Below are 57,671 nucleotides of genomic sequence, written 5' to 3' on the forward strand. Positions count from 1 at the left end.
GGTCACCAGGGCTCCGCCATGGCTCCTTCGTCGGCACCGCCCGGACTCGGCCCTCGACCCGCTCCTTCACCCACCCCCCTATTGCCGGTCGGTCTAAGATCCGTCTGCGAATAAACGCGAGCGTTCATTCCTCGTCAACCGGCCCATCACAAAATCCCGTCGGCGGCCGCGACCATCGTCTGATCAGGCAGGCCGCCCGGGATCACCGGCGATGGGAAGAGGACGAACGGATGAGTGGGACCGTCACATGTATCGGCCGCGCGTCGGCCGGCACCGCCGCCGTCGCGAGGGCGGCGACCGGCGCACCCGCCACCGGAGGCGCCGCACGGGCCGCCTCCGGCCACCCTGCGGCCGCGACCGTCCGGCAGCGGCTGCCCGGCCGGACCCACGTCGGCGGCCGGCTCCACGTCGGGCTCGCCGGACCGGACTCCACCGAGAGCCCCCATGCCGTCCGGCCGGTACCGGAGGACTGCTGAGCCCCCTCGCGTCGTGCCCCGGCTCCGGGCCCTCAATCCTCCTCAACTCACAGCCCTCAGCCCTCAGCCCTCCACGCATCCCCCACGCGCCACCGCCCTCCACCAGCCCCGGCGCGCTGGCCCGGCCGGGGCCGGACGAGCCTCCGGGAGACCCGTCATCGCCACCGAGCCCACACCGCCCACCACACCCGCACCCTCACCCGCCAGCACACCGGACCTGCGCTTCCACCTGCTCGGCCCGCTCACCGCCCGGCTCGGCGACCACCGCCTCGATCTGGGCCGCAGCCAGCAGCAGGCCTTCCTCGCCATGCTGCTCGCCCACCCGGGCCGCCCGCTGACCGCCGCCCGCCTGGCCGAGGGCATCTTCGACGAGGACAACCCGCCCGCCCGGCCCAGGTCCGTTCTGGCCACCCACGCCTACCGGCTGCGTCGGGCGCTGCGCGCTCACCACGCCGACCACCTCCTGGTCACCGTCGACGGCGGCTACCGCCTCGACGTCCCCGCGCAGTCGCTGGACTCCGCCGCCTTCGACCGCCTCGTCGCGCAGGCGGCGGACCTCCGCGCCGCCGCCGACCGGCCGCGGGCCCGTGACCTGCTGACCCGGGCACTGGCCCTGTACGAGGGCGAGCCGCTGGCCGGACTGCCCGGGGGCCACGCCGTCGAGCTGCGCCGCCACCTCACCGAACGCCGGGTGGACGCGCTGGAGGCCAAGCTCGCCCTGGACGTCGACCTGGGGGACAACCCGTCCTGCCTGGTGGAGCTCGACCAGGCCGTGTTCGCCCACCCGTTCCGCGAGCGGTTCCGCGCCCTGCTGATGCTGGAGTACCACCTGGCGGACCGCGCGGCCGAGGCGCGGGCCGTGTACGCCGACGCCCGGCGCGACTACCGCGCCGAGGGGCTGGACTGCCCGGAGCTCGACGCGCTGCGGGCGCGGATCCGGCGCGCCGACCCCACCCTCGGTACGGCGACCCGCCCGGTGGGCCCTTCGGCCGCCGCCCACGACCGGCCGGTTCCCGGCCGGGGGGCGGACTCCGGGCGCCCGCCGGTACCGGAACGACTTCCCGCTCCCCTGGTCGACTTCACCGGCCGGCGCAGCGCCGTCGCGGAGCTGACCGCCGTGCTCACCCGGCCCGACCCGGGCGCCGTGGTCATCGCGGCGGTCAACGGAATCGGGGGCGCCGGGAAGACCAGCCTGGCCGTCCACGTCGCCCATGCCCTGCGCGAGCGGTTCCCCGACGGCCGGCTGCACCTGGACCTGCGCGGCACCCACGCCGACCCGCTCGACCCGGCCGAGGCACTCGGCCTGCTGCTGACCGCCCTCGGCGTCGCGGACCGGGAGATCCCGGCCGACCCGGCCGAGCGCGCCGCGCTCTACCGCACCACCGTGGCCGGCCGCCGCCTGCTGGTGCTGCTCGACAACGCGGCCTCCGCCGAGCAGACCGCCCCGCTGCTGCCCGGCGCCCGGACCTGCGCCGTCCTGGTCACCAGCCGGGTCTGGCTGACCGGCCTCCCGGGCGCCCATCACCTCCACCTCGACGCGATGGAGCCGGCCGAGGCGCTGGACCTGCTCGCCACCGTCGCCGGCCGCGCCCGGACCGGGGCCGAGCCCGGGGCCGCCGCCGCGATCGTCACGGCCTGCGGCCTGCTGCCGCTGGCCGTCCGGGTGGTCGGCTCCCGGCTCGCCGCCGACCCCGCGCAGTCCCTGGCCGGCCTGGCCGCGGGCCTGGCCGACGAGCAGACCCGACTCGCCGAACTCGCCCACCACCACACGGCGGTGGAGCCCGTCCTGGCGCTCTCCTACGCCGGGCTCGACCCCGAACGGGCCCGCGCCCTGCGGCTGCTCGCCCTCCCGGACACGCCCGTGCTGGGCCTCGGCCCGGCCGCGGCACTGCTCGACCGCTCCCCGGAACGCACCCGCTGCCTCCTGGAGACCCTGGCCGACCTGAACCTGCTGCACTCCCCGGCCGCCGACCGGTACGGCCTCCACGACCTGCTACGGGTCTTCGCCCGGCGACGCGGCGCCGAGGAGGACGCTCCGGCGGAGGTCTCGGCCGCGTACGCCCGGCTGCTCGCCCTCTGCCTGGCCACCGCCCGCAACGCCGAGGCGACCGCCCACCACGTCGAGCACGCCCGCCGCAGTCTGATCACGGCGGAGACCGCCGCGCCGGGCCGGACCTTCGACACGGTCGAGGACGCCACCGCCTGGCTGCGCGAACAGACCGATCTCCACCGGGCGGTGGTCCGCCGGGCCTGCCAGGACCCGGCGCTGCCGCTCGCCCAGGCCGCCGACCTGACGGACAAGATGGGCTCGATCCTGTTCGGCCGCGACTACGTGACCACGGTCGGCTGCCTGGCCGCCCGGGTGGCCGAGGCGGCGCCGGCCCGCGGCGAACGGGACGCCGAGGCGCTCGCCCGCTCGGTCCGCGGCAGCATGCTCTGGCACGCCGGCTCCTACGCGGCGGCGGGCGAGGAGCTCCGCCGCTGCCTGCCCCTGTGTGCCGGGGCGGCGCTGCGCCGGCTGCGGGCCAACGTCCTCCAGTTGCTCGGGGCGAACGCACGGGTGCTGGGCGACTTCGGGGCGGCGATCGGTCCGCTGGAGGAGGCGTCGTCGTTGTTCCACCGGCTCGACGACGGGACCGCCGAGGGCCTCGCGCTCGGCGAGCTCGGTTACAACCTCGCGAGGTGCGGCCATCTCTCCCGGGCCCGCGCGGCCGGTGAGCGGTGTGCCGAACTGACCGGTGGTGAGGTGTCCATCTCCTCGTCCGTCGGGAGCTACTACCTGGCCCGGATCCTCCATCTCTGCGGCGACCTCGCGCCGGCCCTGGAGCGGGCGGAGGCCGCCCTGGCCCGGTTCCGTTCGTTCGGCATGCCCGCCTTCCAGGCCGCGACCGGCGGCCTGATCGCCCGGATCCACCTCACGGCGGGGCGGTCTGCGGCCGCCGTCCGGGCCGCGGAGGAGGCACTTCCGCAGGCCCGCCGCGTCGGCGGCGTGCTGGAGGGCACCGTGCTGCGCTCCCTCGGTCAGGCCCTCGCCGACCTGGGCCACCGCAGCCGGGCCCGGGCCTGTCTCGGACAGGCGCTGGAGCACTTCCGGCGGCTGGGCCTCGACGTCGACGCGGCCGAGACCGAGCAGCTGATCGGCTTGCTCATCGAATGTCCATCGCCGTGACCGAGTCTCGTGTCGTGCCCCGGTCAACCGGACCGGGTGAGCAGGAAGGCGATGCACATGTCCGTCAAGGGAATCCGCCGGGTCGTCCTGGGCCTGGCCACCACCGCGCTCGCCGGAGGGATCGCGCTGAGCGGTGCGGGGGCGGCCTCGGCCTCCAGCGGCGGCGGCTGCGGCGGCCCGGGCTGGAAGCAGACCTGCATCAGCGCCGGTGGCGGCCAGGTGTCGGCGAACGTGACCACCAACTTCGCCAGCAACAACTGCACCGAGCAGATCATCATCTGGGACTACACCACCGGCAGCCAGGCGCTCTCCACCTCGTTCCCCTGCCGCTCCGGCCAGTACTCCTACACCTACACCCTCACCAACCCGACCCCGGGCCACAACTACAAGGCCGAGGCCCGCTTCTACTGGCAGCCCGGCAGCGGCTACGACTACCAGCTCAGCCCCGACCTCTGGTACTGAGCCACCGGGCGTGAGGTGACACCGGCCTCGACCCCCACGCGCCCCGGGCCCGCACCGCGTCCCGTCCCCGACACCCACGGGGGCGGGACGCCTCGTGCCATCCGCCCGCCGACGACGGTGCGTCAGGACGGGCGCCGCGGTCGCGCGCCGCGGTGCGGGGGCGTGGCGACCAGCGTGCGGAGTCGTTCGCGGTCGGGTTTCTCGGTCCGTCCCCGTCGGGGGATCGCCGGGAGGCAGTGGATCCGGTCCGGCAGCGCCGCGTGGTCGATCGTGCGGGGCAGTTCGCGGTGCAGGCGGCGCAGGAGTTCCGGTTCCGGGACCGAGCCGTCCGGGCGGACGGCCAGCACCACCGCCTCGTCGGCGGTCAGCGGGTCGGGGACGCCCACGATGACGGCCTCGGCGATGCCCGGAAGAGCGGCTATCGCGGGTTCGTACAGACCGGGGTAGAGGTTGAAGGAGCCGCGGATCAGCATGTCCTTGGTCCGGCCGAGCAGCACGATCCGGCCCTCGGCGTCGATCCGGGCCCGGTCACCGGTGTTGAGTTCACCGATCGCTCCGTCACCGACGTAGCCGATCGCCAGGTGGGGGCCACGGAGCAGGAGTTCGCCCTCCTCGTTGAGGCGCGCCGTGACGCCGGGCAGGGGGTGGCCGGCCAGGTCGCCGTGGGGTGCGTGGTCGAGCTTCTCCTCGGCCCCGGTCACGGCGATCGGCAGCATCTCGGTCGCGCCGTAGATCACGGCGATCCGGGCCGAGGGGAGCGCGGTCCGCAGGCGGCGCAGGATCGGGGGTGGCACGGGGGCGGCGCCGAGCAGCACCGTGCCCAGGGTGTCCGGGAGTTCGCCGGCGGCGAGCAGGCGGGCCAGGGAGGCCGGGGTGCCGAAGGTGTGGGTGGCCCGGCGGCGCCGCAGGTCCCGCAGGAACCGCTTCGGCCGCACCGGGAGCGGCGCCGCCGACCAGGTGGCGCCGGCGGCGAGGAAGGCGAAGGCGATCATCAGCTGCTCGGAGTGCACGACGACCGGGCCCCGGGCGGTGGGCAGGCCGAGGCTTTCACCGAGCAGATCCGCGCCGACGAGCAGCGTGGCCTGGCTGTGGACGACCGCACGGGGGCGGGCCGTGGTGCCGGAGGTGAACACGATCAGGGCCGGACGGTCCGGATCCCCCACGGGCGCGGCCGGGTGCGCGGGTGCGGACGGGGACGCGGACGCGGACGCCGTACGCGCCAGGGTGGCGGCGGAGAGCGCGTCCGGGGGCAGGCCGGGCAGGCGCGGGCCGGTGTGGACCAGGCGCAGGGTCGGGTCGTGGAGCGCGGGCAGGTTCAGGCCGAGGCGGCGCAGCAGTGCGCGTCCGGCCCCGCGGGCGGAGAGCGCGCAGAGCCAGGACTCGGCGGCCAGCCACCGCGGCGCGGCGAGCGATTCGGCGACGAGCCGTCCGCGCGCGGCGTCGAGCTCGGCGCCGGCGCCCGGGTCGGCCACCACCACGGCGGCGCCGACCGTCATGACGGCCAGGCCGAGCACCAGGGCGTCCCGGCCGGGGCGGACCGCGAAGAGCACCGTGTCTCCGGCGTTCATGCCGGCCGCCCGCAGCCCGCTCGCGGTCGCGGCGACCCGCCGGGCGAGCTCGCCGTAGGTGAGCGTGCCGTGCGCGTCGATCAGGGCGACCGCGTCGGGCGTCCGGCGCGCGTGGTCCGCGATCCGCCCGGCCAGTCCGGTGCCCGCGGGATCCGGTGTGCTGCTCATGGGGTGGCCACCTCCGGTCGTACGTGATCCGCGTGCCTCCGGGGGTGCGCGGCCGGCTGTACCCGTCGTCCCCGGACGTGTTCCCGACGCTTCATCGGATGTCGACCACGTCCGGCCGGTACCGGTGATCCGCGTACCAGGCCAGCGTGTTGCGCAGCCCGAAGGCGCGCAGCCGCCGCACCGAACCGTGGACCGTCATGCCCGGGACCTGCCCGTAGGCCGCGGTGAGCCTGCGCACGCGGTTCACCAGGGCGCGGTCCTCGTGCTCCTCCTCGATCGCGGTGCGCGGGAAACCGCCGCTGCGCCGGTAGAGGTCGGCGGTGATGGCCAGGTTGCAGCCGGGGCACATCAGGTACGGGCCGAGGTACCGCGGGTCCCGGTTGCCGGGCCGGAACCTGCCGAACCAGGCCGCCACCGCGACCACCCCGGGCAGCAGCCGGCTCTCCCACAGCTTGAGCCGGAACTCGTCGGTGCGCGGCCTCAGCCGGCCGGTGACCAGTTCCAGCCCGCCGGTCAGTCCGCGGCGTACGGCCGCCGTCCAGCCGGGTACCGGGAGGCAGTCGGCGTCGGTGCGGGCGAGGTACCGGGCGCCGGCCTCGATGGCGAACCGCATCCCGGTGTCCGCCGCCGCGCCGGTGCCCTTGCGTGTCTCGGTGATCAGGTGCAGCGGGAAGCCGGCGGTGACGGCGAACTCCCGGACCACCTCGGCGGTCCGGTCGGTCGAGGCGTTGTCGACCACCACGCACTCGAAGTCCGCGTCGCGCTGCTGCGCCAGCGCGCGCAACGTGGCCGGCAGCGAGGCCTCCTCGTTGTAGGCCGGCACGACCACCCACAGGTCGGTCACTGGTGCTCCTTCTCGACCGGGTTCACGATTGCCTCGACCGGGCTCACAACCGCCTCGACCGGGCTCACAGCTGCGCGAACAGAACGCCGAGCGAGACCCCGCCGGCCAGGCCGATCAATGCCACCCGGCCGCCCGGCCCGCAGCGGCCCTGCTCCAACGCCTGGGCGAGCTGGAACGGCAGCGAGGCCGAGGCGAGGTTGCCGTGCTCGGGCAGGACCGGCACCAGCGGCCCGGCGGTCAGGCCGGTCCCGCGCAGGAAGGCGTCCAGCAGTGGCACGGTCACCTGGTGCACCGCCACCACCGCGAAGTCCGCCCAGGTCAGGCCGTGTTCCGACAGCGCTTGGTGGATCAGCTCGGGGCCGAGCGCCTCGAAGGCCGCCTGCAGCCGCGCGCCGTCCATCCGGAAGTAGCCCGCCTCCGGGTCCCGCGGATGCGCGGTGCCACCGCCGGGCAGGGTGCCGACCTCCCAGGCCGAGGAGTCCGCGGTGAAGGCCCGGTGGAAGATCCCGTCCGGTGCCGCCCCCGCCTCCAGCAGCACGGCCGCGCCGCTGTCGGACAGGGTGTAGCCGGGGAACGACTCGGCGAACTGGATCCGGTCCCGGACCGACCAGCGGATCGCCCTCGACGGCATCTCCCCGGTGCAGACCAGCACCCTGCGGTACTGCCCGCCGGCGATCAGCGCCTCGGCGATCTGGATCCCGTTGAGCATGCTGTTGCAGGCGTTCTTCACGTCGAACACCGGGCAGCGCGCCCCGATCTTCGAGGCCAGGATGTGCGCGGTGGCGGGCTCGACCATGTCCTGCGAGGCACTGGCGAAGATCAGCAGGTCGAGGTCCCGGACGTCATGACCGGCGTCGGCCAGCAGTTTCCGGGCGGCGGCCGCGGCCAGGTCGGAGGCCTGCCAGTCGTCAGGGGCGACGTGCCGCGAGGCGATTCCGGTGACCGCCTCGATCAGCCCGGGGCGCGGCCGGTAGGGGCCGCTGCCGGCGATCCGCTGCTCCACCTCGCGCGAGGTGAGCGACACCTCCGGCAGGTGCACCGCCACCGCGGCGATCACCGCCCGCGTCCCACCGCCTTGCCCGACCAACTGTCCACTTCCCCCGACCCTGCGCCCAGGCCTCCCCCGAGCCGCCCGATCATACGATGATTCCAGGCCAGGGCCCTGCCCACCACGGTACGGTGCCTCGAACGGACAATCGAGGCGGCGGCAGCGGCGGCCGCGGCGACGGGGGCGGGGCGACGATGGGCGCGACGACGGCGGAACGACACGAGAGCAAGCTGCTGTGGGCCAGCCGACCCGCCCTGTGGACCCTGACCAGGATCACCATGGCCCGGCCCTTCGGACCGATCCGGCGGGTGCCCCGACTCGGCTGGGTGGCGGGCGAACCCACCCTGATCCGGGCCGTGCTCAACGACCACGAACACTTCACCCTGCTCGGCGAGGGCGGCGTGGGCCACCTGTGGGAGCAGATCCTCGGGCCGTACGTCACCCGGCTCTTCGACGGCGCCGGGCACGCGGACCTGCGCCGGCGTGCCCGGGACCTCTTCACCGAGCAGAACTCCGCCGCCCTGGTCGAGCGGGCCGCCGGACCGATCTACGCCGATGTCACGGCCCGCCTCGCCGCCGGGGAGCAGGTCGACGTGGCCGCGGCCGCCCGGCTCGTCGTCGGCCGGCTGATGAGCGATCTGCTGGGCCTTCGGCTCCCCTCCGACAGCCCGGACTCCGCGTACCTGGAGACCTTCGCCGCCGGCGAGCGGCTGGCGGCGCTCGCACTCGACACGACCGCCTCGACCGAACTGCCGCCGGAGCGGATCGAGGCGGCCAAGGAGATCGTCAGGTCACTGACCAGCGGTGTCCCGGCGGCCTACGCCGACGCCGGACCCGACACCCTGCTCGGCCGCTGCCGCGAGGCCGGGATCACCCTGGAGGAGGCCAGCGGCCTCGCCTCGCTGCTGCTCGTCGCGGGCACCGAGACCGCCGCCAGCGCCATGGCCCGCACGGTCGCGCTGATCCACGACACCGAGCAGCAGCAACCGCTCCTCGCCGACCCCGGGCTGATCCCCGACGCGGTCCGCGAAGGACTGCGGGTGACCACGCCCGCGCCGGTGATCGGACGGCACGTCAGCGCGGACGTCACCCTCGCCGGCCGCCGCCTGCGCAAGGACGAGCGGATCCTCCTCGTCACCTACGCGGCCGACAACCTGGCCGGCGGCTTCGACCTGGCCCGCCCGTACGACCCGCGCTCGCGCCAGCTCTGGTTCGGCGCCGGCCGACACCTGTGCCTGGGCGCACCCGTCGCGCGCGCCGAGATCGCCCGGATGGTCGAGGCCGTCCGCGCGGCGGGTCGCCCCTACCGGATCGTCTCCCGCGGCTACGCCCGGAAGGTGATGATCCCCTCCTACTCCTCACTCGTCATCGAGCTCGCCTGACGGAACGCCACCCGCCCGCCGGATGAGCGTGCACGACGACGATTCGTCCTTGCCGAACATCCTTTCCTTCCATGGCACCTTGACTACGCTTGCCCGGACAGGGCGGGGATCGAAGAGGGGGTACCACCCATGCCGTACGAGATCGGTGCGAAGGTGAGGCTGACCAGGGATGTGCAGGTCACCGCGGACGGCACGGCGGCCAGGCTCGACGTCCCCGGTCCGCTGTTCCTGGCCCAAGGCTTGACGGGTGTCGTCACGGGCTCGGCCAAGGAAGCCGGCGGCGCTTCCCAGGACATGCTCGCGAGCTTCGAGCAGCAGATCCGCGGCGCCCGGTTCGACAGCTTCACGGCCGGCCTGATGGACGACATCCGTCAGCGGATCATCGCGGCGGGAGCATCCGCCCCGGGAGCCGGCGCCCGGATCGGATACCGGGTGCGCTTCGAGAACGGGTTCGTTCTCGACGGTCTTGAGGAAGGCTGGCTGACCGCGGTCTGAGTACCTGCCACCGTGCCCCCGTCGGCGCGACGGGGGCACGGTGGTCTCTGCAGCCGGTTCTCACCGACCTCGGCCGGGGCCCGGCGAGGAGGGTCAGGCGGTGGGTCGGAGTGTCCAGCGCTGGTTGGCGCCGGAGAGGCAGTCCCAGATACCCAGCCGCGTGCCGTTGGTGGTGACCCAGCCCGGGAGGTCGAGGCACCGGCCGGAGTGGGGGTTGTAGAGGCTGCCGTCGGCTCGGCGGAGCCACTTCTGGCCGCCCTTGAGGTTGTCGCAGTCGGCCAGGACGACGGGGGTGCCGTTGTCCGTTCCCTCGTCCCGGACGGTGGCGCACTTGCCCTGGATGATCAGGGCGTGGTGGTCGGTGTCGAACCTGAACTGCTGGTTGGCACCGTTCCAGCAGTCCCAGACACCGACCTCGGTGCCGGCACCGAGGTTGTCCACGCACTTGCCGCCGTCGAGGGCACTGTGGACGGACAGGGTGGTGCCGCTGATGGCCAGGTTGCTGACCTGGGGGTCGGTGAGTGCGTAGGGGTAGGTGCGTACGTCACTCACGGCACCGCGGAAGTGGTCCTCGACGGGGTGGTAGTTGGTGGTGGCGGCACCGATCGTGAGTGTCCCGCCGCCATCGCTGCGCCAGGGGTGTGGGTTCCTGGTGGCATCGACGGCCCGCCCGTCGACGTAGAGCGTCATGGTCGCGGACTCGGCGTTGTAGGTGCCCACCAGGTGGGTCCACCGGCCGACCTGTGCCTGCGCCTGCGCGGATCCGCCGGCGACGTAGTAGGTGTCGGTGGAGAGCCGGTCCTCATGAGGCGAAACGAAGGCCCACGTTCCGGCGGTCTTCGAGTGCTGGAGGTAGAAGGGACTGCGCTCGTTGCCGTTGATCGAGAGCACGGTGCCGTAGCCGTCGGCGCTGTCGAGCCTCGCCCAGGCGGCGACGCTGTAGCTGCGGGACGTGTCGATGCCGGGGGCCTGTGAGCTCCGGTAGTGGCTCGCGCCGTCGAACGTGGAGGCGTTGTCGGCGACGGAGTTGCGGTCGGCCGTGAAGCCGGGGTTACCGCCCCGGACGAGCGCGTTGCCCAGGCTGCTGTCGGTCACCGGCGTGTTGGGGTCGGGGTGCAGGGTGTTCCGGCGGTCGAGTGTGTACCAGTCGGGGGTGACGCGGATGTCGGCGATCGTCACCGGGCCCACGTCCCAGCCCATGCCCGGCGCGTCGGGGCCTCCGGTACGGTGACCCCACCAGATCTGGATGTCCCCGGTGTCGGCGTGGCGGCCCCAGAGGGCGGGGGCACCGTTGCCGAGCAGGTCGCCGTCGGAGCCGAGGACGGGCCAGGTCTCGACGGGCACGCCGCCGATCCGGGTCCCGCCGGAGATCCCGGTCAGGGTGGGGACGACCAGGGGTGCACCGTTCTCGTCGAGAACCGGGTCCCCGAAGTCCGGGTCGACGACGTTGAGGGTGCCGGTGGTGAAGGTGTACGCGTTCAGCTCACCGGAGGCGGGGTCCGCGGCTGCCGGGCGCAGATTGCGCGCCCACAGTCCGGGGTGGCCCTGGCCGGCCCAGTCGCCCGGGGTGATGAGCTCCATGTCCTTCCACCCGCCGGAGGCGAGGCGGACGGGCCGGCCGAGCTGGTTGGTCGTCGTGGCGGGGAAGAACCACAGGGCGCCGTCGCTCCCGTCTGCGTTGGCCTCCACGGTGATCAGGCCGGTCTTGTTCCTGAATTCGAGCTTGATGTCGAGGTCGGTGCGGGCCGGGTCGCCGAGTGCGGCGATCCGCAGGGTCCGCGACCAGTCGGCGGCGTACCCGTTGCAGTAGGCGGAGTCGTCGGGCGGAGTCACGCAGGCCGGCCTGCCGAGCGGAACCTTGCTGTTGTAGCGCCCCAGGGAGCGGGAGTTGCCGGGGTTGCCGTAGACGTAGAGGTTCGGGTCGTCCTTGACGTGGACGAAGAGGTCGTCCACGTGCTTGCCGCCGGTGAGCGCGCCGCGGTGGCTGTACTGCACGGCGTCGGTCGCCCAGCTCTGCCGGTTCGGGGTGTCTGCGGGAGCGGCGGCGAGCGCGGCGGTCGGGCTCTTCGCGACGGTGTTGCCGGGGATGCTGTACGTACGCAGGTTGCCGGCCTGGTCGGCGGTGAGGATGTCGGCCGCGCCGTCGCCGGTGACGTCTCCGAAGACGGGCTGGGGACCGTCCGGGCTCCAGGGGACGTAGAAGGCGTACTGGGCGACCGGAGAGACGTTCCCGGCGTTGTCCTGGACCTGGATGTGGAGGATGTTGGTGCCCCAGGCGGTGGGGAGGACCGGTAGGGCATCGGCCGGCATCGAGCCACCGCACTGCCAGGAGGCACCCTCGAACTGCGGGTCCAGGCTCCACCGGGCGCAGACGACTCCTGAGGTCTGGCCGCCGGAGGGATTCGGGTCGAGGGGCGTGTAGGGGACGTGGCCCCACTGCCCGGCGCGCAGACCGGTGCTCTGTCCGTTGCCGGAGGGCGGGAACTGGGTGGCGAGCGCTCCGTCCGACAGCTGGTCGTCGAGCGTCAGGACCTTGACGGTCGGAGGGGTCTGGTCCACCCCGAAGTGGCAGGTCGGGGTCGACGCCGACATTCCCACCAGCATGTCGCTGGCCAGGATGCCGTAGCCGTAGACGTGGCCGTCCTTGATGACCCCGGCCGGAACCTGGTAGGCGGCGTTACCGCCGTTGCCGACGGGGCCCGTGTATCCCGATGCGACGTCGGGAACGCCCGGCAGGGTGTAGTCCCAGAGATGGGTCCACGAGTACAGCTGCTGCTGGACGGGGCTGCTGACGGTCGCGTTGAGTGTGACGCCCCCCAGGTCCGACCCGGCGCCCAGCCAGCCCCAGCCGTTGCCGTCACACCCCTGGATGCTCTGGTTCGGCGACACGGTGCGCGGTGCGGGGTACGCGTACGGATTGGTGGGGGTGTTGGGCGCGCGGTCGTACTCGACGACCACGACGGGCCGGTAGTCGAGGCGTTTGAAGGCCAGCTTGTCGCTCTCGTCCCCCTCGACGATGAAGGACAGGCTGGGCGTGCCGCCGGCCCAGGTACGGTAGGGCGCGGTCACGTTGAACTTGACCTCGAGGCCGTTGGGGCAATCGGGATTACCGGATCCGCCCACCCAGGCGGTGTCCCCGACCTGGCCGCCGACCCTCTTCGGGGAGTTGTTCCAGGTCGTGCCGTAGCCGATGGGGCGGTCCGCGACGTACAGGTTGAGCGGGTAGGTCTTCGCGCAGTTGTGATTGGACGACTTGGCCTGCCACACCGACATGACCGCGGAGTTGATGACGGTGCCTTCGAAGCCGCGCGTGTCGATCTGGAAGAAGGACCGTTCGACCCCGGTCTTCACCTGATAGTCCTGCCTACCGACACCGGGCCGGTTGTACGGCTCCTGGGGCGTCACGGTCTTCAGGAAGTTGTTCGTGTCGGGGTAGGCGGACTGGGTCCAGGTCCAGCCGTTGGCGGCGCGGTCGTCGTAGATCCAACCCGGGTCGATGTACCACGGTCCGGCCCCGTTGGCGAGGAGGTCCCGATCGGGGCTGAGCGTGACCCCGTTGGCCCCGGCGGTGGCCGGCATGACCGAAACCCGCGCACTGCCGCCCGGTCCGTCCGCCGTGCTGGCTCCGGGGCCGTCCGGCCCGTCGCCGGATCCGGCCACGGCCTCGCCGGCCGAACCGGTGGTGGCCTGAGCGCTCTTCGACGAGGTCCCGACGGGGGCCGTGGTGGAGCTGTCCCACATCCGCGGTGCGGGGGCGTGCCACCGCGTCGTGCCGTCCTCGGCCGCGGCGATGAGGTTGTAACCGGCGTCCGCCGTGAGGGTCACACCCGTCGTGGTCGTGGGGAAGGTGACCGACCGGAGCGCCGGGTTCGCGGCCGCTGCGGCGTTCTTGACGACGAGGACGGTACTGAGGCCCCCGAACTTGGTCGCGGTGGCCTTGAGGTCGATACCGGGTGCCACCTCCGGGTAGAGCAGGCCGTCGCCGTCCTCGTCCACCTGGCCCCTGGTCAGGGGGAAGGGCGAGTGCAGCGTCAATTGCTTCCCGTCCGGACTGGTCAGGGTCGCGAGCGCGCCGGGACCTCCTGCCGAGAGGCGCACGTCGGCACTGGCGGCCTTCGGATGGAAGCCGCCCCTCGGGTCGACGACCAGGGTGGCGTCGAGCGTGGCCCATGCGCCCTCCTGCCGCACCCGTTGCCGCTCGAGGTGCTGCGTCTTCCGCAGGTGTCCCTGCGGGGTGGCGACGGTCTCGCTGTAGTCGTCGGTCAGCGTCTCGACCCGCACCTCCGTCCCGGTGGCCTTCGCCCGGGCGATCGCCTTCTCGGCGGCGGTCTCCGGTGGGCGGATCCTGGCGTGCTGGGCGTCCGCCTCCGCCATCACCTCGGCGAGGCCTCTGGTGCCCGGCTCCGGGTCGGCGTGAGCCGGCAGCGCCGGAAGACCGAGGCACAGGGCCAGCCCCAGGCCGAGCGCGGGAAGGCGTAGGGCCGACGACCGTACTCGGCGCCGGGCGAAGTGTGGTCGGGGGGACGTGGGCACGGCGAGCCTTCCCGATGACGAGTGGGTGCGGACTCGGCCGGGGCCGGCACTGCGCACAGGGCGAATCAGAACCTTTCGCGCGGAATGACGATCCGTCAATGACGGCCTTACCCGGTTGAACTGATTTGCCATCAGTTCCCATGATTCGTGCACGTGGTGATTCAGATCACCAGTACTAGATCTCCGCCGATTCCTCGACATCGAATGTAAACGACCCATAAGGTCAGCTCGCCTTGATCAACGAGCCGGGTCTCGAACACGGCCACCAACGGAGGGCGACGGTGTTCTCTCAGCGTGCTCGCGAGGCCCGTCCACGGGCTGACTACCGACGACGCCCACGAACCGCCATGCTCAGCACCCTGGCGGTCATCGCCTCCCTGGTGGTGCCCGCAGGGGGTGTGGCGTTCGCGGCCGCCCCGGACTACGAGAGGGTCTGGTCACCACCGAACACGCCGTTACCCGGCACCGCCTCCGTCGAGGGGAGGAACGCACCCCGTTCGCAGACGGCCGAGGTCAGGACCGGGACGAAGGACTGGACTCCGGACAAGAACCCGAAGGCGGTGCCCACCGGTACCGCGACGGTCCAGTTGCCGAAGCCCTCGTCTCCCGGAACGCCCTCCATGCCCTCCGACGGCCGTGGCAAGGCGGTCACGGAGCCGCAGGCAGCCACGTCGAAGGCGGGTGATCTCCCCGTCTGGCTCTCGTCCACCACCGGCACGGGCGACGCCCCCGCGGCGTCCCAGGCGGCTGGCGACGTGCCCGGCAACGGCCCGAAGGTCAACGTCACGGTCGCGGATTCCGCCGCGACCAGGGCGGTCGGGGTCAGCGGAGCACTCGTCTCGCTCTCCCTCGTCGACCGACGGGCCGGCGCCCGGACACGGGTCAGCATCGATCCCACCGCACTCGCCCCCGGGTACGGAGGTGACTGGGCCACCCGCGCGAAGCTCGTCGCACTTCCCGTCTGCTCCCTGACCAGCCCGGGCGCCGAAGAGTGCCGGACCCGTACGCCCGTCCCCTCGCACTACGACGTGCAGTCGAAGCGGCTGGTCGCCGATGTCGACCTGCCCTCGGCGGAGGCCCGTACGTCACGTCCGGCGAAGAACCTCGACGCACCCTCGGCAGGCGGGCCCGCTTCGGCTCCGTCGATCGTCCTCGCACTGGAGGGATCGGCCGGCGGCGGCGCCGGAACGTACAGCGCCACCAGTCTGGCGCCCAGCCAGGCCTGGGCCGCGGGCGGGGCGTCCGGTGCCTTCACCTACAACTACCCGGTCCAGATGCCACCGAGCCTCGGTGGCGCGGTGCCCCAGGTCGGCCTCTCCTACGATTCGTCGTCCGTCGACGGCAGGACATCGGCGACCAACTCGCAGGCATCCTGGATCGGTGATGGCTGGGACCTGGGTTCCGGCTTCGTGGAACGCTCCTACCAGCCCTGCGCGAAGGCGGGGATCGCCGAATCCGGCGACCAGTGCTGGGCCGACGCCAACCTCACCCTGTCGCTCGCGGGCCACTCCGGCCAGCTCGTCCCGCAGGACGGCTCGTGCGACACCACCGACCCGCGCGACGAACTGTCCAAGTGCACCTGGCGGTTGCAGTCGGACGACGGCACCAGGGTCCAGTTCCTCACCGGCGCCACCAACGGCACCTGGAACGGCTCCTACCTCAAGGTCACCGACACCGGCGGCACGGTCTACTACTTCGGCCTCAACCACCTCCCCTCGGCCCAGGGTGCCCCGACCGCGACGGGCCCCGAGACCCGGTCCGCGTGGACCGTCCCGGTCTTCTCCCCCAAACCGGGCGACCCGTGCCACGACCCCGCCAAGGGCACGGCCTCCTGGTGCCAGACCGCCTGGCGCTGGAACCTCGACCACATCGTCGACGCCCACGGCAACCTGACCACGTACACCTACGCCCCCGAGACCAACCACTACGCACGCGGTGCGGGACAGAACCACAACGGCGGGACGAACACCGCGTACACCCGCGCGGGTGTCCTCCAGAGCATCGGCTACGGCCAGCGCCTGTCCGACCAGTTGAACGCCAACGGCGCCCACCAGCCGGCCGTCCAGGTCGCGTTCGAGACCGGCGAGCGGTGCGTCGCCGGAGCGGACGCCTGCCGGCCCGACCAGCGGACGCCGGCGAACGCCACCAACTGGCCCGACGTTCCGCTGGACCAGCAGTGCTCCGCCACCGGCCCCTGCGCCAACCCCGGTCCGACCTTCTGGACCACCTGGTGGCTCAACAAGGTCACCACCAAGGTCCGCGTCAACGGCGAGTACCGGCCGGTCGACACCTACCAGCTGACGCACACCTTCAAGAACGTCCACAACCTGAGCGAGGAAACCCGCGTCCCCTGGCTCTCCTCGATCCAGCGCAAGGGCGAGGCCAACCTCAACGGCCAGAGCGCGGTCACGCTTCCCGAGGTCACCTTCGCCGACACCCTGCTGCGCAACCGCGTCGACGGTCTGTCCCCGGCCAGGCCGGACTTCTTCCGCCCACGGATCGAGTTCATCTCCACGGAGACCGGCGGGACGATCGGCGTCACCTACATCAAGCAGTCCTGCTCCCGCGACAACCACGTGCTGCCCGCGTCGCCCGACAACAACACCCTGGCGTGCTTCAACGTCAAGTGGTACCCGCCGAATTCGAGGCCCGACGACGCGCCGGTCGACGACTGGTTCCTTCGCTACCCCGTCCAGAGCGTCACGGTCGACCCGCGCTCCGACCTCGTCCGCGGCTCCCTCGTCCAAACCACCAGCTACGCCTACGGTCCCGCCGCGTGGCACCGCAACGACGCCTCCGGCATCGACGACGCCGTTCGCACCTGGGACCAGTTCCGCGGGTTCGCCTCCGTCACGGCCCTGACCGGATCGGCGGAGGACGGTCCGCAGGGCAAGACCGCCACGTACTACCACCAGGGCATGGACGGCGACCTCGACGCCTCCGGCACGGCTCGCACCCGCACGGTGCAAGGTCCCACGAGTGGTGCCGTCGTCGACCACGACTGGCTCGCCGGACAGGTCGTCGAGTCCGACACCTACCTCGACGGCAGCTCGAACACCCCGATCGCGAGCAGCGTCAACACCAGCAAGGGCCACGTCGACACCGCGACCCACCGCCGCGGCACGCTCCCCCCGCTCGTGGCCCGCTACACCTCGACGACGAGCACCGTCACGGCGAAGGCCAGGAAGGCCGACGGCAGCTGGCGCACCACCGTGGACACCACGACCACCGACCCGGCCAACGCCAACCGCCCGCTGACCGTACTCCAGCAGGCCGACGGCACACCCGACGTGTGCGTGCGTTCCTCCTACGCGACGAATCCGGCGTCACCCATCCTCAACGCGGTGTCCCAGACACTCACCGTCTCCGGTGAGAACGCCTGCACCGCCGAACCGGACGCCAGGAACACCGTGACCGGCGGCCGCACACTCTTCGACGACCAGCCCTACGGCGGCCTCGGAACCACTGGCTCGGCCACCGCAATCCAGGTGCTGGAGAAGTACGACGCCACCGGCGCCGCCCAGTGGACGACCACCGGCACCAGCGCCTACGACGTCTACGGCCGTCCCACCACCGTCACCGATCCCACCACCACCGACCCGTCTCACCCCAACGGCGCCGTCACCACCACCGTCTACGGCTCGGCCCTCCCGGGCGAACTGCCCAACCGGAACACCATCACCGCGCCCGCACCGGCCGGCACTCCCGAGGCCGCGACCGGCTGGACATCCAGCGTCACCCTGGACCCGACCCGGTCCCTGCCGCTCACCACCACGGACGCCAACGGCCGCACGGTCACCCAGACCTACGACGCCCTCGGCCGGCTGACGGCCGTCTGGCAGGCCGGACGCGCCGCCCCCGAACCGGCCGACCACAAGTTCACCTACCGGCTGGTCAAGAACGAAGCGTCGTCCATCACCACGGAGACCCTGCGGGCCAACAAGTCGTACCAGAAGTCGATCCAGATCATGGACGGCCTCGCCCGGGTCGTGCAGACGCAGGCCGACCCCGCCATCTCCGCCTACGCCGGCCGTCTCATCACCGACACCTACTACGACACCCACGGTCGCGCGGCACGCGTCAACAACACGTACTACAACAACCTCAACCCCCCGAGCACGACCCGCTTCGAGCCCGACGACGCCAAGGTCCCGAACCAGACCCGCACGGTCCACGACGGCACCGGACGCACCATCGCCGCCGAATTCCGGGCGTACGGCGTCCTCCAGAGCACCACCACCACGTCGTACCCCGGCGCGGACCGGGTCGACGTCACGCCGCCCCCGGGCGGCCGGGCCACCAGCACCCTCACCGACTCGCGCGGGCGGGTCCTCCAGCTGTGGCAGTACCGGACACCCACCCCGACCGGCAGTCCCGCCGACGCCGACGTCACCTCCTACACCTACTCCCGGCTCGGCAACGAGGCCTCGCACACCGACGCCGCGGGCAACACCTGGACCTACGGCTACGACCAGCGCGGGCGCCGCACCAGCACCGGCGACCCCGACGCCGGCACCAGCACGATCAGCTACGACAGCGCCGGGCGGATCTCCAGGACCACCGACGCACGCGGCCAGAGCATCACCACCACCTACGACCTCCTCGGCCGCAGGACCGGCACCTACAAGGACACCGTCAGCCCGGCCAACCGGCTGACCGGCTACACGTACGACACGGTGGCCAAGGGCAAGCCGGCGTCCTCCACCCGTTACGTCGGCGGCGCGAACGGCGCGGCCTACACCACCGCGGTCACCGCGATGGACACCGCGTACCGGCCCACCAGGACCACCGTCACCGTCCCCGGTGGCGAGGTGGAGCAGTCGAACCCGCTCACCTTCACCTACCAGGCCGTCTACAACCCCATCACGGGTGCTCCCACCAAGCAGGGCCTGCCCGCGGTCGGCGACCTCCTCCCGGAGACGGTCACCTACAACTACGAGGCATACGGCCTCCTCCACGACATCGGCGGACTCGGCGGCATCGCCTACGACGTCCAGTCCGACTACGACGCCTACGGCCGTAACATCCGCTCCACCGTCAACCCGTACGGCACCCAGATCGTCAGCACCAACACCTACGACGAACCCACCAGCCGCCAGCTCGGTCAGTTCGTCGACAAGCAGACCTCGACCACCGGAACCGTCCAGCAGACCGCGTACGCGTACAACCAGGTCGGCCGGCTCACCGCCGTCCGCACCGTCCCGAACAACACCCCGGCCGCGACCGACCTCCAGTGCTTCGGCTACGACCACCTGGGCCGGCTGACCACGGCCTGGACGGACACCGGGCCCCTCGTCCAGGAGACCGACCCGGTCGTCGGCGGCCGAGGCGCCTGCGCCAACGCCACCCCCACCAGCGGCGCCCGGACCCCCGCACGCACCACCGTGGGCGGCTCCGCCCCGTACTGGCAGAGCTACCAGTACGACCCGACCGGCAACCGCACCGGCATGGTCACCCACGACACCGGTGGCGACACCGCCAAGGACATCACCACCACCCAGACCTTCCCGGCCGCCGGGACCCGCAACACCCCCACCAGCGCCCCCGGCACCGGCGGCGGGACCGGCGGCCCCCACGCCCTCCTCACCTCCACCAACCAGGTCGGCGGCAACACCCCGACCACCAGCACCACCCAGTACGACGCGGCCGGCCACACCATCGCCGTCACCGACACCTCCGGCACCACCACGCTCACCTGGAACGGCGAGGACAGGCTCGAATCGCTCACCAGGACGGGCACCGGAGCCACCACCTACCTGTACGACGCCGAGGGCAACCAGCTCGTCCGGCGCAACCCCGGCCGGACGACCATCAACCTCGGCAACGGCGACGAGCTGGTGTTCAACACCGTCACCAAGTCGCTGAGCGGCTCGCGCTACTACTCCATACCCGGCGGCACCACCCTCGTCCGCCAGGGCGGCAACGAACTCACCTACCAGTTCGCCGACCACCACGGCAGCGGCACCCTGGCCGTCAACGCCAGGACCCTCGCCGAGAACCGCCGCCCCAGCGACCCGTTCGGCAACCCCCGCGGCACCCAGCCCTCCGTCTGGGCCGGCGACCACGGCTTCGTCGGCGGGACCAAGGACGACGTCACCGGACTCACCAACCTCGGCGCCCGCCAGTACCAGCCCACCACCGGCCGTTTCCTCAGCCTCGACCCGGTCCTGGACCCCGGCGACCCGCAACAGTGGAACGGCTACGCCTACTCCGAGAACGACCCGGTCAACAAGTCCGACCCGAGCGGACTGCGTTCCGAGGAGTGCGGCACCCTCTACGCCTGCGGCCCCGCCGGCACCATCACCATGGGCAACGCCTCCCAGACGACCGCCAACTACTACGTCCCGGACTCGCTGAGGCCCGTCCAGGGCCCGGGCATCGGCACCGCCGGAACCGGCAGCGGCGGTGGCGGGGGCGGTGACGGCGGTGGCGGAGGGACCCCCACCACCCCGGTGAACACCAGCGCCAAGAAGGCATCCGAGGCGAAGGACAAGGTCCTCAACGTCGGCAAGCAGCTGGCGAAGATCGTCGCCGATGAACTGGGCATCACGGACGCCCTCAACTGCGTCACGACGGGCGACCTCGGGTCATGCGGCGAGACCGCGGTCAACATCGTCACCAGTTTCCTGGGCGGAGGGCCCCTCGCCAAACTCGCCTCGAAGTACCTCTGGCGCCTCGACAAGGCCTACGACCTCGCCAAGACCATCAAGCGGCTCGCCGGCGAGCTCTACGACGGCCTCAAGACCTGGCGCAAGGAGTCCAAGGCCGCCAAGGAGGCCGAACAGGCCGCAGCGGCAGCCTGCCCGCTGCCCGTCGGCATCACCCACAGCTTCCCACCGACGACACCCGTCCTCCTCGCGGACGGCAGCGCCAAACCCATCGGCGAGGTGACGGTCGGCGACCAGGTCCTGGCCACCGACCCCCAGACCAACAGCACCTCGGCCCAGACCGTCGTCAACACCATCACCACCCCCGACGACACCCTCTTCACCGACCTCACCCTCACCGCCGACGCCGCCCCGCGCGCGCCACCCGTCACGCTCACCTCCACCCAGCACCACCCCTTCTGGGACACCACCACCTCCCGCTGGACCGAAGCCGCCGACCTCCAGCCCGGCCACACCCTCCTCGGCCCCGACGGCACCCCCGTCACCGTCCACTCCGCCCGCAACTACGAGCTCCCCCCGACCACGGCCCACGACCTGACGGTCAGCCAGCTCCACACGTACTATGTGCTGGCGGGGGCCACGCCGGTGCTGGTGCACAATTGCCCAGGAACGGCCACGGTACATGCATATGTCGGAGATGAAGGACCGCATTTCAGCATCGAGATCAGAGGCCAGAACGGCGACTATGAGCATGCGCACGCCAACGAAATCAATGGCATCCTGAAGCCTATGCGATTCCAGGGTGTCCCGAACGGGTTGACTCATGTCGGATCCAGAACGTTCGACCTGGAAGATGCCAATGCGGCAATCAGATATGCGCGATCTTCCTACCGTGGCAGTGCTGGACAAGGCGGCTATGACGTCCGACGGAACAGCTGCCTGGTGTACTGTTCCAGGGTTGCCAATGCGGGAGGTAGTAACGTGCCGACTGGTGCCGGCGTCCTGTTGCGATGGGCTCGGGAGAACTTCGGTGGGTAGCGAGCACCAAAAGCGACGTATAAATATGTCAGAACTGAAACTTGCAATGATCGACGTTCTGACGCATGAGCCAAATCTTGGTTTCGCGGCCGATGACCTGGCCATTCGGGCGCTATCGGGCGAGTTGCGTTTTAATTGGTGGTACAGTCAGGCAATTAAGCGTGGCGGTGGAGCTTCGAAGCTCTGGTGTGATCCGGTAGAGCTGATCATAGAATACGCCGAGGCCATGGATCAGCTAGAGGCTGCGTGGGTCGAATGGAAATCAGGCGGTACGCCGAAAGATGAATTCGTCGCGGCCCTTGCGACAGCGGTCCTGAAAGTTGAGGAATGGCTCAGCAGGGCGCCTGACGCTCCGTGGGGGAACGAGCCATAAAGGCTGGAAGCCGAAGGACCGTCCGCGGGACCTATCCGGCAGGAGATTCTGTACGTCATCTGCGATGATATTGGTTTCGACTTGGGCCTGCCGCCAAGTGTGCGACAGGCCCCGCCTCATCGTTTCACGGGAGCAACTGGATTGACCCTGCGCCCGCGATGTCGGCATGCTGACGCTTGGCAGACTGATCAGAAGTTTCGGGAAATCTCGCGGTCGAGTGTCGGAGGTCATGGAATCGGATCTGACGGAGTCCCGCTCGGCGTAGGAGTGCGTTGAAGTGCCGGGCGAGGGGTGGCGGGTTCGATCGGGTGGCCGTCGGGGTGAGCCCCGTGGGGTCAGGTGGAGTCGGCGATGTGGATCGTGTCGATGCTCTGGTCCAGGAAGGTGGCCAGCGCCTGGCCCTCCGCCTTCAGGTCTCGCCCTTCGGACCGGGTGAGGTTGCGCAGGGGGCTGATGGTGAGGCGGCGGTCGCCGGTGGTCCAGGTGGCGGCGACGCGGCCGTCGATGAGGACGGCGCGCTGTCCGGCGACGGAGAGGCCGAGGTGCGGATCGTCGATGATGCGACTGCGGTTCTGGTAGCCGAGGATCGCGTTGTCGAAGGCGGGCAGGAAGCGGACCGGTGCGGGAGTGTCGGGGTGCGGGCGCGGTGCGTCGGGCAGGTCGAGGAGCCGGCGGCCGCTTTCGTCACGGAAGGTGATGAGGTTGTCGCGGAGGGCTTTGACGGCGGCGGGCAGTCCGGCCAGGCCGCTCCAGGCGCGGATGTCTGCGGTGGTGGCGGGGCCGTAGGCGGCGAGGTAGCGCAGGACGAGTCGCTGTCCGACCGGATCGTCCGGATCCGTGGACACAGGGGCGATGGGCCGGTGCAGCCAGGTGGCCAGGGGGAGGTTGCGGACGCCTGCGGTGCTCTTCCACAGTCCTCTGGGGGGCAGTTGGGCCATGGGGATGAGCGCGGCGACGAGGAGTTCGCCCAGCACCCGGCGGGGCGGGGTGGGCCAGCGGTCGCGGAGGGCGTCGACGAGTTCGGCCATGGTGAGTGGTTGCCCGGCGGCGGTCACAGCCCGGCCCGCTGCTCCCAGCTCGTCCAGGTCGATGCCGGCGAGTTCGCTGCGGTAGGTGGACAGGACCCGTTGGCGCAGCATGGCGTCGTGGCGAGCGCGCCAGGCGACCGCGTCGTCGGCGGTGACGAGGTGGACGGTGCGGCGCATGAGATGGGTGCGTACGACCTGCCGGCCGGTGACCAGGTCGTCCAGGTCGACGGGTGCGAACGCGCTGATGCGGGACCACAGGCCGGTGAAGGGTTCCTGAGGGGCCTGAGCCTGCAGTCCGGCCAGGTGGGAGACGGCATCGAGGGGGGTGCGGTCCTCACGCTCGAGGAGGTACTGGCGGGCGAGGGTGGCCCGGTTGAGGTCACGCTGGGTCAGGACGTTCATGGTGTCGGGTCGATGAGGTTGATGCCGTTGACGCAGCCGGCCGGGAACCGGTGCGCGATGCGGGCGCATGCGTCATGATCCGGGTTTCCGTTCGGGCCGGACGTCATGGTGCTCGGGCAGCAGGCGCTGCCTTCGATGCCGGTCCGGCCGAGCTGACGCCTGTGCATGGTCAAGATCTGCTTCCCCTGTGTGCCGACTGCCGTCGACGCGCCGATTGCGCCGATGCCGAGAATGAGCGGGGGGCGGGCAGCCGTTGCGGGGCGCCCGCCCCCGGGGCGGGTCAGCCGTTGTAGGGGGCTGCGACGTCGAGGACCCAGGTCACGCCGAAACGGTCGGTCAGCATGCCGTAGAGCGGAGCCCACGCTGCGGGCTCCAGCGGGCGCAGCACGTTCGAGCCGTCGGCCAGACGGTGCCACAGGGCGCTGATCTCCTCGGCGTCCTCGCCGCGCACGGACACGAAGAACGGGTTGGCGCCCTGCTCGTACGGCATCGCCGAGGGCACGTCGTAGGCCATGACGTGGAAGCCGTTGTCGGCGACGACCTGGCCCCACATCACCCAGTCCGCCTCGCTCTCGTCCTGGACGTTTCCGGCGTCCTTGTAGGTCACCACGACGGTGTGCCCGCCGAAGGCGGACTGGTAGAAGTTCAGCGCCTCGCGGGCCGAGCCGCGGAAGTTCAGATGCGTGGTGGTGGTGACGGACATGGTCTGCTCCTACGTCGTGTACGCCGGATGGGGCGAATGGCAGAGTTCGGGCGGAATGCCCCGATCTGGAATCTGCGATCCAGCATGGCACCCGTACAGGACAGGTTGTGTCCTGTACTTGCTTCATGATGGAGGTATGCAGAAGACGTCCTCGCGGCTCCTTGCCCTGCTCTCCCTGCTCCAGGCGCGACCGGAGTGGGGCGGTGACGATCTGGCCGAGCGGCTGGAGGTGACTGTGCGTACCGTGCGCCGCGACGTCGACCGCCTTCGTGCGCTGGGCTACCCGGTCGCCACCGACAAGGGACCCGGCGGCGGATACCGCCTGCGACCGGGATCACAGCTGCCACCGTTGCTCTTCGACGACGAGCAGGTCATCGCTCTGGCCGTCGCGCTGCAGAGCACCGCTCACCCGGCGATCGCGCAGGACGCCGATCGCGCGCTCGCAACGATCCGGAACGTTCTCCCCCCGCGCCTGCGGCAGCGCATCGACGCACTCCACGTCACCACCGCCCGCCCACCGGAGCCGGAGGCATCACCGACCCCGGCCCTGGATCTGCTCACCACCGTGAGCACCGCGATCCAGCGCCACGAAGAACTGCGCCTGGACTACACCCCGCAGGCCGAGGCCGCACCGCAGCGACGGCGGGTCGAGCCACATCACCTCGTGGCCTGGCGCACCCACTGGTACCTGTTGGCCTGGGACCTCGACCGCGACGACTGGCGGACCTTCCGCACCGACCGCATGACCCCACGCACGCCGACCGGCCCGCGCTTCAGCCCACGCCGGGTACCGGGCGGCGACCTCTCCACGTTCATCACCAGCCGATTCCGCGGCTCCGACGGAACCGACCTCGCCTGGCCCTGCCGAGGCGAGGCCACCCTGGACCTCCCTGCCGCGGAGGTCGTCCCCCACGTCACCGACGGCATCGTGGAACCGCTCGGCCCCACACGGTGCCGCATCATCACCGGATCCTGGTCCTGGACCGCCCTCGCCGCCGGCCTCGGCCGCTTCGACGCCGACCTGCGCGTCATCGGCCCGCCGGCCCTCCGCCAGGCCTGCGCCACACTGGCCCGCCGCTACGCCGACGCCACGGCCGCCGAGCCCGGCCGGCCGGACACACCCCACGGGTGACGGGCCGGAACCTCGCGCTCCTTGAACAGCGTCAGCAGTTCCAGCTCCACCCGCACCTCCCGGCAGTGCCTCGACGCCGAGCGGCCGGCCCCTCCCCCCGTACCACCACAGGGCTTGGCGGACTGCTGGAGGCCGAACCTCCAGATCACCAGGCCCCTCAACCGAGAGGCACCGATGGAGTCCGCCATCCGCGCGATGCTTCGGCTTCGTGTGGCAGTCCACGGGTGGGCGGGCCGAGGCCGGCACGTCCGGTCAGGCTGTCGTCATGGCGGATTCGATGCTGCGGTGCCGGGCGGCGCCGTGCGCGAAATCGGGTACCGCTGACGTGCCCTCACGCAGGTCGTCCAGGAACTGCTGGTAGGCGTGAGCGACCGCGTAGAGCGGCGCGTCGGCTCGGGGGTCCAGTTGCGGGACGTGAACATACGATTCCGGCACCGTCAGGGGAGCGAGTCCGGGGGAGGTTCCGCGACCTCCTTCGAGGGTGACCGGGCTGAGCTGGAGATGGCCGATCGGGGCAGTGAGGACGAGGTCGCCCTCGGTGCCGTTGATCTCCCAGCGGAAGTTGGTGCCCCGGGACATGCCTCCGCGGTAGTGGAAGGTGGCCACCGCGCCGCCCGGCAGCCGCCCCGAGGCCACCACCTGGTCCGCGGCGGTCATGGGCACGGGCTGTCCGCTCTCGGTGTCCACGGCCGACGTGCGCCGCGACACCAGTTGGATCCGCAGCTCCTCGGGCTCTCCCAGGACGGACGCGAGTCCGTCGAGGGCGTGGCTGAAAGGAACGGTCAGCAGTGTCGCGCCGTTGGCGGCGTCGAGCACGTAGTGATCGCCGGGGCCGACGGTGGCGCCCCAGGCACCGCCGGAGCCGACGACCGTAGTGGACAGCACCTCCCCCACGTAGCCGTCGGCCACGAGATCCCGTGCATGAGCCAGGGCCGGATGCGACCGTGCCTGGAGTCCGACGACGGTCGGCACAGCGCGGCTGCGCGCCTGCCGCGCCATGTCCTCGGCCTCCGCGAGCCCGTTGCCCAGCGGCCACTCGCACAGCACGCTCTTGCCGGCGCTCAGCGCCGCCTGCACCAGTTCCCGGTGGTGCGGCACCTTCACCGCCACGACCACGAGGTCCACCTCTTCGCAGGCAGCCAGTTCGGCCGCCGTCCCGAAGGTTCGAGAGACACCGTGCTTCTGTCCGGAGCGCTCCGCCGACTGTTTCGAACTCGTGCTCAAGGCCTTCAGCTCGTAACCCGGAACGGCGCGCAGGGCCGGCAGGTGAGAGCGCTCGGCCCAGCTACCGTGCGCCCCGAGTCCGATGATCCCTACTCCGATCGGCTTCTCGGACCGGACCAGCTCGGTGAGCAGTGACTCAGATGTGTTCATGATTCGCAGCCTGTTCTCTGTCGGATGGGGCACCGGCGTCGCTCACCGTGGCCATGGACCCAGTGAGGCGGTGACCGACCACAGGGCCCCGTCACAGGAGGCAGGGCCATGTGGCGAGCAGGGCGCCGAGGCAGGAGATCCGCGCCCGGTGGGCACGGGATCGGAGTGTGTGGGTCAGCGGGTGATGCCGCAGATGGGCGTGAAGGACACGGCGGTGTTGCAGGTGCCGCGGAACGTCCGGCCCGGTTTCACCGAGCATGCCGACGGAGACCGTGTCGCGGAAGCCGCGAAGTCCGGCCGGCCGTCGGCGGTCAGTTCCGTGCGCTTGCAGACGGATTCGGGCCGCGTTCGCTGTCCAGCAGAGCCATGAGGGGTGCGGCGTAGCGGGTTCCGGCCACCGCATCGGCCGGGATGGCCTCGTCGATCGTGCGGAGGTCTGCGTCGGTCAGGGCGACGTCGGTCGCGGCCAGGGCCTCCGCGACGCGGTGGGGTCGGCGGGTGCCCAGGATGGCCACGATGGTGCCGCGCTCACGGCTCTGGGCGACGACCCAGGCGGTGGCGAGTTGCGCGACGCTGATGCCGCGCGCGTCGGCAAGCGGCCGCAGCCGTTCGACGAGGGTGAGGTTCGCGGCAAGGTTGTCGGGGTGGAAGCGGGGCAGCCAGTGGGCACGTGGGTCACCTCCGGCGGGTTGCCGGTAGGTGCCGGTGAGCAGGCCGTGTGCGAGGACCCCGTAGGCGGTGACGCCGATCCCCAACTCGCGACAGGTGTCCAGGATGCCATCGGCCTCGGGATCACGGCTGAACAGGGAGTATTCGATCTGCACATCGCAGATCGGGTGCACGGCGTGGGCACGGCGGATGGTCTCGGGCCCCACCTCGGAGAGCCCGATGTGCCGCACGTACCCGGCCTGGACCAGCTCGGAGACGGCGCCGATCGTGTCCTCGATCGGGGTGTCGGGGGCGAGGCGGGCGGAGCGGTAGATGTCGACGTGGTCGGTGTCGAGGCGGCGCAGCGAGTAGGCGAGCGCGTTCTTCACGTGGGCGGGACGGCCCTCGATGCCGATGAAGGATCCGTCGGGGCCGCGCAGACCGCCGAACTTGACGCTCAGCAGCGCCCTTTCGCGATCGCCGGCGCGCAGGGCACGGCGGATGAGGTCCTCGTTGTGGCCCATGCCGTAGAAGTCGGCGGTATCGAGGAGGGTGACGCCGGCGTCGAGGGCCGTGCGGATCGTGGCGATGGCGTCGGCCTCGTCGGCGGGGGCGGTGTGGTCGGACATGCCGGCGCAACCCAGTGCGAGAGGGGGGACCTGCGGGCCGCCGGCTCCGAGGGGTCGGGTTTGCACGGTGCCTCCTGCGGGGCGAGAAGGGTGGACGCGGCCGACAAGGGGGCTGCTGAGGGCACAGCCACCTGTTAGCGTTGACATCTCAACACTAAGAAAAGGCACGTTGATATGTCAACACCCAGCGGAGAGGCCGCCGCGCCGGACGGGGCCATGACCGACGCCGCGTGCGAGCCCGTCGATTTCTGGAGCGCCTTCAAGCGCGCCCACGAGGTCGTCCGAGCCCGCGTGATCGCGGACACCGCCGAGGCGGCGGGCCTGTCCGAACCGGACCTGACGATCCTCGCCAACCTCGACAAGGCGGGAGGCAGCCTGCGCCAGAGCGAGCTCGCCGCGTCACTCGGTTGGGACCGCACACGCATCTCCCACCAGCTCACCCGCATGGGCAAGCGTGGACTCGTCACCCGCGAACGCGCCGGCGGTGTCACCGTCACCCTCACCGACTCCGGACGTACGGCCATCACCGCCGTACACCCCGGCCTGGACACCGCGGTACGCCGCCACCTCACCGACAAGCTCTCCGCGCAGGAGATCGAAACACTGATCTCCGTGTTCCGCCGGCTGTAGGCCCCGGAACAGGGCCGGTCCGGCCAAGGGCTCCGTCTCACATCCGCCGGTGACGGAGGGCGACGTCGGCCCGGCAGGTCAGGGCAACGGTCGCGGCGTCCCGGTCCAGCTCGAGGCCGCGTGTGAAGGCGTACGGGCGGGGCAGGTCGACTGCCTGGGCTTCGACGATCCAGGCGGTCAGGAGTTCGGCGTTCTCGTCCACCGGTGCCAGCAGGGCGGCGAAGGAGCGAACGAGGTTGGCGAGGACGTCTGCGCGGTCAGCGCCGCCGCCCCCGGTCCAACGCGGCGAGCAGCCGCACCCACCAGGCGGACGCCCGGCGGCGAGTACGCCAGGTCGGGACGGACGCCGTCCTCGACCGGATCCGCCCGGAGGTCGAGGGCTGGTACGCCGAGCTCGTCCAGACCAACCTCTCGGGCGGACGAGGAGGCCCGCCTGCGCGAGGCGTTCACCGAGGGCCGGTAGCCTCCGTCGCAACCCCTCGCCCGTCACCCGCGCCGATCACATCCGTCCCCCGGATCATCCGGGTCCCCCGCGCGCGCGGGAGGCCGTCCGCTGCCACTTCCTCATCACGACCGTGCTCCGCTGCCGATTTCCGGTCGGTCTCAGGACGGCGCTTTCCTGTAGATGCGGTCGAGGCTGCTGCACATCCTGTCGGAGGAGCCGATCCACATGATCGTGAAGGTGTAGCCGTTGCTCTTCCGGGTCACGGCGTCGGCGCAGTAGTCCGGCCTGATCCCGTCGGGTGCGGCGCCGAAGGCTCTCGGCAGAGAGAACGGCAGCCGCTTGGGCAGCCAGCAGGCCCCGATGTCGGCGATCCCCTTGAGGTCCTTGCGGATGACCGCCACCATGCCGATCGACCAGAGCGTTCCGTCGTGCTGGTACACCGCGACGGTCAGGCCGTCCGTCTCGTAGGCGCACTCCGCGAGGTCGTTGGCCGCGTTCAGCCTACCGACGAACTGGCCGAGCCCGTTGCGGAAGTTCGCGTACTCCGGGTTGCCGCTCCTCGGGACGAAGCCGAGGATCTGGTCGGCGAGCCCGACAAGGGGCACGCACGGGTTCTGATTGATCCTTCTGACCTTGTCCGCCGGCGCGAAGGCAGGGAGCTGGGATCTGGTCAGGGGCTCGGGGGTGGGGCAGGCGATTTTCTTGCTACTGGTGGCGCCGGTGCTACTGCCGGTCCCGGCCGAGGGCTTCGGGTCGGGAGACGCCGCGCTGGGCTGATGGTTCCCGCCGACATGGTCCGACCCGGGGTTCGACTGCGTGCACGACACGCCTGTCAGTGCAAGGACGACCGCCACCGCCACGGCCGCCCACGCCCGCCGCCTCCCCGGGGTTGCCCCCAGCGATCCACGTGTCCCGCGTGCGGGGAACGACTGCGGGGCGGGGGGCCTCGGGCTTCCGGAACGCGATGGGGGAGGATCCGGCTCGTTCATGGCAGGACCGTTCTCGAACATGTCGCCGTGGCCGGCGTCGGCCGTGTCGACGGCGGCCCTGTGTGCTCGCATCGTGTTGTCTCCTTGGGTGCCGAGGGGGGGTGTCCGGTCAAGGTGGGTGCGATCCCGAGCCTCTCCGGGCGTGTGCCGACAACAGTGGCCTGCGCAGGACGCCCGGGACATCAGTGCTGCCACTGAACCGCGGTACGGAGCCGCCGCCGGTCCTTGCAGAGCGCGTCTGCGGGATACTGCCAGGATGCGAAGCGAATTCGTGGGTAGGGAAGCCGAGTTGGCGATACTTGCCCAGCGCGTCGAGGAGACTGCGCGGGGCTCCGGATCCATGGTGTTGCTCGCGGGCCCGGCGGGCGTCGGCAAGAGCACGCTCGCGGTCGAGGCGTTGCGCCGCCACGCCGACCCCGAGCGTGTCGCCGTCGTACGGGGCCACTGCCCCAAGGACGCGGTGGCACCGCCGCTGTGGCCCTGGCAGCGCGCGTTGTTCCTTGCCGGAGTCGTCCCCGGAGTCTCGGGACACCGGACGGCCGAGCCGGCGGGGGCGTTGACCGCGGTGGGGCGGCATACGTGGAGTGCGGCCAAGCCGGCCGACGCAGCGGCGGCGCGATTCCTGGAGCTGGCCCGGATGAGTGAGGCGTTGGTCGCGGCAGCCGCCGAACGCACACTCGTCGTTCTGCTGGAGGATCTGCACTGGGCCGACACCGCCAGCCTCGACCTGCTGCGGCACCTGGCCGGCGAGGTCGCCGACTGCGGGCTGTTCGTCCTCGGCACGTTCCGGGAACCGGCGCCCGAGGAAGCCGCCGGCGCGCTCGCGGACCTGGGCCGCTACGGTGCCGCCACACTGCGCCTGGCGCCCTTCACTCGGGAGGAGGTCGCCCGGTGCGTCGGTGAGGCAGACGCGGCGGAGTCGTACCGGCGCACGGGTGGGCTGCCCCTGCTGGTCACCGCACTGCGCTCGCACGGAGGCAGCCTCGGCACCGTCGTCAGCGGTCTGCTGACCGGGCTCGGCACCGAGCAGCGCGACGTCGTACGGGCCGCGGCAGTGCTCGGCGAGCACCTGGACACCGATCAGCTCGCCGCGGTTCTGCCGGAGTTGGGCGAATCCACCGTCGCCCGGGCGCTGGAAGCCGCCTGGCATGCCGGGCTCCTCACCGCGGCGGAGCACTCCGGGGCTGGACGCACGTATCGCTTCACCCACGATCTCGTACGGGACGAGGTGCTCGGCAGGATCGACCCGGTCACCTGCCGTGCGCTGCACCGGGCCGCCGCACAGGCGCTGGAGCAGGCCGGCGACCCCGCCGACGCAACTCGTACTGCGGCCCACTGGCGGTGCTCCGGCCCGGATCCCGCCCACCGTGCCGCCGCCGCTCGGTGGTACCGAACGGCTGCGGACCTGGCTCGTGAGCGGCACGCCTATGCGGACGCCGCCCGGCACCTGGCGGACGCCGCCGCCGTCCTCGACGAGGCAGACCCGGAGCGTGTGCCGGCACTCGTCGACCTGGCCCGCGCCGAGTACCTCGCCGGGCGCTACGACGCCAGTCTGCGCCACTGCGACGAGGCCTCGGACGCAGCGAGGGCGAGCGGCCGGCCGACCCTGCTCGCCGAGGCCGCCCTGGTGTTGCAGGGAGTCACGTTCCCCCGCGCCTCACAGGTCATCGCCCGGCTGTGCAGGGCGGCACTGGCCGTCGAGGACCTGCCGGACGCGATGCGCGCGCGGCTACTCGCGCAGCTCGCCACCGTCTCGGCCGATCTCGGCTCGCCCGAGGAGGCGACCGGACTTGCCCGCACCGCACTCGATCTGGCCGGGCGCATCGGCGACCTCCGGGCCGAACTGGACGCCGTCCGGGCGGTGGAGATGACCTTGACCCTTCCCGTCGACACCGCTGAACGTCTGCGCCTGGGAGAGTTGGCCGTCACCCGCGCGGAGCGACTCGGCGACCCGCTCACCGCCGTTCTCGGCCACCAGTGGCGGGTCCAGTCCGGCTACCTGCTCGGACGGCTGGACGTGGTGGACGATGCGATCCGCGGCATCGAAGCACTCGCGGCCCGCTCCCCGAGACCACTGCTCCGCTGGCACCTGCTGCGCGTCGCTGCGGCCCGGGCGGCGCAGGAAGGACGGTTCGCCGACGCCCGCCGCCACGACGAGGACGCCACCGAACTCGCCCTGGCCGGCGGGGACCAGTACGCAATCGCGCTGAGCCACGTACTGCGCCAGCAACTGGCCCTGGTGCGCGGCGACGCCGCGGAACTGGGCGAGGAGATGTGGCGCGACCTCGACCGTGCGCCGAAGAACCCGCTGCTCCTGTCCCTGCGGGCACGAGCGCTGTTCCTCACCGGGCAGATGGACGAGGCGCAGGACGCCTACCATCGGCTGCGCCCGCTGCTCCCGATCTCGATGACGAACACGCCGTGGCCCGCACTGCTGCTGAACCTGGTCGACCTGATCGAGCTGGCGGGCGACGCCGGGGCCGCACAACTGGTGTACGACCAGCTCACGTTGTTCCGGCCGTACCCGGGAGCCCTCGGCACTTCCACGGCGTACTTCGCCGGCACGGTCAGCCGCGACCTCGGCCGTCTCGCCCTGGCCGCGGGCCAGCCGGAACAGGCCGAGGAACTGTTCCGCGAGGCGCTGATCCGCAACCGGGCCCTCGGTGCGCGGCCCTATGCGGCGCTGACCTGCCTGGACCTCGCAGCCGTCGAACGCAACAAGGGCGACCTCTCGGCTGCGGCGGCCCTCGCCCGGGAGGCGCTGGCTACGGCGGACCGGCTCGGCATGCCCGGCCCGTCCGCCGCCGCGGTACGCCTCATCGGCGAAGTCACCACCCGGCGGGACGACTCCGACCCGCTCACCCCGCGCGAACGCCAGATCGCCCGGCTCGTGGCCGAGGCCTGCACCAACCGGCAGATCGCTGACGTCCTGTTCATCTCCGAACGCACAGTAGAGAGCCACGTCCGCAACATCCTCGCCAAGCTCGGCTTCGCCAGCCGGACCGAAGTGGCCGTGCGCTGGGCCGACCGCTGATTCCCGACCGGGTACGCCCCGAACCGTTCGATCGGGACGCGTGAGCGTCCCGGCGGGCACCGGCACACGCGGCGCAGTGCGCCCTGTGCTGGGCGCGGGACGCGGAGGTGCTGCCATCGCCTGTGCTGTCTACATGCGGCCATAGCGGCGAAGAACGTTGGCAGGCCCACGCTCCGCCTACTCGGCGGACCGCTTTCGATGGATGGCGATCAGGTCCCGATACCAGGCGTACGAAGCCTTCGGGGTCCGGCGCTGTGTCTCGAAGTCGACGTGGACTAGACCAAAGCGCTGACCAAACCCCTCCGCCCACTCATAATTATCGATCAGTGACCACGTGTAGTAGCCGCGGATGTCGACGCCCTCGGCAACGGCTGCGGCGAGGGCGTCGAGGTGGCCGGCCAGGTAGTCGATGCGGGGCTGGTCGGGGACATCGCCTTCGGGTGTCACCTCGTCGGCCACCGAGCAGCCGTTCTCGGTGATGGTGATGGGCGGGAGGGCGGCGCCGTAGCGGTCCCGGAGGCCGGTGAGGAGCTCGCGCAGGCCGTCGGGGACGACGGGCCAGCCGAAGGCGGTGTGGGGGACCTCGGGGATGTCGACGAAAGTGAAGGGGAGCGGGCCGGGGCCGGCGGGGGCGGCGACGCGGGTGGGGTTGTAGTAGTTGACGCCGAGGCCGTCGAGGCGGGGGCCGGCGATCAGGTCGAGGTCGCCGTCCTGGACGCTGCCGCCGAGGTCGGGGCCGACGCCGAAGGCGGTGAGGTCGGGGTAGCGGCCGAGCAGCACGGGGTCGGTGAAGAGGCGGTTGTGGAGGGCGTCGTAGGCCTCGGCGGCGGCCACGTCCCCGGGGTCGGAGGAGGCCGGCTGCACGGGGGTGAGGTTGTTGGTGAGCAGCACCTCCAGGCCGCGCTCACGCAGCAGGGACGCGGCGAGGCCGTGGCCGAGGAGCTGGTGGTGGGCGGCGGGCAGGGCGTCGAGCATGAGGGTGCGGCCGGGGGCGTGGATGCCGAGGGCGTAGCCGTACACCATGTGGACGAAGGGCTCGTTGAGGGTGATCCAGGCGGGCACGCGGTCGCCGAGGCGGTCGGCGACGAGGGCGGTGTACTCGGCGAAGCGGTACGCGGTGTCGCGGTTCAGCCAGCCGCCCTCGTCCTCCAGGGCCTGCGGGAGGTCCCAGTGGTACAGGGTGGGCAGCGGGGTGATGCCGGCGCCGAGCAGGGCGTCCACGAGGCGGTCGTAGAAGGCGAGGCCGGCGGGGTTGACCTTTCCGGCGCCGGTGGGCTGGAGCCGAGGCCAGGCGACGGAGAAGCGGTAGCCGTCCAACCCGAGGTCCTTCATCAGGGTGATGTCCTCGGCGAACCGGTGGTAGTGGTCGCAGGCCACCGCTCCGGTGTGGCCGTCCCGTACGGCCCCGGGGCGGGCGGCGAACACGTCCCAGATGGACGGGCCGCGGCCGTCCTCGTCCACCGCGCCCTCGATCTGGTAGGCGGCGGTGGCCGCGCCCCAGCGGAAGCCCGGGGGCAGGTCGAGTCGGTCCGGCATGATGACCTCCCAAGAAAACATGAGGAGAGCTCATGTTATCGACTGGGCGCCGAAGCACCAGAGGCCTGTCCGTGGGCTGCCCCACCGGTCCTTGGGCCGGCGCCGTTCGGACCGGTCGCCCGGGCTGCGCACCGCCAGATGATCAGCTCACACACCGCCAGGTTCGAGATCTCCGGTTCCCAGCCCTTCGCGGGCGATGTCGGCGAGTCGCCTCGTGGCCTGGGCCAGCCGGGTCGCCTCCCGCTCCATGTCGAGCAGCGCCCGGAACGTGGTGCCGTAACGGCGTTGGACGGCGAGTTCACGCCGGGGAATGCGGGCGCCCCTGACGTCGAGGCGGTACGACCCGTTCTGGGAAGTGGACCGGCGGACGTTGGGACCGGCGCGGAGAAATCCTTCGAGGTACTCGGGGTCGACCTGACCACCGACCACCTGCGGTTCACCGTCGCGCAGTTCGACCAGCCCGGCACGGACCAGGTCGGTGACGGTGACGGTGGCGCCGTCCCGCAGCTCCGCGCCGTCGCCACGGCGCAGCTCGGGCAGGCGGCCCTGCAACCCGCCGAGGGCATCGACGAGTTCGGAGCACGCCTGGTCGCACTCGTGGGCGAGGTCGTGCTGGACGGTGGGCAGGTGGACGGCAGGGGTGAGGTCGACGACGTCGTCGAGGAGGTCGACCAGCGACACGTCGACGGTCTGACACGTCGACGGGCTGCGCCCCCGCGCCCGGGAGGCGCTGCGAGTGACCTGGAGCGGAGAGCCGAGCAGCTTCCTCGCCCCCGTACGGGGCACCTGACCCGCCCGGGCAACGGCCACATGCAGCCGCACGGCATCAGGGGCGGAACGGCCGGTCGGGTGCGGCCCGATCACTCGGCCGGGGCGGCCCGGGTCCGGTAGATTCTGCACAGCTGATCAGCACACGAAGCGGCTCTGCGCCGCTGGTTGACACGGGGGCATGGGTGCGGAGCGGACAGGCGCGGGACCGTCGCCGGGAGGACCTGCTGGAGTGCTGGCGGGCGATCGAGCTGTTCAGCCCGCCGGGCATCCCTTCCCTGCCGGCCCGGCGCGGCGCCGGGCACTCCGGCCCGGCCGGCGACCACGTCCTGGACGTCACCCCCCTCCCGGGCCGGGTGTTTCCGGTGCTGCCCTGGGATCCGGACCACCCGACCACGGCGAAGCGTCGTGCCCCGCGCGGGAAGATGTGGCGTCACGAGGTCTACGGCGGGATCTTCGAGCTGGAGTCACTGCGCCAGGCGATGATCGCGGTGCTGCCCACGGGGACCGAACCCGATCCCGGGGTGCCGCAGTCGGAGCTGGTGCTGTCGGGGCAGAGCGCGATGTTCGCACTGGTCCTGGACGACGAGGGCCGGCCGATCGAGGACACCTCGGTGATCTCCGCATGTGCCTGGGCCACCGGCCGGCTGTTCGACCCCGGGCCCACCGCACCAGGGTGGCTGGACGGCTTCGAGGAGCTCGACAAGGCGTTCGGCGTCGCGATCGACCAACTGGCCGCCACCGCCATCGCGTACCACCCCGGACCGGTGCCCGAGCCGCCGCCGCACCGCCCATCGGTGTCGGTGGATCCCGCGGTACCGCCGAGGGCCTCAGGCTGGCAGCATCTGCTGGCCGAGATCCTGGGCGGTGCGGCCGTGGGCGCGGTCGGGGCGCTGTTCGGCGAGGTCGCCGGCGCGGCGCTGCAAGGTGCGGCCGAGCCGCTGGTGCGGCGCGCCGCCGACTGGGCGGCCGCCCGCCGTCCCGCCGCGGAGGACGGCGGCGGGACCGGCACGGGGCACTCCACCTCCGCGGACCCCGTAGCCCCGGCGGAGGAGACGGAGGCGGCGTCGCAGCCGACTGCGGGCGAAGCCGGCCCTCGGGCGGTGGGCCTGGCCGATCTGGTGGCACTCACCGCGCAGATCGCGGACCTGTGCGGGGTGGAGGCACACCTGCGACCGCGGGCGATCCGCGTGCGCAGCCGACTGGTCCACGTGCCGCGTGATCCCCGGACGAAGGTCGCCGCTGCGGCGCCGTTCCTGAACAGTCTCCTTCCCCCGGATCTCGCCCGAGTACGCGCGGCGGCCGACAAGGGGGTCGGACCGGCACTGGACGCCTACCTGACGGAGCGTGCGTCGGTGGACATCGACGCGCGCACCGATGTGCGGCAGGAGCGCGAAGTGGTCCTGTCCGGGGTGGCTCCGGCCCTGGTGCCGGCCGGACGGTGGCCGTCACCTTCGAGGTTCCCGCTCGCCCTGAGCCAGCAGTTCGCGGTCGACCGCGTGCTCGCCGACCGCAGCGGCAGCGAGGGCGGGATCTTCTCGGTGAACGGCCCGCCGGGCACCGGGAAGACCACGATGCTGCGCGACCTGGTGGCTGCCCTGGTGGTCGAACGCGCGGCGGTCATGGCGACGTTCGAGAAACCGTGGCAGGCGTTCACCGGCCGCGCGTGGCAGGGCCTGGACCGGCAGGGCAAACACCGGCGTTATGTCGCCCGACTCGACCCCCGGCTGTGCGGGTTCGAGATCCTGGTCACCTCCTCCAACAACGGCGCCGTGGAGAACATCACCACCGAACTGCCGGGCCTGGGAGCGCTCGACGAGCAGTGGCAGGGCGGCCCGGACCACTTCTCCGACCTCGCGTCCGCGCTCCTCAAGGGGGCCCCGGCGTGGGGCCTGGTGGCGGCCGTCCTCGGCAACAAGACCAACCGCAAGGACTTCGGCGAGCGGTTCTGGTGGGGCCGCCTCCCGAAGGACGAGGACGACGCACGCACCGCTTCCGGGCTGCCGCCGCTGCGCGGCATGAAGGCGATCCTCAGCGACTGGATCCCGCCGAACGCCCCGGCCCGCGGACGCCGCCCGGCCGCCGGGGCCGGCAGCGTCCCGCCGGCGGCCCCGGCCCGGCCCGTGCCGTCGTGGCGCCAGGCCGTCGCCGCGTTCCGCGCGGCCGAGGCCGAGGTCGAACGCCTGCGGGCGCACCGCGTCCGGCTGGCCGCCGCGTTGGAGGCCGTCGAGTCCCGGGCGGGGCGGCGGATCGCGGACCTGGGAGCCGCGGTCGAACGGGCCGACGAGCAGGTGGGGGCGTGCCTGGCCCGGCTGGAGGCGGCCAACGCCGTCGTCGCCGACGCCCACGGCGCGGCGGTGGCGGCCGAGGCCGGGCGCCGGACGGCCGGCGAGGGTGTGCCCAGGGCCCGGCAGGAGCTGTCGTCCGCCCGTTCGCGGCTGTCCGGAGCGCGGGAGCGTGCCGCACACCACCGTGAGTACGTGGACGCGCTGACCGCCCGCCACGACGCGCCGCCGGTACTGGAGCGCGGGGTGCGCGGCGGGCTGCGCCGACTGCTGCGGAGCACGGCCGACCGGCAGGCCGCCGAGCAGCAGTACGCACGCACCCAGGCCGAGATCGCGCACCTGCTCGTCCAGCAGCGCCGTGCCCTGGACGAGGCCGTCGAGCAGGTCGCCGACGCGGTCCGCGCCGAGGCCCTCGCCATCGACCTCCACAGCACCGCCGACGCCGCGGTCGACCGGGCGGACGACGCGCTCGCGATCGCCCGGGCCGGCGTACGGGCCGCTCTCTCGCGGGAGAACGCGGTGGCCGGCGAGCTCTCTGCCGCCCGGACCTCCGCCGCAGCGGCCCGGGACGACCTGGACGCCGCCATCGCCGACCTCGACGCCCGCCACCGTCTCCTGCGCGAGGCCGCGACGACACTGCCCTCGCTGCCGCTCGCCTGGCTCCACCTCGACGAGCACGATCAGGAACTCGGCTCGCCCTGGTCCGACGAGGCCTGGTCCACCGCCCGCAGCGACCTGTTCCTGCGCGCCCTCGACCTGCACCGGGCCCTGGTCGCCGGGGCCGCGAAGAAGATCCACGGGAACCTCCAGGTCCTCATGGAGCTGATGACGAACACCAACGGGCCGATTCCCGACGAGGAGGTCGAGCGCGCCTGGCAGACCCTCTTCCTCCTGGTCCCGGTCGTCTCCACCACCTTCTCCTCCATCGGCAGCATGTTCGCCCGACTCGGCCGGGGCAGCATCGGCTGGGTCCTGGTCGACGAGGCCGGCCAGGCCACTCCGCAGGCCGCGGTCGGAGCCCTGTGGCGGGCCCGCAACGCCGTCCTGGTCGGAGATCCCCTCCAGCTCGAACCCGTCGTCACCATGCCCACCGCCCTCCAGCGTCGGCTGCTGCTCGCCTACGACGTCGACGAGCAGTGGCTGCCCTCCACCACCTCGGCCCAAGCCGTCGCCGACCGGACCAACCGCTACGGCACCTACCTTCCCGACCCCAACGGCGACGGTGACGGCGACGGACACGTCTGGGTCGGCTCGCCCCTGCGCGTCCACCGGCGCTGCGAAGAACCGATGTTCACCATCAGCAACGAGGTCGCCTACGACGGCCTCATGGTCTACGGCACACCGGGCAAGCCCTTCCCGGACGAGGAACGCGACGGCCTGCTGCCCAGTCGCTGGCTCAACACCGACGACCCCACCCGCGCGCCCGACGCCCCTTGGGGCGAACGCGACCGCCGCGCCTTCACCTACGTCCTCGACCGCCTCGACCAGCACGGTGTCGACCTCACCCGGCTGCGCGTCATCGCCCCGTTCCGCGCCCTGGTGGCCGAATGCAAGAAGATCTGCGGCGACCGCCCCGGCTGGACGTTCGAACTACTCGACGAACGCTGCGCCACCGTCCACCGGGCCCAGGGCAAGGAAGCCGACGTCGTCATCCTCGTCCTCGGCGGCGGCCGACCCGGTGCCCGCGACTGGGCCGCCCGCACCCCGCACCTGCTCAACGTCGCCGCCAGCCGCGCCAAACGGCGCCTCTACGTCATCGGCGAACGGCGGCTCTGGGCCCCGCTCCCCCATTTCGACGTCCTCGCCACCGAGGTCGAGGAGTTCGACCACCTCCGCGACCGAGACTCATGGCGCCCGGGCGAGGACCCGCAGGCCACTCGGAGCGGCCCTTGATACACCGCCACATCGCCTCGGGCCTGAGGCTCGGGCGCGGAGCGTGAGTCGGCCGGGCCCGCCGCCCGGCCCGGCCGACTCACACTCCGACAAAAGCTCCTTGAGTGGCTGAACTCCTTTGGCGGTGAGCGAAGTCGGCGACCGTCAGCCGAGCGGGCGGCAGAGGAGGGCGTCCGGGGCGCCGTAGTGGAGCCAGCGCCAGGTCATCGCGACGCCGGCGACATACTCGCCGGAGGCGCACTGGCCCTTGTAGTGGCCGGGGGCCCAGTCGCTCGCCGCGGAGTCGGAGCCGGTGGAGGCGGGCGGGCGGTTGTCGCCGTGGTCGAACCAGACGTTGCGGCCGGTGACGGGCAGCGGGCGGGCGGCGGGCGCGCAGAGCAGTGCGGCCATCGCGTTGGAGCGCACGGCGTGGCCGACCGCGAAGTGGCCGTCCGGGCACTGCAGTTTGTCGTAGCCGGACGCCCAGTCCCCGTGGGTGACGTACCGCTCGTCGCTGACGGTCACCCAGTCGCCGGCGCCGACGGCCGGCTGGCCGGCGTCGGTGCACAGGCCCCGGCTGGAGCCGCGGCCGAGGCCGGCCAGGCGCTGGCCGTCGGGGCAGGTGCCCTTGCGGTTGCCGGGGCTCCAGTCGGGGCGCGCCGTCATCCGGATCGAGGCGTTGTGGTCGGCGTGGTCGAGGTCGAGCAGGTTCCAGTGCGCGGACCTCGGGACCTCGCCGGTGCGGGAGGGCGCGCCCACCAGCTTGTTCCAGTCGGCGGCCCGCCAGTCGCCCGGGTCCTGGACCGAGATCCGGCGCCCGGCCGGGTCGTACGAGAGCAGGGCCCAACTGTCCTGCGGGACACCGCCGTTCTGCCAGCCGACCAGCGGCCAGACGGCGAAGTCGGTGTCGTTGGCGACCAGGATGTCGGTGAAGTGGCGGAACCAGGCCTGCTCCTTGGCATCGCCGGTACCGCGGCCGCCCGCGCCGAACTCGCTCACCCACACCGGCGCCGTGAAGTGCTGGCCGGCCTGGGTGACGAACAGGGCCTCGCGGTTCACCACCGCGGCCAGCTGCTCCGGGGTGAAGTCCTGGTAGCGCGGGTCGTCGGTCCAGCCGAGGCCGCCGGAAGCGCCGGTGTGCGCCGGGCCGGTGTAGCCGTAGAAGTGGGCGGAGTAGACCAGCTTGCCGGAGTGGATCAGGGTGTTGGAGAGCGTGGCCACCGGGGTGAGCTGCGGGCGGCCGTGATCGAAGAGGGCGGCCGGTATCCCGTACCAGTTGATGCCCTCCATGACGATGAGCAGGTCGGGGACGGCCCGGAGGATCCGGTTGCCGGCCTCCTGGTAGGCGGCGTACGTGTCGTGGGCGTCGCCGAGGCCCCAGTTGGGGTCGTCCCAGGTGTCGCGGCGGATCTCGTTGCGCAGGTCGGCGCCGACCACCCGCTTGTCGGCCGCGTACCGCTTCACCATGAACACCCAGTCGTCGGCCCACTGCTGGGTGGACTGGCCGCTGTTCCAGCGTTCGTTGCCGTCCAGGGCGCAGCAGAACCGGTAGCTGGTGGTGTGGTTGTTGAGGATCACCGCGAAGCCGTCGGCGGTGAGGGCCGCCACCACGGCGTCGAAGACCTGCAGCGGGGTCCTGCCGCGCAGCTGCGGGTTGGCGGTGACGGCCGCGTCCGGCACCGGCACGGTGTCGTGGACCATCGCGTTGGCGAAGGGCAGCCGGATGCTGTTGAGCCCCAACTCGTGGAAGCCCCGCAGGATGTCGCCGATCGGGGCGCGGTCCAGGCCGAGCGGGATGTTGTACGAGACCTGGCCGGCCTGGTTGTTGGCCGGGTCGGTGGTCGGGCCGCTGCCCTGCCAGGTGCCCTGCGCGCCCGCCCAGTTGCCGGACTTCAGTTTGAACCGGTTACCGGAGGCGTCGACGACGTACCGGCCGCGGGTGCTGAGCGGTCCGGTCCAGGAGGCGGCGAGCCGTGGGCCGGTGAGCACCTCGGGTGCGGAGCCGGTGGCGGAGGGCGCCGCCGATCCGGTGCCGGCGCCCGTCGCGGCGAAGGCGGACAGGGCCGTCGCGACCACGAGGGCGCGGATCGCGAGTCTTCTCACGGCCGCCCCGAGCGCGGAGGCGGGGGTGCGTCGCGGGGGTGCGAGAGGGTCCGGCATCGTTGCCCCTTCGGAAACATGAGGATTACTCATGTTAATGACGCTCCCCCGAAACGCCAGAGGCCCGGCGGCGGGGACCCGGTCAGGCGCCGGGCCGCCAGGAGGCCGGGCGCCGGGCCGCCGGGACGTCAGGCGCCGACGAGCAGGGCCTCGGCAGCCGTACGGGCGTGGTGGGCCGGGGCGGGGTCGCCGGTGATGCCGGCGGTGACGATGGCGCCCTCGGCGAGGAGGAAGACCGGTTCGGCGACGGGTCGGCCGGTGGCGTGGACCCAGAGCGCGATCTGGTCGTGGAAGGCCTGCTTGTGGGACCGGACCTCGGCGAGGACCGGCTCGGACGAGGCGCCGAGCTCGCCGAAGGCGTTGATCCAGGCGCAGCCGCGGAAGCCCGGTTCGGCGAACCAGCCGGCGAGCCAGTCGAAGACCGCCAGCACCCGCTCGCGGGGGTCCTCGACCTGCTCCACGTGCTCGGCCAGCCGGCCCCGCCAGGACCGGTCGCGGCGCCGGAGGACCGCCACCACCAGGTCCTCCTTGGCGGCGTAGAAGCGGTAGATGCGCTTCAGCGGCAGGCCGGAGGCGGCCCGGACCTCGTCCATGCCGACCGCCTGGATGCCCCGGTCGTAGAAGAGGCGCTCCGCCGCGTCGAGCAGGGACTCGCGGTCGAGGCGGTTCTGCTCCTCGGTGATCGGGGCCGGCATGGGAACGCTCCTTGACGTAGAGAACGGGCGTTTCCTATCGTAGGCGTCATCACTGTAGAACGCACGTTCTCAACCTAGGAGGACCGTCGTGCCCGAGGACCGCCCGCCCTACCCCCCGTTCACCCTGGAGACCGCCCTGCGGAAGGTGCAGGCCGCCGAGGACGCCTGGAACAGCCGCGACCCGCACCGGGTGGCCCTGGCCTACACACCGGACTCGGTGTGGCGCAACCGGGACACCTTCGTCAACGGCCGCGAGGAGATCGTCGGGTTCCTGACCGCGAAGTGGGAGCGCGAACGGGACTACGCGCTGCGCAAGAGCCTGTGGAGCTTCCACGAGGACCGGATCGCCGTCCGCTTCCAGTACGAGTGGCGCGACGCGGACGACCGGTGGTGGCGCAGCTACGGCAACGAGCTGTGGGAGTTCGACGACCACGGACTGATGCGCCGGCGCGAGGCCAGCATCAACGACGTCGCCATCACCGAGGCCGAACGGCGCATCCTCGGGCCCCGGCCGGCGGAGGAGCACGGCGTCGATTTCCCGCTCGCCTAGGTAGGCCCCATGGACGGAGGCCCTCGGCGGGCCGGCCCCGCGGCGGGTGATTCGCCCGGCCGACGCCCGATGCGGCACAGTGGGCCCCATGAGGGCGGACACCAGGAGTGACGGAGCCGCCGGGCGGGCCACCGGGACCGGCCGACGGCGTCCGGTGCAGCAGCGCAGCCAGGAACGGTACGAACGGATGCTGGACGCCTGCGCCGGGCTCCTGGACGAGGTCACTCCGGCCGCCCTCACCACCAAGGAGGTCGCCGCCCGGGCCGGGGTGCCGATCGGCACCCTGTACCAGTTCTTCGGCGGCAAGGAGGACCTGCTCGCCGCGCTGGCCGGCCGCAACCTGGAGCAGTACGTCCGGCGGCTGGACCACCGGCTCTCCACCGAACGGCCCACCCTGCTCGCCGGGTTCACCGATCTGGCGGTCGAGGAGTTCGTCGCCATGAAGCGGACCGTGCCCGGGTTCCGGCAGATGGACTTCGGCCTGGTCGGCGCCCCCGGCCCTGCCGACCCGCGGACCGGGGCCGGCGAGCCGCCGCTCGACGAGCGGCACCTGCTCGACGGCGAGCTGGACAACAACACCGCGGTCGCGCTGCGCCTGCGGTCCCTCGGCGGCGAACTGTTCGCCGCGCAGGACCCGGCCGCCCTCACCCTGGGCCTGCGGGTCGCCCTGGAGTCGGCGGACGCCGTGCTCAAGCTCGCCTTCCGCACCGACCCGGACGGCGACCCGGCGCTGATCGCCGAGTGCAAGCGCCTGGTCCGCTGCTACCTGGCCGACCGGCTGGGCGAGGCCCGGTAGGCCCCGCGCCGGTAGGCCCCGCCCCTCGCCCGCCCGCCGGCGCCCGCCCGCCGTCCCGCGTCCGTCTTCCGTTGCGGGTCGGCCCGGGTCGAAGCACAGTGGAAGCAGTACCGCTGGACCGCAGGGCAGCACGGCGGGCCAGTCGCCACGCACTACCCGAGGAGCAGATCGTGCACGCAGTGGTAGGTGACCAGCTCCACATCCACAGCAGGTCGGTGGGTATGGTCGACCAGAAGGGCGAGATCACCGAGGTGCGCGGGGCCAACGGCGAACCGCCCTACGTGGTCCGCTTCGAGGACGGCCACGAGGGCCTGATCTACCCGGGTCCGGACTGCAGCATCGAGCCGGCCGAGAAGCCGCGCTGACGCCCGCGCCGTCCGCCGCCCCGCGTCCGGCCCGCGCGGGGCGGCGCTGACGTGTCCGACCCCGCCACCGAGCTCCCCGGCCCGCTCGCCGCCCTGGCGCCGCTGCTGGAGGACCACGGCTACCTGGCGCTCGCCGGGCTGGTCCTGCTGGACAACTGCGGGATCCCGGCGCCCGGCCAGACCATCCTGGTGCTCGCCGCCGTCTACGCCGGCGCGGGGCACCTGAGCCTCGCGGCCGTGGTGACGATCGCCTTCGTCGCCGCGGTCGTCGGCGACTGCCTCGGCTACCTGATCGGCCGCACCGGCGGCCGCGCCTTCGTCCACCGCTGGGGCCGCTACGTCCTGCTCACGCCCGCCCGGATGGAGCGGGCGGACGGCTTCTTCGCCCGGCACGGCGGCAAGGTGGTCACCGTCGCCCGCTTCGTGGACGGCCTGCGCCAGACCAACGGGATCATCGCCGGGACGACCGGGATGGCCTGGCGCCGCTTCCTGCCCTTCAACGCCCTGGGCGCCGCGCTCTGGGTGGGCGTCTGGTCCGCCTTCGGCTACCTGGCCGGCGCCAACATCGGCGCGGTGTACCGGACGATCGTCCGCTACCAGCTCTGGCTGCTGATCGGGCTCGGCGTGGTGATCGCGCTGGTCGCCCTCCGCGCGCTGCTGCGCCGCCGCCGGCGCGCGGGCCGGCGACCGGACGGCGGCACGCCCACCACGGACGCACCCGAGGACACGGCCCCCACCGGCACCGCGCCGGGCGGCGCACCCGCGGGCAACGGCACGGCCGACGGCGGCGCCACGAACGGCCGCCGGCCGGACGGCGACTGAACGAACGGCGACTGAGCGGACACCACCCGCCCGGCCGCCGCCCGCACGGTCGAGGTCAAAGCCGTACGGGGTCAGCCGATCGGGAACACCTCGAACGGCACCGCGAAGCGCGTCCCCAGCCGGCTGCCGGCGCCCCGCCCGAAGCCCTCCAGGAACTCCCGGGCGTCCGCCATCGCCCCGCCGAGCCCGGCCAGGTAGGCCCGGTGCTCCTCCAGCGAGGCGACGCCCAGGTCGAAGTGCTCGGTGGTGTCCACCGCGTGCCGGGAGTCCGGGGAGGCCGCCGCCCAGACCTCGCGCACCCCGTTCCAGGGCTCGTGGCCCTCCTCCAGCAGCTCGCGGAAGACCCAGCGGTTGGCCGCGTCGCGCACCGCGTCCACGGTGGCCCGGCCGACGGCGATGTGGTCGGCCTGGTTGAGGAAGGTGCCGCCGTAGGTCTCGCGGAAGTTGCTGGTGATGACGATGTCCGGCCGGTGGCGGCGCACCGCCCGGGCGATGTCGCGGCGCAGCGGCAGTCCGTACTCCAGGGTGCCGTCGGGGTGGCCGAGGAACTCGACGGTGTCGACGCCGACCACGGCGGCGGAGGCGATCTGCTCGGCCTCGCGCAGCGGGCCGCACTCGTCGGGGTGCATCGAGTCGATGCCGGCCTCGCCGCTGGTGACCATCAGGTAGATCACCTTCTTGCCCTGGGAGGTCCAGCGGGCGACGGCGGCGGCACCGCCGTACTCCATGTCGTCGGGGTGGGCGACGACCGCCAGCGCGGTCCCCCAGTCCTCGCGGACGGGCTCGAAGGGCTCCGGTGCCTGCTCGTTCATCGCTGCTGCCTCTCGTTCGTGCGTGCCGCAGGCGACTCTAGAAGATCGCTGTACGGATCATCCGTCAGACACCGGAATCCCCCGGCCGGTTGGCCGGGGGATCCTGGGTCGGGGGGCTACTGGGCCGGTGACTACTCGACGGTGACGCTCTTCGCCAGGTTGCGCGGCTTGTCCACGTCCCGCTTGAGGGCCACCGCCGCGTGGTAGGCGAGCAGCTGGAGCGGGATGTTGAGGAGCAGCGGGTCGAGCTCGGGCTCGCTCTTGGGGACCAGGATGACGTGGTCGGCGAGCTTGGCCTCGGGGTGGCGGTGGGCGATCGCGATGACGCGGCCGGAGCGGGCCTTGATCTCGCCGAGGGTGGTGAGGTTCTTGTCGAGCAGCTCGTCGTCGGGCACCAGGGCCACCGTGGGCAGTTCGGGGCTGATCAGCGCGAGCGGGCCGTGCTTGAGCTCGCTGGCGGGGTAGGCCTCCGCGTGGACGTAGCTGATCTCCTTGAGCTTCTGCGCGCCCTCGCGGGCGACCGGGTAGCCGCGGACGCGCCCGATGAACATCATCCCGGCGCTCTCGGCGTACTCGGCGGCCAGGTCGGCGATGGCCTCGCTCTGCTCCAGGACCTCGCGGATCTGGCCGGGCAGGGCGCGCAGCGCGTCGACGATCCGGCGGCCGTCGGCGGGCGAGAGGTCGTGGATGCGCCCGAAGTGCAGGGCGAGCAGGGAGAAGGCGATCACCGTGGAGGTGAAGGCCTTGGTGGAGGCGACCGAGATCTCGGGGCCGGCGTGCAGGTAGATGCCGCCGTCGCACTCGCGGGCGATGGCGCTGCCGACGGTGTTGACCACACCGAGGACGCGGCCGCCCTTGCGCTTGATCTCCTGGACGGCGGCGAGCGTGTCGTAGGTCTCGCCGGACTGGCTGACCGCGATGTAGAGGGTGTCGGCCTCGATGACCGGGTTGCGGTAGCGGAATTCGGAGGCGGGCTCGCTGTGCGCGGGGATCCGGGCGAGCTCCTCGATCAGCTGGGCGCCCATCTCGCCGGCGTAGTAGGCGGAGCCGCAGCCGAGGATCTTGACCCGGCGGATCTCGCGCAGCTCGCGGGCGTCCAGGTTGAGGCCGCCGAGGTGGGCGGTGGCGAAGCGCTCGTCGAGGCGGCCGCTGAGGGTGCGCTCGACCGAGCCGGGCTGCTCGTGGATCTCCTTGAGCAGGAAGTGCTCGTAGCCGCCGGTGTCGAAGGAGTCGATCTCCCAGTCCACGGTGGACGGCTGGCGGTGGGTGGTGCGGGCGTCCTCGGTGAAGGTGCGGAAGCCGTCGGCGCGGACGGTGGCCAGCTCGCCGTCCTCCAGGTGGACGACCTGGCGGGTGTAGCGGACCAGCGCGGAGACGTCGGAGGCGGCGAACATCTCCTTCTCGCCGATGCCCAGCACGATCGGGCTGCCGTTGCGGGCGACCACGATGCGGTCGGGCTGCTCGGCGTCCACGACGGCGATGCCGTAGGTGCCGACGACCTTGCCGAGGGCGGCCCGGACGGCGTCCTCCAGCTCGGTGCCCTCCACCGCGTGGGCGGCGATCAGGTGGGCGAGGACCTCGGTGTCGGTCTCGGAACGGAACACCGCGCCCTCGGCGGTGAGCCGCACGCGCAGCTCGTCGGCGTTCTCGATGATGCCGTTGTGGACGACGGCGATGCGCTCGGCGTTGTCCAGGTGCGGGTGGGCGTTGGCGTCGCTGGGGACGCCGTGGGTGGCCCAGCGGGTGTGGCCGATGCCGGTGGTGCCCTTGAAGCGGGCGGGGACCTCGGCGGCGAGGTCGGCGACCCGGCCCTTGACCTTGCGGACCTTCAGGCCGCCGGTGCGCCCGGTCACGGCGACGCCGGCCGAGTCGTAGCCGCGGTACTCCAGCCGCGCCAGGCCCTCCAGCAGGAAGGGGGTCGCGTCCTTGGGGCCGATGTAGGCCACGATTCCGCACATGTGGGTCTCCTTGGTGAGGGTGGACGGTGGGTGAGGGTGGTCCGCCGGGTGGGCGCGGGTCGCCGGGCGACTGCGCGCCGCCCGGTGAGGGTGACCGGCGCTCAGCCGTAGACGATCCGGCGCAGTTGGCGGGCCGAGAGCTCGGGCGCCGCGACCCGGCGGCCGGGCAGTTCCTCGGCGAGCCGGGCGAAGATCTTCTCGTTGGTCAGTCCGCGTGCCTGGAGCTCACCGTGGCGGCGGCGTACGAACTCCTCGGTGCTCTCGGAGAAGTACGCGAGGACCTCCGCCACGACCCGCGCGGCCTCCCGGGGCCCGAGCGGGCTGGTCCGGGTGAGGTGGGCGAGCAGGTCCTCGTGAGGGTGCGGTGAGCTGGACACGAGTGGGGAGCCTAGGCGGGCGGACGGCGCCCGGCCAAAGATCCTGCCCGAATTCGGGCAGATCTTAAGACTTTCAGCTCAATCCACGATCCAATCCTCGATGTCTTCTTGTCGACACTCCCCTTGAACCCGCCCCGAATGATCACGTAGCGTGATTCTCCGCGTACGCATCGGGGACACCCGCGGGGAGGGACCGCCGGGGCGCCCGTCGGGAGACCGGAGGCTTGCTGATGTGCGGGATCACCGGATGGGTCGCCTTCGACCGCGACCTGACCGCCGAACGTGCCGTGCTCGACGCGATGACCGCCACCCAGCTCTGCCGCGGCCCGGACGCCGGCGGCACTCACGTGGAACGGCACGCGGCACTCGGCCACCGCCGGCTCGCCGTGATCGACCTGCCGGGCGGCGTCCAGCCGATGAGCGTCGAGGAGGACGGCCGGCCGCTGGTCGCCCTCACCTACAGCGGCGAGGTCTACAACCACCGCGAGCTGCGCGCCGAGCTGGAGGCCGCCGGCCACCGCTTCCGCACCCGCAGCGACACCGAGGTGGTGCTGCGCGCCTACCTGCAGTGGGGCGCCGGCCTCGCCGAACGGCTGAACGGCATGTTCGCCTTCGCCGTCTGGGACGCCCGGACCGAGGAACTGCTGCTGGTCCGCGACCGGATGGGCGTCAAACCGCTGCACTACCACCCCACCCCGCACGGCGTGGTCTTCGGCTCCGAGCCCAAGGCCCTGCTCGCCCACCCCGCGGTCCGCCCCGCCGTCGACCCGGACGGGCTGCGCGAACTGCTCGCCGTCACCCGCACCCCGGGCCTGACCGCCTACCGGGGCATCGCCGAGGTGCGGCCCGGCCACCTCGTCCGGGTCCGCCGCGAGGGCCTCACGGTCCACCGCTACTGGGCGCTGGAGGCCCGCGAGCACACCGACGACCTGGAGCGGACCGTCGCCACCGTCCGCGCGCTGCTGGAGGACATCGTCCACCGCCAGCTCGACGCGGACGTGCCGCTCTGCTCGCTGCTCTCCGGCGGCCTGGACTCCAGCGCCATCACCGCGCTCGCCGCCCGCTCGCTGGCCGCGGCCGGCGCCGGCCCGGTCCGCTCCTTCGACGTGGACTTCACCGGCCAGGACCAGCACTTCAGGGCCGACCGGCTGCGGCAGACCCCGGACGGCCCGTACGCCCGGATGGCCGCCGCGCACGTCGGCGCCGACCACCGCACCATCCTGCTGGACAGCGCCGACCTCTCCGACCCGGCGCGGCGCGCCGAGGTGCTCCACGCCCGGGACGTGGCGACCGGCTTCGGCGACATGGACACCTCCCTGCTGATGCTCTTCCGCGAGGTGCGCCGCCACTCCACGGTCGCGCTCTCCGGCGAGTCGGCGGACGAGCTCTTCGGCGGCTACACCTGGTTCCACGACCCCGCGCTGATCGCCGCCGACGACTTCCCCTGGGCCCGCGCCTTCACCCAGCTCGCGGGCCCGGGCGCCGGCCCGCGCGAACAGCTCCTGGACACCGGGCTGCTCGCCAAGCTCGACCTGGACGGCTACCGGCGGGCCCGCTACCGGGAGGCGCTGGCCGAGGTGCCGCACCTGCCCGGCGCCGACGCGGTCGAGGGCCGGATGCGGGAGATCTCGTACCTCAACCTGACCCGCTTCGTCTGCGTGCTCCTCGACCGCAAGGACCGGATGAGCATGGCGAACGGCCTGGAGGTGCGGGTGCCGTTCTGCGACCACCGGCTGGTGCAGTACGTGTTCAACGCGCCGTGGGCGATGAAGAGCTTCGACGGCCGGGAGAAGAGCCTGCTGCGCGCCGCCGTCCGGGACCTGCTGCCGGCCGGGGTCGCGGAGCGGGCGAAGAGCCCGTACCCGGTCGTCCAGGACCCGCACTACCCGGCGCTGCTGCGGGCCGGGCTCGCCGAGCTGGCCGCCGATCGCTCCGCCCCGGTGCACGCGCTGCTCGACCGGCGGGCGCTCGGCGACGCGCTGGCCCCCGGCACCGACCCGCAGGCGGTGCGGCTCGCCGCCGAACTGGCCCTGGACCTGAACGCCTGGCTGACGGACTACCAGGTGGCCCTGGACCTCTGACCTACTTCCACTGTGTGCGGGCCGTCCGGGTGTCTCACCCTCGGTGACGAGCGGACGGCCCGCTTCGTTGAGCGGATGCGCCGTGCGGTAGCGTCGCCGACACCTCCCGAATGGCGGTCGAAAGCAACCGAATCGCACACCGGTGCCGTCAGGATGGGAACGACCGTCCGTCTCGATCCGCCGGGGGATCTCCGTCATGCAACCGCGAGCGTTCGCGATTCTCACCGCCCTGCTGCTCGGGGTCCTGGGCCTCGGCTCGGTGGCCGTCACCGACTGGACGCCCGCGACCGCGACCTCCGCCACCTCCTCGGCGGCGCCCGGTGCGGCGGGCGGCGGCGCGCAGGCCGTCGGGGCCGGGAGCACGGCCGGGGCGGCGAGTGCCACGCCGACCGGCGACCCCGCGGTGTGGACCCGCTCGACGCTGCGCAACAAGCTGATGACCGAGATGGAGCAGACCGACCCCGGGGTCGCGCTGGCCTCGCTCGACCGGATCAGCAAGCAGCTGCCGTACACCGTCCGGTTCTGCCACCCGATCGCGCACGAGCTGGGCCACCAGGCGGTCAAGCGCTTCAACGCCGACTTCCAGAAGGTCATCTCCTTCCCGCACGAGACCTGCGCCGCCGGCTACCTGCACGGCGCGGTCGAGGAGATGCTGAACGCCTCCGCCCAGCCCGAGGTCGACCTGCTGAAGCTGTGCGCGCCCAAGAACAGCGGCCCGTGCATCCACGGCGTGGGCCACGGCACCATGTTCGTCGCCAAGCAGGACGTGGCCAAGGCCCGCGAACTGTGCAACAAGTTCACCACCGACCAGAACCGGATCCGCTGCTCGGAGGGCCTGTTCATGCAGCTCTTCGGCCCGGACGAGGAGGACGAGACCGCCAAGGCCAACCTCCCCGCCGACAAGCTGGCCCAGGACCCGCTCTACCCGTGCAAGGAGCAGCCGGCGCTGTTCCAGTCCGCCTGCTTCTTCTACGCGCCGACCTTCTACCTGTCCTCGCACGACTACGCCAACCACCCCGAGGTGTACGGCGACGCGCTCAAGTGGTGCCTCAACGGCAAGGCGAGCGGCGGGGCGGTGGACTGCAGCCGGGGCGTCGGCTCGCGCACCATGAAGTACAACCTGGACCGCGAGGACTGGGCCGCCCAGCAGTGCGCCACCGCCGCCGACGGCTGGCAGCGCAAGGCCTGCGCCGAGGGCCTGGTCAGCTACTACACGGTCAACTACACCGACGGCGGGGCCGCCGGCCGGCTCTGCGCCAAGATCACCAACAAGGAGATGCAGGGCTACTGCCGGACGGCCAGCGGGCTCTCCGGCTCCCTGGACTGAACCGGCCCGGACCCCGCAACCGGACCCGGACCCACAACTTGGCCCGAGGGCCCCGGTACCCGCCACGGCAGAGCGCCGCAGCGGGGACCGGGGCCCTCGGCCGTCGGCGGCCGGGCGACGCGATCACCACCCCCGTCGGCACCGTCCCGGACGCCCGCGCCGCATAGGATCTGCGCAGATCCGGGTGCGCCGAGGACGCCGCGCCGGCAACCGCCGACCGCAGGAGCGCCACGTGACCGATGACCGTACGGCCGCGCCCGTCCCGTCCACCCCGTCCGGACCCGCGCCGACCACCCCGACCGACCCCGCCGGCCCCGGCTTCCGGGCGGCCGCGCACCTGGCCGCCGACCTGGTCGCCGACCACCTCGCCGAGCTGCCGGGCCGCCCCGTCTGGCAGCCCGTGCCCGAGGCGGCACGGAAGGCGCTGCTCGACGCGCCACTGCCCGAGCACGGCCGCCCGCTGGACGAGCTGCTGACGGACATCGGCCGGGACGTCCTGCCGTACCCGATGGGCAACGGCAACCCGCGGTTCTTCGGCTGGGTCAACTCCGCCCCCGCCCCCGCCGGGGTGCTCGCCACCCTGGCCGCCGCCGCGATGAACCCCAGCTCGGCCGGCGGCGACCACGCCGACGTCCACCTGGAGCGGGCCGTGGTCCGCTGGATCGCCGAGCTGGTGGGCTTCCCGCACCCGCCCGGCGGCGGACTGCTCACCTCCGGCACCTCCATGGCCACCATCGTCTGCCTGGCCGCCGCCCGGAACCGCGCCGCCCGCCGGGCCGGCCGGGACCTGCGCGAGGAGGGCCTCTCGGGCCTGCCCCCGCTGGTCGCGTACGCCACCGGCGAGACCCACTCCTGCGTCCGCAAGGCCGCCGAGCTGCTGGGCCTCGGCAGCCGGTACCTGCGCACCGTCGACACCGGCCCGGACGGGCTGCTGGACACGGCCGCGCTGCGCTCCGCCGTCGAGCGCGACCGGGCCGACGGGCTGCTGCCGTTCCTGGTGGTCGCCTCCGCCGGCACGGTCGGCACCGGCGCGGTGGACGCCTTCGACCCGATCGCCGACCTCTGCGAGGAGCAGGGGCTGTGGCTGCACGTGGACGGCGCGTACGGGGCCTTCGGCGTGCTGGACCCGGTCATCGCCGACGCCTACGCGGGCCTCGGCCGGGCCGACTCGCTGGCGCTCGACCCCCACAAGTGGCTCGGCGTGCCGGTGGACTGCGGCTGCGCGCTGGTGCGCGACCCCGGGGAACTGCGCGCCGCGTTCAGCCTGGTGCCGTCCTACCTGCGGGACGAGGCGGCCGGCGACCTCGGCTGGTTCTCCGAGTACGGCACCGAGCAGACCCGGCCGTTCCGGGCGCTCAAGGTGTGGGCGACCATCGCCCACCGCGGCCGGGCCGGCCTCTCCGCCGACATCGCCCGCTGCACCGCACTGGCCCGCCGGCTCGGCGAGCTGGTCGAGGCGGACCCGGAGCTGGAGCTGCTGGCGCCGGTGCGGACCTCGATCGTCGCGTTCCGCCACCGCGCGCCCGGACGCGACGCCGCGGCCCGTGACGCGCTCAACCGGGAGCTGCCGGTGGCCGTGCAGCGGCGCGGCCGGGTGTTCGTCACCGGGGCCCGGCTGGCCGGCGAGGAGATGCTGCGGGCCTGTCTGCTGAACGCCGCCACCACCGAGGCGGACCTGGCGCTGCTGGTCGCCGAGGTCAAGGAGGCGGCCCGCGAGGTGACGGCGGCCGGCTGACGCCCTCGGAGGTGGTGAGCCACCGGTGCCGCCGGGCCCAGCGGTGCCACCGCGTGACCCGGGCCCGCCGGTGCCGCCGCGTGACCCGGGGCGGCGGTGAATCGTTGTCATCACCGCGGCACCCGGGGCGACCGCGGGTCGTTGGGAGGACTGCGGGCCCGTCGCCCCGGGCAGCGGCGGCGGGTCCGCGTCCGGCGCCCTCCGACGGCACCGGCCCTCCGACCTGCGACGTTAACCGGGGCCCGGAGACATTAACCGACAGGTCACGGGGGATTCGTGATCGCGAAACACCTGAGCGGCAGATTGATGGCATGGAGCACCTGGAGAACCTGACGCCCGACAGAACCCCGACCCCGACCCCCTCCCGTGCCCAGCGGCGCGGCGCCAAGGCGCACCGGTGGCGCCGCGACACCGTCGAACTCGCCGCGATCTTCCTCTCCGTGACCGCCGCCGACCTGGTCGCCAAGATCGTGGTGCACGGCCCGAGCGGCCCGCTGGTGCTGGCCGCCTCGGCCGCCGCACTGCTCGCCACGGCCCTGTTCCACGCCTGGTGGGCCGACCGGCACCGACTGCACGGACCACCGGGCCCGGAGGGACCCGCCGGGGCGGCCGGGCCGGCGTCGGCCGCCGCCGAGGTGCGGGGCCCGCTGCACGACTTCGAGGAGACCGTGCTGTGGCGGGTGCGCACCACCGTCCAGGACTCCCCCGGCAGCCTGGCGCGGGTGTGCACGGCCTTCGCCGAGCGGCAGGTGAACATCGTCTCGATGCAGTCGCACCCGCTGCCGGACGGCACCGTGGACGAGTTCTTCGTGCGCGCCCCGAAGTCGCTCGCCCGCGCCGAGCTGGCCGCGGTGGTCGCGGCGGCCGGCGGTGACGACATCTGGACCGACCCCGCCGACGCTCACGACCTGGTGGACATGCCCACCCACGTGCTGGCCCTGGCCACCCGGACCGCGCTGGACGCCGCCGAGCTGCCGGTCGCGCTGCGCCAGTTGTTCGGCCAGTGCACGATCCGGCAGTACCCGGGCGGCGGGGCGAAGGCCGGCGCGGGGGTGGACGGCCACGTGATGCGGCTGCCCGTCCCGTCCGGTGACCTCATCGAGCTCAGCCGGCCGCACCTGCCGTTCACCCCGACCGAGTTCGCCCGGGCCCAGGCCCTGGTCGAGCTGGACACCCTGCTCGGGCCGCGGGTCCCGGACGTCCGGGCCCGGCTGACCCTGCCGGCCGGCGCCGACCTCACCGTCCGCCGGGCCGACGCGGGCGACAAGGAGGCGGCGCTGGCCATGCACGGCCGCTGCTCCGCCGACACCCTGCGCAAGCGCTACCACGGCCCGGTCCGGGACGCCGACCGCTACCTGGACCACCTGCTGGACGCCCGGCACGGCCAGACCCTGGCCGTGGAGGCCCCGGACGGCCGGCTGGTCGCCCTCGGGCACCTGATGTGGGACGACGACAGCGCCGAGGTCGCCGTCCTGGTCGAGGACGCCTGGCAGCGGCGCGGACTCGGGCTCGACCTGATGCGCCGGATGTCCGCGCTGGCCCTGGAGGCCGGGGTGGAGACGGTGTACGCGATCACCCAGTCGTCCAACACCGGGCTGATCTCCACCATGCGGCGGCTGGCCGCGCCGCTGGACTACCAGGTGGAGGACGGCACCCTGGTGATCACCGCGCACCTGGCGGAGGCGGCCGACGAGCTGCCGGTGCCCTGGCCGACCCGCCCCGGCGGCGCGTAGGGCCACGGGCCGGCCACGTGTGGGGCGGCGGGCCCCCGGGCCCGGCGACGGGACGGGGTGGCGGCCCCCTGGCCCCGGGGACGGAAGGGCTGAGCGGGCCGGACGGCGGGGACGCCGTCCGGCCCGTCGGCCTGCGTCGCGCCGGCCCGTACCCGTCGTGCGGGGCCCGCCGAGGCCCCGCCCGGGGCCCTCGGAACCGGAGGTGTCCGCGCGGGCGTCCTCCGCGACGACCGACCGTCCGTACACCGCCTTCCTGACCGGCCGTCAGGCTCCCCCGCCCGGGCCCGGGTCGGCCGTACCGGCAGGCCGCACGGGGTCCGGAGCGACGGGCCCGGCGGCGGAGTCGGTAGGCTGGCCCCGTCCCCGCCGCCCGTCGGCCCGTAGTCCGGTCCCGGGTGGTGCCGCAGCAAGGAGGAACCACTGAGCATGGCAGGCACCGAATCGGAGCCCACAGGCGCACGCGACGCCTCGCTGCCGGCCCGCGCCAAGATCGCCGTCACGGCCGGCCGGATGGCCGCCGCCGTGTCCCGCAAGGCCGGTCGCGGAAGCGGCTCGGTGATCGGCGGCAAGGTGGCGCTCAAGCTCGACCCCGACCTCCTCGCCACCCTCGCCGACCACCTGGACGTGGTGCTGGTCAGCGCCACCAACGGCAAGACCACCACCACCCGGCTGATCGCCGAGGCACTGCGCGCCGCCGGCCCGGTGGTCTCCAACGCGCTCGGCGCCAACATGCCGGCCGGCATCACCTCCGCCCTGGCCGGCGGCTCGGACGCCCGCTTCGGCGTGATCGAGGTCGACGAGAAGTACCTGGCCGGGGTCGCCCGGGACACCCGTCCCAAGGCGATCGCCCTGCTCAACCTCTCCCGCGACCAGCTGGACCGCGCCGCCGAGACCCGCATGATGGCGGAGAAGTGGCGCGAGGGCCTCAAGGACACCGAGGCCGTGGTCGTCGCCAACGCCGACGACCCGCTGGTGACCTGGGCCGCCTCCTCCTGCAAGAAGGTGGTCTGGGTGGCCGCCGGGCAGGCGTGGAAGGAGGACGCCTGGTCCTGCCCCGCCTGCGGCGGCGTGATGCAGCGTCCCGGCGACGACTGGTTCTGCCAGGACTGCGGCTTCCGCCGGCCCAACCCGCACTGGGCGCTCCAGGGCACCCACGTGATCGACCCGCAGCGCGGTGCCTGGCCGATCCAGCTGCAGCTGCCCGGCCGGGCCAACCTGGCCAACGCCACCAGCTCGGCCGCCGTCGCCGCCGTCTTCGGCGTCGCGCCGCAGGTCGCGCTGGAGCGGATGCAGTCGGTGACCGCGGTGGCCGGCCGCTACGACGTGGTCCAGTACCAGGGCCGCGACATAAGGCTGCTGCTGGCGAAGAACCCGGCCGGCTGGCTGGAGACCTTCTCGCTGATCGACGGCCCGCCGGCGCCGGTCATCCTCTCGGTCAACGCCCTCGACGCCGACGGCACCGACACCTCCTGGCTCTGGGACGTCGACTACGAGCGCCTGGCCGGTCACCCGGTCTTCGTGATGGGCCAGCGCAAGCTGGACCTCGCGGTGCGTCTGGAGGTCGCCGGGCTGCAGTTCCACGTGGTGGACTCGCTGGAGCAGGCCGTCCGGATGGCCCCGCCCGGCCGGATCGAGGCGATCGCCAACTACACCGCCTTCCAGCAGCTGCGGAAGGTCGTGGCCGGCTGATGCCGGCCCAGCAGCCCACCTCACGTACGGAAGGCCTTCGAGGATGAGTGAGAGCAGCCTGCGCGTGGTCTGGGTCTACCCGGACCTGCTCAGCACCTACGGCGACCGCGGCAACGCCCTGGTCGTCGAGCGCCGGGCCCGCCAGCGCGGCCTGGGCGTGACCCGGATCGACGTCCGCTCCGACCAGTCGGTGCCCACCAGCGGCGACATCTACCTGATCGGTGGCGGCGAGGACCGTCCGCAGCGACTGGCCGCCGAGCGGCTGCGCGCCGACAGCGGACTGGTCCGGGCCGCCGAGAACGGTGCGATCATCCTCGGCGTCTGCGCCGGCTTCCAGATCATGGGCCACGAGTTCGTCAACGACCTCGGCGAGCGCGAGCCGGGCCTGGGCCTGCTCGACGTCTGGACCACCCGCGGCGAGGGCGCCCGCTGCGTCGGCGACGTGCTCGCCGACGTCGACCCGCGGCTCGGCCTGCCGCAGCTGACCGGCTTCGAGAACCACCAGGGCGTCACCCACCTCGGCCAGGGCGTCCAGCCGTTCGCCAACGTCACCGTCGGCCGGGGCAACGGCACCGGCGACGGCACCGAGGGCGCCTGGCGGGACACCGTCTTCGGCACCTACCTGCACGGCCCGGTGCTGGCGCGCAACCCCGCCGTCGCGGACATGCTGATCAAGCTGGCGCTGGACGTCAACGCCCTGCCGCCGGCCGACACCACCTGGTACGACGCGCTGCGCGCCGAGCGCATCGCGGCCACCTCGCGCCCCGCCTAGGGGCCCGAACCCGCGCCCCTCCGGGGGCGCGCCCCACGGCCCCCGCCCGGGGGCCGACCCCCGCGCCCCGTCCAGGGGCCACCCACGCGCCCCGCGTAGGTCCGAGCCCGACGGCGGGCCGGGTGCCCGGAATACGGTCACCCGGCCCGCGCGACGGCCG

Annotated in this window: 38 protein-coding genes; 21 read left to right on the plus strand and 17 right to left on the minus strand. The window is 72.7% G+C overall.

The window, feature by feature from the left end; translation table 11 throughout:
- The first annotated feature begins 230 nt into the window (after nucleotides 1-230).
- From ACWEQL_RS11640 to ACWEQL_RS11650, 3 genes are read left to right on the plus strand one after another with little or no spacing between them, the layout of a single operon-like run.
- A complete protein-coding gene (locus tag ACWEQL_RS11640) occupies nucleotides 231-476 on the plus strand; it encodes a hypothetical protein (RefSeq protein ID WP_452150020.1) in 246 nt (81 codons plus the stop codon).
- A gap of 13 nt (nucleotides 477-489) precedes the next feature.
- Complete coding sequence (locus tag ACWEQL_RS11645) at nucleotides 490-3,645, plus strand: AfsR/SARP family transcriptional regulator (RefSeq protein WP_452150021.1); 3,156 nt, start codon at nucleotides 490-492, stop codon at nucleotides 3,643-3,645.
- Nucleotides 3,646-3,702: 57 nt separating this feature from the next.
- Complete coding sequence (locus ACWEQL_RS11650) at nucleotides 3,703-4,107, plus strand: hypothetical protein (protein ID WP_452150022.1); 405 nt, start codon at nucleotides 3,703-3,705, stop codon at nucleotides 4,105-4,107.
- 122 nt (nucleotides 4,108-4,229) lie between these two features.
- Here ACWEQL_RS11650 and ACWEQL_RS11655 read toward each other — a convergent pair whose 3' ends face one another.
- The 3 genes from ACWEQL_RS11655 to ACWEQL_RS11665 all read right to left on the minus strand — a co-directional run bounded on the left by ACWEQL_RS11655 (nucleotide 4,230) and on the right by ACWEQL_RS11665 (nucleotide 7,744).
- Nucleotides 4,230-5,843, minus strand: a complete 1,614-nt coding sequence (locus tag ACWEQL_RS11655) for a class I adenylate-forming enzyme family protein (RefSeq protein WP_452150023.1) — start codon at nucleotides 5,841-5,843, stop codon at nucleotides 4,230-4,232.
- A gap of 91 nt (nucleotides 5,844-5,934) precedes the next feature.
- On the minus strand, nucleotides 5,935-6,687 hold the full coding sequence (locus ACWEQL_RS11660; RefSeq protein WP_452150024.1) for a glycosyltransferase family 2 protein: 753 nt from the start codon (nucleotides 6,685-6,687) through the stop codon (nucleotides 5,935-5,937).
- 64 nt (nucleotides 6,688-6,751) lie between these two features.
- Nucleotides 6,752-7,744, minus strand: coding sequence for a 3-oxoacyl-ACP synthase III family protein (locus tag ACWEQL_RS11665; protein WP_452150025.1), 993 nt, complete (start codon nucleotides 7,742-7,744; stop codon nucleotides 6,752-6,754).
- Between the two features lie 185 nt (nucleotides 7,745-7,929).
- On the opposite strand from ACWEQL_RS11665, the gene ACWEQL_RS11670 reads away from it, so the two are divergent.
- On the plus strand, nucleotides 7,930-9,117 hold the full coding sequence (locus tag ACWEQL_RS11670; RefSeq protein ID WP_452150026.1) for a cytochrome P450: 1,188 nt from the start codon (nucleotides 7,930-7,932) through the stop codon (nucleotides 9,115-9,117).
- Nucleotides 9,118-9,246: 129 nt separating this feature from the next.
- Complete coding sequence (locus tag ACWEQL_RS11675) at nucleotides 9,247-9,612, plus strand: hypothetical protein (protein ID WP_452150027.1); 366 nt, start codon at nucleotides 9,247-9,249, stop codon at nucleotides 9,610-9,612.
- A gap of 93 nt (nucleotides 9,613-9,705) precedes the next feature.
- Here the strand turns inward: ACWEQL_RS11675 and ACWEQL_RS11680 are convergent, their stop codons facing one another.
- A complete protein-coding gene (locus ACWEQL_RS11680) occupies nucleotides 9,706-14,145 on the minus strand; it encodes a LamG-like jellyroll fold domain-containing protein (RefSeq protein WP_452150028.1) in 4,440 nt (1,479 codons plus the stop codon).
- A 347-nt stretch (nucleotides 14,146-14,492) separates the two neighbouring features.
- Here ACWEQL_RS11680 and ACWEQL_RS11685 point away from each other — a divergent pair, with 347 nt between their 5' ends.
- Both ACWEQL_RS11685 and ACWEQL_RS11690 read left to right on the plus strand, forming a co-directional pair.
- Nucleotides 14,493-21,791 (plus strand): RHS repeat-associated core domain-containing protein, encoded by a 7,299-nt coding sequence (locus tag ACWEQL_RS11685; protein ID WP_452150029.1) that lies wholly within the window; start codon nucleotides 14,493-14,495, stop codon nucleotides 21,789-21,791.
- Complete coding sequence (locus ACWEQL_RS11690) at nucleotides 21,784-22,164, plus strand: hypothetical protein (protein WP_452150030.1); 381 nt, start codon at nucleotides 21,784-21,786, stop codon at nucleotides 22,162-22,164. The genes ACWEQL_RS11685 and ACWEQL_RS11690 overlap by 8 nt, the downstream gene beginning before the upstream one ends.
- A gap of 335 nt (nucleotides 22,165-22,499) precedes the next feature.
- Here the strand turns inward: ACWEQL_RS11690 and ACWEQL_RS11695 are convergent, their stop codons facing one another.
- Together ACWEQL_RS11695 and ACWEQL_RS11700 are read right to left on the minus strand one after the other, a co-directional pair.
- Nucleotides 22,500-23,594 carry a winged helix DNA-binding domain-containing protein gene (locus tag ACWEQL_RS11695; RefSeq protein WP_452150031.1) on the minus strand — a complete coding sequence of 365 codons (1,095 nt, stop codon included), beginning with the start codon at nucleotides 23,592-23,594 and terminating at the stop codon, nucleotides 22,500-22,502.
- A 280-nt stretch (nucleotides 23,595-23,874) separates the two neighbouring features.
- Nucleotides 23,875-24,297, minus strand: a complete 423-nt coding sequence (locus ACWEQL_RS11700) for a VOC family protein (protein WP_452150032.1) — start codon at nucleotides 24,295-24,297, stop codon at nucleotides 23,875-23,877.
- A gap of 136 nt (nucleotides 24,298-24,433) precedes the next feature.
- Here ACWEQL_RS11700 and ACWEQL_RS11705 point away from each other — a divergent pair, with 136 nt between their 5' ends.
- On the plus strand, nucleotides 24,434-25,429 hold the full coding sequence (locus tag ACWEQL_RS11705) for a helix-turn-helix transcriptional regulator (protein WP_452150033.1): 996 nt from the start codon (nucleotides 24,434-24,436) through the stop codon (nucleotides 25,427-25,429).
- Between the two features lie 252 nt (nucleotides 25,430-25,681).
- On the opposite strand, the gene ACWEQL_RS11710 is transcribed toward ACWEQL_RS11705, so the two are convergent.
- On the minus strand, nucleotides 25,682-26,803 hold the full coding sequence (locus ACWEQL_RS11710) for a Gfo/Idh/MocA family protein (RefSeq protein WP_452150034.1): 1,122 nt from the start codon (nucleotides 26,801-26,803) through the stop codon (nucleotides 25,682-25,684).
- Nucleotides 26,804-27,114: 311 nt separating this feature from the next.
- Entirely contained in the window at nucleotides 27,115-28,146 is a 1,032-nt protein-coding gene (locus tag ACWEQL_RS11715) for an aldo/keto reductase (protein WP_452150035.1), read from the minus strand.
- Nucleotides 28,147-28,296: 150 nt separating this feature from the next.
- Here ACWEQL_RS11715 and ACWEQL_RS11720 point away from each other — a divergent pair, with 150 nt between their 5' ends.
- Nucleotides 28,297-28,710: a MarR family winged helix-turn-helix transcriptional regulator gene (locus ACWEQL_RS11720; RefSeq protein WP_452150036.1), complete on the plus strand. Its 414-nt coding sequence runs from the start codon at nucleotides 28,297-28,299 to the stop codon at nucleotides 28,708-28,710.
- Between the two features lie 37 nt (nucleotides 28,711-28,747).
- On the opposite strand, the gene ACWEQL_RS11725 is transcribed toward ACWEQL_RS11720, so the two are convergent.
- Nucleotides 28,748-28,912, minus strand: coding sequence for a hypothetical protein (locus ACWEQL_RS11725; RefSeq protein ID WP_452150037.1), 165 nt, complete (start codon nucleotides 28,910-28,912; stop codon nucleotides 28,748-28,750).
- A gap of 401 nt (nucleotides 28,913-29,313) precedes the next feature.
- Nucleotides 29,314-29,760, minus strand: a complete 447-nt coding sequence (locus ACWEQL_RS11730) for a hypothetical protein (protein WP_452150038.1) — start codon at nucleotides 29,758-29,760, stop codon at nucleotides 29,314-29,316.
- Between the two features lie 640 nt (nucleotides 29,761-30,400).
- Here ACWEQL_RS11730 and ACWEQL_RS11735 point away from each other — a divergent pair.
- Complete coding sequence (locus ACWEQL_RS11735) at nucleotides 30,401-33,178, plus strand: helix-turn-helix transcriptional regulator (RefSeq protein ID WP_452150039.1); 2,778 nt, start codon at nucleotides 30,401-30,403, stop codon at nucleotides 33,176-33,178.
- 177 nt (nucleotides 33,179-33,355) lie between these two features.
- Here the strand turns inward: ACWEQL_RS11735 and ACWEQL_RS11740 are convergent, their stop codons facing one another.
- The gene (locus tag ACWEQL_RS11740; protein WP_452150040.1) at nucleotides 33,356-34,714 is read right to left on the minus strand and encodes a GH1 family beta-glucosidase; all 1,359 of its coding nucleotides are present in this window, start codon (nucleotides 34,712-34,714) and stop codon (nucleotides 33,356-33,358) included.
- Between the two features lie 147 nt (nucleotides 34,715-34,861).
- Entirely contained in the window at nucleotides 34,862-35,395 is a 534-nt protein-coding gene (locus ACWEQL_RS11745; RefSeq protein ID WP_452150041.1) for a hypothetical protein, read from the minus strand.
- Nucleotides 35,396-35,667: 272 nt separating this feature from the next.
- On the opposite strand from ACWEQL_RS11745, the gene ACWEQL_RS11750 reads away from it, so the two are divergent.
- Nucleotides 35,668-39,660 (plus strand): AAA domain-containing protein, encoded by a 3,993-nt coding sequence (locus ACWEQL_RS11750; protein ID WP_452150042.1) that lies wholly within the window; start codon nucleotides 35,668-35,670, stop codon nucleotides 39,658-39,660.
- A 144-nt stretch (nucleotides 39,661-39,804) separates the two neighbouring features.
- Here the strand turns inward: ACWEQL_RS11750 and ACWEQL_RS11755 are convergent, their stop codons facing one another.
- Together ACWEQL_RS11755 and ACWEQL_RS11760 are read right to left on the minus strand one after the other, a co-directional pair.
- Nucleotides 39,805-41,799 (minus strand): glycoside hydrolase family 5 protein, encoded by a 1,995-nt coding sequence (locus ACWEQL_RS11755; RefSeq protein ID WP_452150043.1) that lies wholly within the window; start codon nucleotides 41,797-41,799, stop codon nucleotides 39,805-39,807.
- A 128-nt stretch (nucleotides 41,800-41,927) separates the two neighbouring features.
- The gene (locus ACWEQL_RS11760; protein ID WP_452150044.1) at nucleotides 41,928-42,494 is read right to left on the minus strand and encodes a TetR/AcrR family transcriptional regulator; all 567 of its coding nucleotides are present in this window, start codon (nucleotides 42,492-42,494) and stop codon (nucleotides 41,928-41,930) included.
- Between the two features lie 88 nt (nucleotides 42,495-42,582).
- On the opposite strand from ACWEQL_RS11760, the gene ACWEQL_RS11765 reads away from it, so the two are divergent.
- From ACWEQL_RS11765 to ACWEQL_RS11780, 4 genes are all read left to right on the plus strand, one after another.
- The gene (locus ACWEQL_RS11765) at nucleotides 42,583-43,044 is read left to right on the plus strand and encodes a nuclear transport factor 2 family protein (RefSeq protein ID WP_452150045.1); all 462 of its coding nucleotides are present in this window, start codon (nucleotides 42,583-42,585) and stop codon (nucleotides 43,042-43,044) included.
- An 88-nt stretch (nucleotides 43,045-43,132) separates the two neighbouring features.
- Complete coding sequence (locus ACWEQL_RS11770) at nucleotides 43,133-43,840, plus strand: TetR family transcriptional regulator (RefSeq protein WP_452150046.1); 708 nt, start codon at nucleotides 43,133-43,135, stop codon at nucleotides 43,838-43,840.
- Nucleotides 43,841-44,010: 170 nt separating this feature from the next.
- Complete coding sequence (locus ACWEQL_RS11775) at nucleotides 44,011-44,205, plus strand: DUF1918 domain-containing protein (protein WP_452150047.1); 195 nt, start codon at nucleotides 44,011-44,013, stop codon at nucleotides 44,203-44,205.
- Nucleotides 44,206-44,256: 51 nt separating this feature from the next.
- A complete protein-coding gene (locus tag ACWEQL_RS11780; RefSeq protein ID WP_452150048.1) occupies nucleotides 44,257-45,027 on the plus strand; it encodes a DedA family protein in 771 nt (256 codons plus the stop codon).
- Nucleotides 45,028-45,098: 71 nt separating this feature from the next.
- Here ACWEQL_RS11780 and ACWEQL_RS11785 read toward each other — a convergent pair whose 3' ends face one another.
- The 3 genes from ACWEQL_RS11785 to ACWEQL_RS11795 all read right to left on the minus strand — a co-directional run bounded on the left by ACWEQL_RS11785 (nucleotide 45,099) and on the right by ACWEQL_RS11795 (nucleotide 48,174).
- The gene (locus tag ACWEQL_RS11785; protein WP_452150049.1) at nucleotides 45,099-45,839 is read right to left on the minus strand and encodes a PIG-L deacetylase family protein; all 741 of its coding nucleotides are present in this window, start codon (nucleotides 45,837-45,839) and stop codon (nucleotides 45,099-45,101) included.
- A 131-nt stretch (nucleotides 45,840-45,970) separates the two neighbouring features.
- Nucleotides 45,971-47,797: a glutamine--fructose-6-phosphate transaminase (isomerizing) gene (gene glmS, locus ACWEQL_RS11790; protein ID WP_452150050.1), complete on the minus strand. Its 1,827-nt coding sequence runs from the start codon at nucleotides 47,795-47,797 to the stop codon at nucleotides 45,971-45,973.
- Between the two features lie 101 nt (nucleotides 47,798-47,898).
- Nucleotides 47,899-48,174 (minus strand): hypothetical protein, encoded by a 276-nt coding sequence (locus tag ACWEQL_RS11795; protein ID WP_452150051.1) that lies wholly within the window; start codon nucleotides 48,172-48,174, stop codon nucleotides 47,899-47,901.
- Nucleotides 48,175-48,404: 230 nt separating this feature from the next.
- Between ACWEQL_RS11795 and asnB the strand changes: the two genes are divergently transcribed.
- From asnB to ACWEQL_RS11825, 6 genes are all read left to right on the plus strand, one after another.
- Complete coding sequence (gene asnB / locus ACWEQL_RS11800; RefSeq protein WP_452150052.1) at nucleotides 48,405-50,255, plus strand: asparagine synthase (glutamine-hydrolyzing); 1,851 nt, start codon at nucleotides 48,405-48,407, stop codon at nucleotides 50,253-50,255.
- A gap of 196 nt (nucleotides 50,256-50,451) precedes the next feature.
- Complete coding sequence (locus tag ACWEQL_RS11805) at nucleotides 50,452-51,582, plus strand: hypothetical protein (protein ID WP_452150053.1); 1,131 nt, start codon at nucleotides 50,452-50,454, stop codon at nucleotides 51,580-51,582.
- A 232-nt stretch (nucleotides 51,583-51,814) separates the two neighbouring features.
- The gene (locus ACWEQL_RS11810; RefSeq protein ID WP_452150054.1) at nucleotides 51,815-53,317 is read left to right on the plus strand and encodes a pyridoxal phosphate-dependent decarboxylase family protein; all 1,503 of its coding nucleotides are present in this window, start codon (nucleotides 51,815-51,817) and stop codon (nucleotides 53,315-53,317) included.
- 311 nt (nucleotides 53,318-53,628) lie between these two features.
- Nucleotides 53,629-55,050, plus strand: coding sequence for a GNAT family N-acetyltransferase (locus tag ACWEQL_RS11815; protein ID WP_452150055.1), 1,422 nt, complete (start codon nucleotides 53,629-53,631; stop codon nucleotides 55,048-55,050).
- 426 nt (nucleotides 55,051-55,476) lie between these two features.
- On the plus strand, nucleotides 55,477-56,739 hold the full coding sequence (locus tag ACWEQL_RS11820) for a MurT ligase domain-containing protein (protein ID WP_452150056.1): 1,263 nt from the start codon (nucleotides 55,477-55,479) through the stop codon (nucleotides 56,737-56,739).
- A 43-nt stretch (nucleotides 56,740-56,782) separates the two neighbouring features.
- The gene (locus ACWEQL_RS11825) at nucleotides 56,783-57,511 is read left to right on the plus strand and encodes a type 1 glutamine amidotransferase (protein ID WP_452150057.1); all 729 of its coding nucleotides are present in this window, start codon (nucleotides 56,783-56,785) and stop codon (nucleotides 57,509-57,511) included.
- Nucleotides 57,512-57,671 lie beyond the last annotated feature (160 nt).

The sequence above is a fragment of the Kitasatospora sp. NPDC004240 genome, assembly GCF_053603215.1.

What these genes read in the sequence shown, in the direction of transcription:
- ACWEQL_RS11640 (WP_452150020.1), top strand. Translation starts at nt 231, where the DNA reads ATGAGTGGGACCGTCACATGTATCGGCCGCGCGTCGGCCGGCACCGCC.
- ACWEQL_RS11650 (WP_452150022.1), top strand. Translation starts at nt 3,703, where the DNA reads ATGTCCGTCAAGGGAATCCGCCGGGTCGTCCTGGGCCTGGCCACCACC.
- ACWEQL_RS11655 (WP_452150023.1), bottom strand. Translation starts at nt 5,843, where the DNA reads ATGAGCAGCACACCGGATCCCGCGGGCACCGGACTGGCCGGGCGGATC.
- ACWEQL_RS11670 (WP_452150026.1), top strand. Translation starts at nt 7,930, where the DNA reads ATGGGCGCGACGACGGCGGAACGACACGAGAGCAAGCTGCTGTGGGCC.
- ACWEQL_RS11675 (WP_452150027.1), top strand. Translation starts at nt 9,247, where the DNA reads ATGCCGTACGAGATCGGTGCGAAGGTGAGGCTGACCAGGGATGTGCAG.
- ACWEQL_RS11685 (WP_452150029.1), top strand. Translation starts at nt 14,493, where the DNA reads ATGCTCAGCACCCTGGCGGTCATCGCCTCCCTGGTGGTGCCCGCAGGG.
- ACWEQL_RS11695 (WP_452150031.1), bottom strand. Translation starts at nt 23,594, where the DNA reads ATGAACGTCCTGACCCAGCGTGACCTCAACCGGGCCACCCTCGCCCGC.
- ACWEQL_RS11700 (WP_452150032.1), bottom strand. Translation starts at nt 24,297, where the DNA reads ATGTCCGTCACCACCACCACGCATCTGAACTTCCGCGGCTCGGCCCGC.
- ACWEQL_RS11705 (WP_452150033.1), top strand. Translation starts at nt 24,434, where the DNA reads ATGCAGAAGACGTCCTCGCGGCTCCTTGCCCTGCTCTCCCTGCTCCAG.
- ACWEQL_RS11710 (WP_452150034.1), bottom strand. Translation starts at nt 26,803, where the DNA reads ATGAACACATCTGAGTCACTGCTCACCGAGCTGGTCCGGTCCGAGAAG.
- ACWEQL_RS11720 (WP_452150036.1), top strand. Translation starts at nt 28,297, where the DNA reads ATGACCGACGCCGCGTGCGAGCCCGTCGATTTCTGGAGCGCCTTCAAG.
- ACWEQL_RS11735 (WP_452150039.1), top strand. Translation starts at nt 30,401, where the DNA reads ATGCGAAGCGAATTCGTGGGTAGGGAAGCCGAGTTGGCGATACTTGCC.
- ACWEQL_RS11740 (WP_452150040.1), bottom strand. Translation starts at nt 34,714, where the DNA reads ATGCCGGACCGACTCGACCTGCCCCCGGGCTTCCGCTGGGGCGCGGCC.
- ACWEQL_RS11755 (WP_452150043.1), bottom strand. Translation starts at nt 41,799, where the DNA reads ATGCCGGACCCTCTCGCACCCCCGCGACGCACCCCCGCCTCCGCGCTC.
- ACWEQL_RS11760 (WP_452150044.1), bottom strand. Translation starts at nt 42,494, where the DNA reads ATGCCGGCCCCGATCACCGAGGAGCAGAACCGCCTCGACCGCGAGTCC.
- ACWEQL_RS11770 (WP_452150046.1), top strand. Translation starts at nt 43,133, where the DNA reads ATGAGGGCGGACACCAGGAGTGACGGAGCCGCCGGGCGGGCCACCGGG.
- ACWEQL_RS11785 (WP_452150049.1), bottom strand. Translation starts at nt 45,839, where the DNA reads ATGAACGAGCAGGCACCGGAGCCCTTCGAGCCCGTCCGCGAGGACTGG.
- glmS (WP_452150050.1), bottom strand. Translation starts at nt 47,797, where the DNA reads ATGTGCGGAATCGTGGCCTACATCGGCCCCAAGGACGCGACCCCCTTC.
- asnB (WP_452150052.1), top strand. Translation starts at nt 48,405, where the DNA reads ATGTGCGGGATCACCGGATGGGTCGCCTTCGACCGCGACCTGACCGCC.
- ACWEQL_RS11805 (WP_452150053.1), top strand. Translation starts at nt 50,452, where the DNA reads ATGCAACCGCGAGCGTTCGCGATTCTCACCGCCCTGCTGCTCGGGGTC.
- ACWEQL_RS11815 (WP_452150055.1), top strand. Translation starts at nt 53,629, where the DNA reads ATGGAGCACCTGGAGAACCTGACGCCCGACAGAACCCCGACCCCGACC.
- ACWEQL_RS11820 (WP_452150056.1), top strand. Translation starts at nt 55,477, where the DNA reads ATGGCAGGCACCGAATCGGAGCCCACAGGCGCACGCGACGCCTCGCTG.
- ACWEQL_RS11825 (WP_452150057.1), top strand. Translation starts at nt 56,783, where the DNA reads ATGAGTGAGAGCAGCCTGCGCGTGGTCTGGGTCTACCCGGACCTGCTC.